Below are 48,250 nucleotides of genomic sequence, written 5' to 3'. Positions count from 1 at the left end.
GACAGACCCAAATCTTAACCCCCTCCCCCTCCCCGGCGCTCTCCCGGTCGCCGGCCGCGGCCGGGGCGGGGCGCGCCCGGCGCCGCCGAGCGCCAGCTCCAGGCTCGCCACCGGCCCGTCGACGGTCCGCTCGGCCGGCCCGTGCGGGCCGCCCGCGACCCGCACCTCGTCGCCGTCCGCGAGCATCACCCGCGCCGACGCCTCGCCGCAGACCAGCACCGCGAGGCCCGACCGCCCGGACGGCCCGGCGGCCGCGCACGCCGGCGGCCGCGCCCCGGCCCGGTCCGCCAGCGCCCGGGAGACGCGGCGGACCAGCTCCGCGCCGTCGCCGCCCGCCTCCGCGACCTCCTGCAGCGCGGCCAGCAGCGCGTCCACCAGCGGCGCCGCCACCGCGTCGGGCGCCGCGCACACCAGCGACAGCTCGCCCTCCTGCGCGACCAGCCCGTCACCGGGCAGCGGCCGCGCGAAGGCCCTGGACCCACCGCTCACAGCAGCCGTCCGCCGCGCAGCCTCCACTGCACGAAGAAGACCCGCATGGGGCCGTTGACGAACAGCCACTGGCCGAGCCACACGAACACGAACATGGTCAGGAACATCGACGCCGACACGTGTCCTTGGACGCCGGGAACGAGCCCGGTGTTCAGCAGCGCCCACATGACGGCGCCCTCGGGGACGATGGTGACCAGCCCGAAGACCGTCGGCCAGTCCTTGTCCCAGCGGAACTGCATCAGCAGGTGGTACACCAGCTCCCACACCAGCCCCACCACGATCACCGCGAGGAGCATCAGGAACGCCGTCCGGTAGGCCGCGCCGAGCGAGGCCGGCCGGCCCGGCAGCACCGGGACGATCAGCGCGGTCAGCAGGGCTCCGACGGTGGCCAGCACGAAGATCCGCGTCTGCAGGCGTCCGGCGAGGGTGGGGATCACGGTGCGGGCTCCAGCGTCGGGGGGCGTCGGGAAGGGGAGTCGGGGGAGCGGGACGGGCGGCCGGTCAGACGGGACGGCCGCGCATCCACCTGATCCACTGCCGGGTCGAGCGCACCGGGCCGAGCCGCGCGCAGAACCCGCGGCGGGCCAGGTCCGCGGCGATGTCCAGCGCCGCGGTCTGCATGCCGAGGAAGCTGTCGACGGCGGGGAAGTGGTTGCCCGCGGCGGCGGCGCCGGAGGCGTACAGCACGCCGCCCTCGCTCTCGGCGCCGAGCACCTCGAAGTGCTCGCCGACCGCGAGCCGGCCCGCGCCGTTGCGCCGCGCGCCGCCGTACTGCAGCAGGTCGGCCAGCACCCGGTGCTCGGGCATGTCGGCCTCGAGCCCGGTGCAGTCGATGATGAAGTCGGAGGTGTACCGGCCGAGGCGCCCGTCGTCGCTGCGGGTCAGCGACACCAGCCGCCCGTCCGGGGTCGGCTCGACGCGGTCCACGACGGCCTGGAACGGGTGGTACCAGCCGCCCGCGCGGCCCCGCCGCATCTGCTCCTGCCAGCGGCGCAGCCGCGGCGTGGTGGTGCCGCCGACGGCCTTGGACAGCGCGGCGCGCCGCTCCGGCTCCGCGCGCCGGAACTGCGCCTTCAGCTGCCCGCCGAACGCCGACTTCGGCAGCGTGAACGCCTGGTAGGCCCAGCCGTCGCCGCCCTTGCGCCGCATCCACATCCCCGGCCCGTGCGAGCCGGTGACGAACGTGCGGAACATGTGCACGATCTGGGTCTGCAGCCCGAACCTCTCCCGGTCGTCCATCAGCCGCTGCAGCACGCGGGACGCGACGATGCCCGCGCCGCGCACCACGACCACGCCGGGCCGCGACTTCAGCGTCTCGTACACGTGCTCGTGCGGCTCGTAGGCGTTGACGACGCGGTGGTAGTCGTTGTGGGTCTCGCGGAACTGCTGCAGGTCGGGCAGGAACTTCAGACCCGGGTAGCCGACCGCGAGGTGCACGTACTGCGAGCGCAGCACCACCCGCTTGGTCGCGGACGTGCCCGGCGGCGGCGTCAGCACGGTGAAGTAGCCGCCGCCCATCCGGCGCCGCACCATCCGGACCTGCCCCTTGGAGAGCATCTGCCAGTAGGAGATCCGGTCGGCCTCGCGGCGGACGGTCTCGAACACCGTGGCGGCGCGCGGGCTGAAGAAGTCGGTGAGGATCGGCTCGGTGAGCACCTGCCACAGCAGCTTCATCGACTTGTCCTGCCGCGCCTCCGTCAGCGCGTAGGACGGGAAGCCCCAGATGTTGTCGGGCCGGGCGCCGGCGTCGGAGCGGATCCGCTCGCCCGCCGGCAGTTGCGACACCCGGGTCAGGTACTCCCACGACTGCCAGGGCGCGTCGCGGCTGGACAGCACCCGGATCGAGCCCGCGTCGGCGCCCTGCACGCGCAGGACGTCCACCAGCGTGAACGAGCCGAGCCCCCCGCCGACCGATACCAGCGGCACGTCGAAGAGAGGGATGCCCGCCGCCTGCACCTGCCGGTCGTGCCAGACCGGCGATCGGAGCAGCTCGGGCGTGAGGTCACCAACTGGTCGGGCACCCTGCAACGACGTCCCCCGCGACAAGATCAGATGAATCGGCCGACACCTTATCCCAAAGCGGCCTCCGCGCAGGGCCGATCGCGGCGGCCGGAGACCGCGGGGCCCGTGCGCCGCCGGATTGAAACGCGCAGCACGGGTATGCGCTCCGGCATGTCTGTATCGGCGGAGCGACGGCGTCAGGTGGGCGAACTCGGAGAAGGCGGCGGACACGCCGGGCGGGAAGGCGCGGAGGAGGACCGGAGGACCGCGGCGCTGCGCCGCGACCTGGCCGACCGGGTGGACGGCGAGGTCCGCTTCGACCCGGGGTCGCGCGCGGCCTACGCGCACGACTCGTCGAACTACCAGCAGCCCCCCATCGGCGTCGTCGTGCCGCGCACCGTCGAGGCCGGCGTCGAGGCGGTCGCCGTCTGCGCCGAGCACGACGTCCCGGTCCTGTCGCGCGGCGGCGGGACGAGCCTGGCGGGGCAGTGCTGCAACACCGCCGTCGTCATCGACTGGTCGAAGTACTGCCGCGCGCTGATCTCGGTCGACCCGGCGCGGCGGACCGCGATCGTGGAGCCCGGCGCGTGCCTGGACGACCTGAACGAGGCGCTGTCGGAGCACGCGCTGATGGTCGGGCCGAAGCCGTCCACCCACGACACCTGCACGATCGGCGGGATGATCGGCAACAACTCGTGCGGCGCGTCGGCGCAGGCGTACGGGAAGATGGTCGACTCGGTGGTCCGGCTGGAGGTGCTGACCTACGACGGCGTGCGGATGTGGGTCGGGCCCACCTCCGACGAGGAGTACGACCGGATCCAGGCCGAGGGCGGCCGCCGCGCCGAGATCTACCGGGCGCTGCGCGCGCTCCGCGACGAGGGCCTGGAGCTGATCCGCACCCGCTACCCCGACATCCCGCGCCGCGTGTCCGGCTACAACCTCGACTCGCTGCTGCCCGAGAAGGGCTTCGACGTCGGGCGCGCCCTCGTCGGGTCGGAGTCGACGCTGGTCACCGTGCTGCGCGCGGAGATCTGCCTGGTGCCGGTCCCGCCGTTCCAGTCGCTGGCGGTGCTCGGCTACGACGACATCTTCGCCGCCGGCGACGCGGTCAAGCGCGTCCTGCCGTCCGAGCCGCTCGCGCTGGAGGGCATGGACGACACGCTCCTCGACCTCGCCAGGCAGGACAAGCTCGCCGGGCCGGCCGTCCTGAAGGACATGCCCGAGGGCGCCGGCTGGCTCATGGTCCGGTTCGGCGGCGACACCAAGGACGAGGCCGACCGGCGCGCCCACGACCTCATCGAGCGGCTGGAGAACGAGCCGGACCCGCCGCACTGCACCTTCGTGGGCGATCCCGCGATCGAGGAGCGGCTCTGGAAGGTCCGCGAGGCCGGGCTCGGCGCCACCGCCTACCCGCCCGGGCAGCCCGACACCCACGAGGGCTGGGAGGACTCGGCCGTCCCGCCCGAACGGCTCGGCGACTACCTGCGCGACTTCCAGAAGCTCATCGACGAGTTCGGCTACGGCCCCGTCGCGCTCTACGGCCACTTCGGGCAGGGCTGCGTGCACACCCGCATCCCGTTCGACCTGGAGGACGAGAAGGGCACCGGCAACTACCGCCGGTTCATCGAGCGCGCCGCCCGCCTCGTCGTCGACTACGGCGGGTCGCTGTCGGGCGAGCACGGCGACGGGCAGTCCCGCGGCGAGCTGCTGCCGCTGATGTTCGGCGACGAGGTCGTCCGGCTGTTCGAGATGTTCAAGGCGGTCTTCGACCCGCGCGGGAGGATGAACCCGGGCAAGGTCGTCCACCCCTACCGGCTCGACGAGAACCTCGACCACCTCGGCTACGACCCCGCCGAGCCGAAGACCCACTTCTCCTTCCCCGACGACAAGCACCGCTTCACCCACGCGGCGGCCCGCTGCGTCGGGATCGGGAAATGCCGCGCCTCGTCGGGCGGCGTGATGTGCCCGAGCTACCGGGCGACGGGGGAGGAGGAGCACTCCACCCGCGGCCGCGCCCGCATCCTGATGGAGATGATGCGCGGCATGCCCGGCGGCGGGCCGGACGGCGGGACCCCCGACCCGTCGGTCCCCGGGCCCGGCGGCGCCGCCGTCATCACCGACGGGTGGCGGTCCGACGACGTCCGCAACGCCCTCGACCTGTGCCTGGCCTGCAAGGGCTGCCGCAGCGACTGCCCCGTCAACGTCGACATGGCGACCTACAAGGCCGAGTTCCTTTCCCACCACTACGCGGGGCGGATCCGCCCGCCCGCGCACTACACGATGGGCTGGCTGCCGCTGTGGGCGAGGCTGGCGTCGGCGGCACCCGGCGCGGCCAACGCCGCGCTGAACGTCCCCGGCCTGGACCGGGTGATCAAGCGGGCCGGCGGGATCGCGCCGCAGCGCGAGATGCCGCGGTTCGCCTCCGAGCGGTTCACCGACTGGTTCAAGCGCCGCCCCGCCCGCGCTACCGGCGGCCGCCGGGTCGTGCTGTGGCCCGACACGTTCACCAACAACTTCCACCCGCACATCGCCAAGGCCGCCGTCCGCGTGCTGGAGGCGTCCGGGTACCAGGTCGAGGTGCCGCCGGTCCCGATGTGCTGCGGCCTGACCTGGATCTCCACCGGCCAGCTCGGCGTCGCCGCCCGCGTGCTGCGCCGCACCGTCGGCGCGCTGGCGCCGCGGCTGCGCGAGGGGATCCCCGTGGTCGGGCTGGAGCCGAGCTGCACCGCGGTGTTCCGCGCCGACGCGCCCGAGCTGATGGAGGGCGACCGCGTCGAGGACGACGTCAAGCGGCTGCGCGACCAGACCCGCACGCTCGCCGAGCTGCTCGACGAGCACCAGGAGGAGTCCGGCGGGACCTCGCCCGCCGCGTCCCACGACGTGGTCGCCGGGCTGGACCGGCCGAAGGTCCGCGCGATCGCCCAGCCGCACTGCCACCAGCACGCGATCATGGGGTTCGGCACCGACGAGCGCGTCCTCGCCCGCGCCGGGGTGGACGTGGAGACCCTCGACGTCGGCTGCTGCGGGCTGGCCGGCAACTTCGGCTTCGAGGCCGGCCACTACGAGGTCTCCACCAAGATCGCCGAGCAGGGCGTCTGGCCCGCGGTCGAGCACGCGGACCCCGGCACCACCGTGCTGGCCGACGGGTTCTCCTGCCGGACGCAGATCGAGGCGGGCACCGCCGCCCGGCCCCGGCACCTCGCCGAGCTCCTCGCCGACCTGCTCCCGGACGGCGACGACCCGGACGGCCCCCGCGGAGGATGATGACGCCCGCGCTCAGCCGCGCGGCACCACCAGCGCCCAGGACTTGACCGAGCCGTGCCCCTGCCAGGGCAGGTGGTCGGCGATGCGCCCGAACGACGAGCCCGCCTCGCCGTTCAGCAGGGTCACCTCCGTGACGGGCCCGGACGCCAGCCGCGCGCAGAACGTGAACAGCCACACCGGGCGGTCCGGGAGCGCGTACCCCGTGAACAGCTCCTCGACCACGACCCGCGTCGGCGGGCGGTCGGCCATCGCCGCCCGGTCGGCGCCGGTCAGGCCGCCGAAGTCGCGCGTCGCGGCCGGGCCGTAGAACACCTCCGCGGTCCGGTCGCCGCCGGCCAGCGGCGCCGCGGTCGCGTGCCGGGCGAGGTCGCAGGACGGCAGGAACGCGGCGGCGAACACCGGGAGCACCGTGTGCGCCCACCCGTCGAGCGCGTCGGCGGCCGGATGCCGGTCGCCGCCCGGCACGCCCACGGCCTGGTCCCAGGCGAACATCCCGCCGAAGCTCGGATGCGACACCCCGACCGGCAGCTGGACGAGCCCGTCGTCCTGGGGCTGCGGCGCGGCGATCGCGATCCGCACGCCGGTCCCCGCCACGTCGACCACGGCGCCGTCGGCGGCCGCGGGCAGCCCGTGGCCCTCCGCCAGCATCCGCGCGAGCAGCCCGGCGATGTCCTCCGCCCCGATGTCCATGATGATCACCGTAGCGGGGCGGGACCGGCGGAATCCGCCGTTTCCGGAACCGCGCGCCCGGCGGTGGCGCCGCCGTCAGGAGGCCGGGGAGACCAGGGCGTCCAGGGCCGGGCCGAGCGGCGCGTCCAGGGTGAGCAGGGCGTGCTCGTCGCCGCGCGTCGCGCCCCGGTTGATGATCGCGACGGGGATGCCGTGCCGCGCCGCGTGCCGGACGAACCGGTACCCCGACAGCACGGTCAGCGACGACCCGAGCACCAGCAGCGTCCCGGCGGACTCGGTGAGCGCGTAGCAGTCGCGGACCCGCGCCGGCGGCACGTTCTCGCCGAAGAAGATCACGTCGGGCTTCAGCAGCCCGCCGCAGCGCGCGCAGTCCACCGGCGCGAACGAGGCGACGTCGGCGTCCGACAGCACCGCGTCGCCGTCCGGGTTGATCATGTGCGGCCGGGCGTCCCAGCCGGGGTTGGCCTCGCGCAGCCGGTCCTCCAGCCGCGCCCGGGGAGTGCGCTCGCCGCAGCCGAGGCACACCACCCGGTCCAGCCCGCCGTGCAGCTCGATCACCCCGTCGGCGCCCGCCGCCTGGTGCAGGCCGTCGACGTTCTGGGTGATGATCCCGGCGAGCAGCCCGCGCCGCTGCAGCTCGGCGACCGCGCGGTGGCCGGCGTTCGGGCGGGCGCCGGCGATGTGCCGCCAGCCGAGATGGCCGCGCGCCCAGTACCGGCGCCGCGCCTCCGCGTCGCAGGTGAAGCGCTGGTAGGTCATCGGCTCGGCGCGCCGCCGCCGCCCGGTCTCGCCGCGATAGTCCGGAATGCCTGACTCGGTGGACAGTCCCGCGCCGCTCAGCACCACCACGTCGCCGTCGGCGACCAGATCCGCCAGCGCCGCCGGCACCGCGACCGCCTCCGCCCGTTCTTCAGCAACCTGCGTCACCTCTCCATGGTGCACGACGGCGCGGTTGACCGTCCGTCCTGACAGAGGGTGACCGCAGGCCGCCGTTCGGCTGGGCGGGACTTGACCGCGTTGACTGACTCCTGCCACGTACTGACCGGGATATGTGCAGGTCAGATGCGTGTTTGACGGAGTTCGAGCAACTTTCCACCAGGTGATGACCGAAGTCGGTCACGGGTGCTACGTTCCCCTGCGTGACCTCGAGCAAGCGACACGCGCAGATCGTGTCCTCGCTGCGCACGAAGGGGGCCGCGTCCGTCAAGGAGCTGGCCGAGACCCTTCAGGTGAGCGAGTCGACGATCCGCCGGGACCTGGACCTGCTGGACCGCAACGGGGAGCTCGTCCGCACCTACGGCGGCGCGGCGCTGACCCCCCGGGCGGCGGTGCCGGAGATCTCCTTCGCGATGTCCGCCGAGCACGACAGCGCCGAGAAGGAGGCGGTGGCGGCGCGGGCCGCCGCCCTGGTCGAGGACGACATGGTCGTGGTGCTCGACATCGGCACCAGCACCCGGCTGCTCGCCCGGCACCTGCGCGGCCGCCCGGTCACCGTGATCACCGCGAACCTGGCCGTGCTGGACGAGCTGCGCGACGACGAGGCGGTCCGGCTGTGCCTGCTCGGCGGCGTCGTCCGGCGCAACTACCTGACGCTCGTCGGGTCGCTGACCGAGACCGCGCTCCGCCAGGTCCGCGCCGACCTGGTCTTCCTCAGCTGCACCGGGGTGCGGCCGAACGGCCTGGTCGTGGACGACATGGAGGTCGAGACCCCGATCAAGCAGGCGATGATCGAGTCCGCCGACCGGGTCGCGCTCGTCGCCTCCGAGGCCAAGTTCCCCGGCACCGGCTCGCTGCGCGTGTGCTCCCTCGAGCAGGTGGACGCGCTCGTCACCACGGCCGGGGCCGATCCGAAGACTCTCGAGCTCTGCCGGCAGGCGGGCGGGAAGGTGTTCATCGCATGAAGCTGGCCATTCTCGGCGGCGGCGGGTTCCGGGTGCCCTACGTGTACCAGGCCCTGCTGCGCGACCACGGCTCCCCGCGCATCGAGGAGGTCTGGCTGCAGGACTCCGACGCCGGCCGCCTCGACGGCATGGCGGCGGTGCTGGCCGCGCTCGCGGACGAGGGCCCCGGCGGCGCCGGCCCGGCGCCGAAGGTCTTCACCTCCACCGACCTGGACCGGGCCCTGGAGGGCGCCGACTTCGTCTTCGCCGCGATCCGCGTCGGCGGCCTCGCCGGGCGGGTGTGCGACGAGCGGGTGGCGCTGGACCTGGACGTGCTCGGGCAGGAGACCACCGGCCCCGGCGGCCTGGCCTACGGGCTGCGCACCATCCCGGTGATGCTCGACATCGCGCGCCGAGTGAAGGCGCTCGCGCCGGACGCCTACGTCATCAACTTCACCAACCCCGCCGGCATGATCACCGAGGCGATGCAGTCGGTGCTGGGGGACCGGGTGCTCGGCATCTGCGACACCCCGTCCGGGCTCGGCACCCGCGTCGCCGCGGCGCTCGGCCTCGACCCGTCCCGCGTGCAGATGGACTACGTCGGGCTCAACCATCTCGGCTGGATGCGCCGCATCCTGTACGACGGCGTGGACGTGCTGCCGCGGCTGCTCGCCGACGACGACCTGCTCGGCTCGCTGGAGGAGGGCGTGGTGTTCGGCCGCGACTGGCTCCGCGACCTCGGGGTGATCCCGAACGAGTACCTGTACTACTACTACTTCAACCGCGAGGCGGTCCGCGCCACCCTCGACGCCCCGCAGACCCGCGGCGAGTTCCTCGCCAAGCAGCAGGCGGCGTTCTACGAGCGGATCGCCGCGGCGTCCGGTGGCGCGGCGATGGACCTGTGGCGCGAGACGGTCGCGTCCCGCAGCGCCAGCTACATGGCCGAGATGAAGGGCGCCGACACCGGGACCGAGCTGGCGGGGCACGCCGGCGTCGACCCGGTCGACGAGGGCTACGCGGGCGTCGCGCTGAGCGTGATGGCCGCGATCAGCCGCAACGAGCCCGCCACGATGATCCTGAACGTGCGGAACGGGACGACCGTGACCGCGCTGCCCGGGGACGCCGTGGTCGAGGTGCCGGTGCTGGTGGACGCCGGGGGCGTGCACCCGCTGACGCTCACCCAGCCCGACCTGCACCAGGCCGGCCTGATGCAGCAGGTCAAGGCCGTCGAACGGCTGACGATCAGCGCCGCGCGGACCGGCTCGCGGGCCGAGGCCGCCAAGGCGTTCGCGCTGCACCCGCTGGTCGACTCGGTGTCGGTGGGGCGGCGGCTGCTGGACGGCTACGCCGCCCGCATCCCGGAGGTCGCGGCCGTGTTCGCGGGCGGGACGTGACGGGCGGCAGGCCGGCCGCGGCACCGCCGCCCGTCCCGGCCCGCACCCCACCCTGTTTTGTCCTGACATCCGGTCATCCTGGTCCCATCCCTGACGGCCCTCGTGAGGAGGCGCAATGACAGCAGGAACCCTGCGCGGGGCCCCGTCCGCCGCCGCGCGCGGCACGGCCGCCGCCCTGTCCGCCGATGAGGCCGCGGCCCCCGGCCGGCCGCCCGAGCCGTCGCTGGCCGACCCGTGCGCCGAGCGCGGCGCGGTGACCGAGCGGCTGCTCGCCGACCGCGTGGAGGGCGGCCACGGACCGGCCCCCGACCTGGACGTCTTCCTGTCCGGCCAGGTCTTCATGGACATGATCTTCACCGGGCTGCCCGGCCTGCCGCCGCCCGGCACCGAGCTGTTCACCGAGGGGCTCGGCTCGGCGCCCGGCGGCATCGCCAACATCGCGGTCGCGATGAGCCGGCTCGGGCTGCGCGTCGGGCTCGCCGCCCCGTTCGGCGACGACCTGTTCGGCGCCTACCTGTGGCGCACCCTCGCCGAGCAGGAGGGCGTGGACCTCGGGCACTCCCGCCGCGTCCCGTCCTGGCCGACGCCGGTCACCGTGTCGCTGGCCTACGACTCCGACCGCAGCATGGTCACCTACGCCAAGCCGGTCCCCGACATCGGCTCCGGCGACGGCTCGTACGAGGAGGTGCTCGGGTCGGCGCCGCCGTCGGCGCGGGCCTGCTTCATCGACATCGAGCGGCCGGTGCCCGCGTGGGCGCGGGAGATGCGCGCCGCGGGGACCACGGTCTTCGCCGACCTCGGCTGGGACGCCACCGAGACCTGGTCCAGCGAGGTGCTGGACCGGCTCGAGCATGTGGACGTGTTCCTGCCCAACGCCGTCGAAGCGATGGCCTACACCCGCACCGCCTCGCCCGAGGCCGCCGCCCGCGCCCTGTCCGAGCGCGTCCCGGTCGTGGTCGTCAAGCGCGGCGGCGCCGGCGCGATCGCCATCGACTCGCGCACCGGCGAGGTCGCCGAGACCGCCGCGCTGCCCGTCCAGGCCCTCGACGCGACCGGGGCCGGCGACGTGTTCGGCGCCGGGTTCCTGTTCGGGACCCTCGCCGGGCTGCCGCTGGGGGAGCGGCTGAAGTTCGCCAACCTGTGCGCGGGCCTGTCGGTCCGGCACCGCAGCGGCTCGCTCGGCGCCCCCTGCTGGGGGGAGATCGCCGCGTTCGGCGAGTCCGGCGAGGTCCCCGAGGAGGCGCTGGAACCGTACGCGTTCGTCGTCGACTACATTCCGGACTCGGCGACCGACACCGTGGTGCGCGCCGAGCCGACGCTCCGCGACGACCTGCAGCACTCGTCCTGACGGTTCGCCCCAGCCCCCCGCCCCACCCCAGGACCCGAGCCGGCGCGGCCCCCCGCGCCGGCCCGGGACAGCAGCACAGAAAGGAGCCGCAGGAATGCCGACGCTCATGAGACGGGGCACGGTCGCCGCGGCGGCGGTCCTGGTGACCGCGCTCGCCGCCGCCTGCGCGCCGGGCTCGTCGAACGACAAGCCGGCGAGCAAGGCGCCCGCGGCGGTCAGCACCGACGTCGCCAAGGCCGGCAACGTGACGCTCACCGTCTGGGACCAGGAGGTCCAGGGCGGACTGAAGGAGCAGATCGAGAAGCTCAACGCCCAGTTCGAGGCCAAGTACCCGAACGTGAAGATCAAGCGGGTGTCGCGCTCCTTCAGCGACCTGCAGAAGACGCTGCGGCTCGCGCTGTCGGGCAGCAACCCGCCCGACGTCGTCGAGGCCAACCAGGGCTACGCGTCCATGGCCCAGTACGTCAAGGACGGCATGCTGCTGCCCCTCGGCGCCTACGACCAGGCGTACGGGTGGTCCAAGCGGTACCCGAAGGGCCTGCTCGACCTGAACAGCGTCACCAAGGACGGCAAGCTCATCGGCTCGGGCGACCTGTACGGGGTGTCCCTGAACGGCGAGATCGTCGGGCTCTACTACAACAAGGAGAAGCTCGCCAAGCTGGGCATCCAGCCGCCGAAGACCTGGGACGAGTTCGAGCAGGCGCTCGCGACCGCCAAGGGCAAGGGCGAGGTGCCGATCGCGTTCGGCAACCTGGAGAAGCTGCCCGCGATGCAGCTGTACGGCATCCTGCAGGACGCCGCGACCGGGAAGGAGGCCGTCCGCAAGCTGGTGTTCGGCAGCGGCGGCTCCTGGACGGACGGGCCCAACGTGCAGGCCGCGCAGAAGCTCGCGGACTGGGCGAAGAAGGGCTACCTCACCAAGGACTCCAACGCGGTGAAGTGGGACGACACCCCGGTGAACTTCGCCAAGGGCGAGGGGCTGTTCATGTTCGGCGGCACCTGGTGGGCGCCGGACCTGAACGACCGGATGAAGGACAAGGTCGGCTTCATGCTGCCGCCCGCGCCGCAGGCGGGCGCGCCGGTGGCGACCATGGGCGGCGAGAGCCTGCCGTGGTCGATCACCTCCAAGTCCAAGCACGCCGACGTCGCGGCCGCCTACATCAACTTCATCACCTCGCCCGAGGCGATGAACGTGGCGGTGCAGGCCGGCAGCCTTCCCGTCCTGCCCGCCTCCACCGAGCCGGACAAGCCGCTGATGAAGGAGGTGTCGGCGGCCTGGGCCGAGCTCAGCAAGAACGACGGCACCACGCCCTACATCGACTACACGACGCCGACGTTCACCGACGCGTTCGGCGGTCCGCTGCAGGGCCTCGTCGCCGGCAAGAAGTCCGCCCAGGACGCCATGAAGGCGGCGCAGGACGACTACACCGCCTTCCAGAAGAAGAAGTAGTGACGGCCCCGGCGTGACCGCCGGTCCCGCCGCCGCACCGGCACCCCCGGCGCGGCGGCGGGGCACCGGCCGCCGCCGCGCACGCGGCGGGCGGCCCGCGCCGACGAGGTGACAGCGAGGAGCGCGCAGATGACGACCGTCGCGCGGCAGAAGACCCCCGAACCGGGACCCGAGGCGTCCGGCTCGAGCAACGCGCGGCCCGCGGGCCGCCGGGCCAGGTCCCGGCCGCCGGGGGAGCCCCGCGCCGTCGGCTGGCTGTACGTGCTGCCCGCCCTGGTGGTGTACGGCGCGTTCCTGCTGTGGCCGCTGGTGCGGGGGGCGCAGTTCTCCCTCTACCACTGGGACGGCATCGGCCAGGCGACCTGGGCGGGGCTGTCCAACTACACCGCCACCTGGACCGACCCGACGCTGCGCGGCGCCTTCGGGCACCTGCTGGTGCTGATCGTGTTCTACGCGATCCTGCCGTGCTGCATCGCGTTCGTGCTGGTCGCCGTCATGTCCCGGACGAAGATCCGCGGCCTGACGTTCTTCCGCACCGTGCTGTTCATGCCGCAGGTGATCGCGATGGTCGCGGTCGCGGTGGCGTGGCAGTGGGTTTACTCGACGCACGGGCCGGTCAACACCGTCCTCGGCTGGCTGCACGCCCTCGGGCTGCCGGACTGGCGGCACGGCTGGCTCGGCGACTTCACCTTCGCGCTGCCCGCCATCGGGCTCGTCGGCACCTGGGTGGAGATCGGCCTCGCGCTGGTGCTGTTCCTCGCCGGCGTGCAGAAGATCCCGCGGGAGCTGTACGAGGCGGCGCGGATCGACGGCGCCGGCGCGATCCGGGAGTTCTTCACCGTCACCCTGCCGGGGCTGCGCCGCGAGCTGTCGGTCGCGCTGACGCTCACCACGATCATGGCGGTGCGCAACTTCGACCTCATCTACATGGCGACCGCCGGCGGGCCGGGCGACTCCACGAAGGTGCCCGCCTACGAGGTCTACAACCGCACGTTCAACACCGGCGAGGTCGGGCTCGGCTGCGCCATCGGCGTCACGCTGGCCGTGCTGGCGTTCGCGATCACCGCGGGCATCGGCCGCCTCGTCGAGGGGAAGGGCGAATGAGCAGGCGTTACGAGCGCATCCTGAACCACGCCGTGCTGGCGCTGTTCGCGGTGGTCGCGCTGTTCCCGATGATCGGCATCGTCGCGCAGGCGCTGCAGCTGCCCGGGAACCTGTCGTTCGACACCTTCCGGGTCGCCTGGAACGAGGGGCACTTCGCCGCCTACCTGCGCAACAGCGTGATCGTCACCGCCGTCACGGTGGTGCTGGCGAGCACCTTCTCGATCATGGCCGGGTACGCGCTCGGCGTCATGCGGTTCCGCGGCGCGGGCGCGGTGTTCCTGCTGTTCCTCGCCGGCCTCACCATCCCCACCGAGGCCGTCGTCGTGCCGCTGTACTTCGACCTGCGCTCGGCCGGGCTGGACAACTCCTATGCCGGGCTGATCCTGCCGCAGGTCGCCATGTCGGTCGCGTTCGGCACGTTCTGGATGCGCGCCTACTTCCGCAGCGTCCCCCCGTCGCTGATGGAGGCGGCCCGGATGGACGGCGCGTCGAGCTGGACGACCCTGTGGCGGGTGCTGGTGCCGGTCGGCCGGCCCGCCATCCTCACGATGGTCGTGCTGATCACCATGTGGACCTGGAACGAGTTCCTGCTGCCGCTGGTGATCGTCAACTCCGACGAGGGGCTGCGCACCGCGCCGCTCGGGCTGTCGTTCTTCCAGGGCGCGCACAAGACCGACTACTCGCTGCTCATGGCGGGTGCGCTGATCATCGCCGCGCCCATCGTGATCGTCTATGTCTTCCTGCAACGGCGGTTCATTGCAGGGATGCTCTCGGGGGCCATCAAGGAGTAGGGAGTCCGGGGCCGCCCCCCAGCGGCCCCGCAACGGAACAGGAGAGTTCATGCGAAGACTCGCCCTACCCGCCGTCCTGTCCGCCGCGCTGGCGGGCTCGGCCATCGCGCTGGCCGGCCCGCCCGCGCAGGCGCGGACGGCACCGTCCGACCGCACGGCACAGTCGGAACAGGGCCGGTTGGACGTGCTCTTCGTCGGGGCGCATCCCGACGACGAGTCCGGAACCCTGTCGACGCTCGGGCAGTGGAACGAGTTCGCCGCTTCGAAAACAGGCGGGGCGAAGACAGGAGTGCTGACCGTCACCCGCGGCGAGGGCGGCGGCAACGCCGCGGGCACGGAGGAGGGCCCGGCGCTCGGCCTGCTCCGCGAGGACGAGGAGCGGCGCGCGGTCGGCAAGGCGGGCGTCACCGACGTCCACAACCTCGACAAGGTCGACTTCTACTACACGGTGAGCGCCCCGCTCACCGAGGACACCTGGGGCCACGACGACACCCTCGCGAAGGTCGTGCGGATCGTCCGCGAGACCCGGCCCAAGGTGATCGTGACGATGAACCCGGCGCCGCTGCCCGGCCAGCACGGCAACCACCAGGAGGCCGCGCGGCTGGCGACCGAGGCGTACTACGCCGCGGCCGACCCCAAGGCGTTCCCCACCCAGCTCGGCAAGGAGGGCCTGAAGACCTGGGCGCCGGGACGGCTGTTCCAGGGCGGCGGGGCGTCCGGCCCGACCGGGCAGGACTGCGCCGCCAAGCTGACCCCGAGCACGCCGGCGTCGGTGGCGTACGGGGTGTGGGGCGGCCGGACGTCGGCCCGCAACGGCGGCAAGACGTGGGCGCAGGTCGAGCGGGAGGCGCAGCGGCTGTACGTCAGCCAGGGCTGGGCCGGGTTCCCGGACGCACCGTCCGACCCGTCCAAGATCGGCTGCGACTACCTGACGCAGATCGCGAGCCGGGTGCCGTTCACGCTCGGCAACACCGACCCCTCCGCGGCGCTGGAGGGCGCGGTCACGCCCGGCAAGGGCGGCCTGCCGCTCGGCACGCAGTTCTTCCTGACGACGCAGTCGTACGGGGTGACGCCGGGGACGGCGTTCAAGGTGACGGCGCACGCGAGCGCGCCCGCGCAGCTGAAGAACGCGCGCGCCGCGCTCTCGGTGCCGTCCGGTTGGAACGTGACAGGCAGCGGTGACCTGGGCAAGGTCGGGTCGAACGAGCGGACGGCGACGTTCACGGTGACGCCGGCCGCCGGCGCCTCGGTGGGCCGCGCGCAGATCTCCGCGACGCTCACCTCCGGCAGCGCCACCGGCCAGACCGCGACGATGGTGGGCGTCCAGCCGCCGGTCACCGGACAGCAGGAGCCGCTGCCCCGCGTCGAGGACTTCGACGGCTGGGCGACCAAGACCGGCGTGCCCGCGCTCATCGGCCAGATGAAGCGCGTGCTGACGGTCGGCACCGGCAAGTCGCGCGACGTCCGGGTGGACCTGGTGAACACCACCTCGTCCGCGCAGTCGGGCACGGTGAAGCTGGACCTGCCGAAGGGCTTCTCCGCCGACGCCGCGTCCAAGCCGTACACGCTCGCGGCCGGCGCGAAGGGCACCGCCACCTTCAAGGTGACCAACACCGACGCCTCGCTGCCGACCTCCAACCAGGGCGGCTCCGGCGGCGACTACGACTACACCATCACCACCACCCCCTCGTCCGGCCCGGCCGACGTGGAGAAGGCGGCGCTGGAGCTGGTCCCGGTCGCCGAGATCCCCAAGGCGTCCGCCGCCCCGAAGATCGACGGCAAGGAGGAGCCCGGCGAGTACTCCGGCACCGAGCTGAACCTGTCGCGGGTGTGGGAGGGCGACGCCTGCACCTCGGCCGACGACTGCTCGGCCACCGGCAAGGTGACCTGGACCGACGACGCGCTGAACGTGCTGGTCAAGGTCCGCGACGACAAGCAGGGCACGATCCTCGGCGCCGACGACTGCAAGCGGCACTGGCGCAGCGACTCGGTCGAGATCGGGATCGACCCGCGTGGCGGCTCGGAGAACACCTCGACCACCTTCAAGACCGGCATCTTCCCGCAGATGTCGGACGGCAAGCCGTGCTTCGAGCGCGACGCCGACGCCCACCAGGGCGGCTCCGACACGGCGCCCGGCATGCAGGTCGCCGCGGTGGTGAACAAGCCCTACGACGGCTACACCATCGAGGCGAAGATCCCGTTCAAGGACCTGCCGACCGCCGTGGACCCGGCGCGGATGGGCCTGAACATCTTCGTCTACGACTCCGACACCCAGGACAAGACCGGCCAGACCCGGATCGGCTGGTCGACCTGGGGCGGCGTGCAGGGCGACCCGTACCGGTGGGGCCAGACGGCCCTGCCCGGCTACACCCCCGACCCGAGCCTGCCCACCACCCCGCCCGCGCCGGTGATGCCGACCGACGCGGCGGCCTCGGTGAACTCGCCGGAGTCGATCGAGCAGGCCGTCCGGACCGGGATCCCGCTCGCGGGCGGCCCGGCGGCGCCGCGCTCCGACAGCGCGCGCATCAGCGGTAAGCCGAAGGTGTCCGGCGGGTCGGTCACCTTCCGGCTGCAGTCGACCGGCCCCGGCACGGCCCACGTGACGGTGTGGGACGGCAAGGTGCTCGGCACCAAGACGGTCGAGGTGAAGCGCGCCGGCAGCCGGTCGGTGACGGTCACGGGTGCCAGTGGCCTGCTCGCCGTCGCGTTCGAGGCGAAGAAGGGGGGCACGGCGAGCAGCATCGCCCGGCTGAGCCGGTGAGCGGCGCCGCCGCGCCGGGCCCGCGCCCGGCGCGGCGGCATCCGGCCGGCGCCCCGCACCGGCGGGGCGCCGGCCGGTCAGCGGCCGACGAGCGTGTGCGAGAAGGAGTACCGGTCGGCCCGGTAGACGTGGTCGCCGTACTCGACGGCGGTGCCGTTGTCGTCGAAGGCGGTGCGGGTCATGGTGAGCAGCGGCGTGCCGCTCCGCTCGTCCAGCAGCCGCGCCTCCGCGGCGGTCGCGGCCCGCGCGCCGATCGTCTGGTGCGCGATCCGCAGGTTCACCCCGGCGGCGCGCAGCGTCTCGTACAGGCCGTGCTCGGCGAGGTGCTCGGCGGTGACGTCGATCAGCCCGGCGGGCAGCACGTTGGTCAGCAGCGCCAGCGGCTCGCCGCCGGTGAGCCGCAGCCGGCGCAGCCGCAGCACCTCGGTGCCGGCCGGGACGCCGAGCCGCTCGGCGGCCTCGTCGCCGGCCGGAGCGGGGCCGAACTCCAGCACGCGGGTGCGCGGTTCGGCGCCGGCCGCGGCGAGGTCGTCGTGCAGGCTCGTCAGCTCGATCGGCCGCCGGACCTGCGCCTGGACGACCTGGGTGCCGACGCCGCGCTTGCGGACGAGCAGCCCCTTGTCGACCAGGTGCTGGATCGCCTGCCGGACGGTCGGCCGCGACAGCCGGTAGCGGGCGGCGAGGTCCAGCTCGTTGTCCAGCCGGGCGCCGGGCGGCAGCTCGCCGGACCGGATGGCCGCCTCGAGCTGCTGGGCGACCTGGAAGTACAGCGGCACCGGGCTGCCGCGGTCCAGCGTCACCGTGGGTCCGTGCACGCGGGGCTCCTTTCGCGGGGGTCGGGACGCAGCTTAGTCCACCGGCCGTCCGGAGATATTTAAGTCCTTATGTCAGGACATTGTGTTGACAGATGTTGGATCGTTCCATGAGACTCGGTCGCGATTCACGGCCGGAAGGGGTGCGATGAGGATCGGGCTCGCTGGAGCGGGACGGATCGGGACCGCGCACGCGGAGACGCTGCGCGCGCTGCCCGGGGTCGCGGAGGTCGTCGTCGCCGACGCCGACCTCCGCCGGGCGCGGGAGGCGGCCGCCAAGCTCGGCGTCACTGCCGCCGACGACGTCGGCGCGCTGTTCGCCGCCGGGCTGGACGCGCTGGTCGTCGCCGCCCCGACGGACGCGCACGCCGGCCTGGTGATGCGCGCGGTCGAGGCGGGGACGCCGGTGTTCGTGGAGAAGCCCGTCGCCCCCGACCTGGCCGGGACGATCGAGGTGCTGGAGGCGGTCCGCGGCGCGGGCGTGCCCGTGCAGGTGGGCTTCCAGCGCCGCTTCGACCCCGGCCACGTCGCGGCGCGGGACGCGGTGCGCTCGGGCCGGCTCGGCTGGGTGCACACCGTCCGCTCGTGCACGCTGGACCCGGTGCCGCCGCCGGACGACTACATCCCCGGCTCCGGCGGGCTGTTCCGCGACTGCTCGGTGCACGACTTCGACGCCGTCCGGTTCGTCACCGGCCGGCAGGTGACCGAGGTGACCGCGACCGGCGCCAACCGCGGGTCGGCGGTCTTCGCCGAGGCCGGCGACGTCGACACCGGCGCGGCGGTGCTGACCCTCGACGACGGGACGCTCGCGCTCGTGTCCGCGACCCGCTACAACGCGGCCGGCTACGACGTGCGGCTGGAGGTCCTCGGCTCGCAGGGCGGCGTCGTCGCCGGGCTCGACGACGGGACGCCGCTGTCCCCGGCCGCCGGAGGCATCCGCCCGGCCGGGCCGGCGCACACCGGGTTCCTGGAGCGGTTCGCCGACGCGTACGCGGCCGAGCTGGCGGCGTTCGTCCGGATGGTCGCCGACGGCACGGCCAGCCCGTGCCCGCCCGAGGAGAGCCTGGAGGCGCTCTACGTGGCGGAGGCGTGCGGGATCTCCCGCCGCGAGCGGCGTACCGTCACGATCGAGGAGGTGCGCCGATGACGTCCCCGCCGCCGGGCGCGGCGCCGCACGACCTCATCACGATGGGCCGCGTGAGCGTCGACGTCTACCCGCAGCAGACCGGCGTCCCGCTGGAGGACGTCGAGTCGTTCGGCAAGTACCTCGGCGGCAGCCCCACCAACGTGGCCGTCGCCGCCGCCCGGTACGGGCGCCGCACCGCGGTCATCACCCGCACGGGCGCCGACCCGTTCGGGCGGTTCGTCCACAAGGCGCTCAAGGGCTACGGCGTGGACGACCGGTTCGTCACCGAGGTGCCGGGCCTGCCGACGCCCCTGGCGTTCTGCGAGATCTTCCCGCCGGACGACTTCCCGCTGTACTTCTACCGCTACCCCAAGGCGCCCGACATGGAGATCCGGGCGGGCGAGCTGGACCTGGGCGCGATCGCCGCCGCGCGGATCTTCTGGGCGACGGTCACCGGGCTGTCGCAGGAGCCGAGCCGCGAGGCGACGGTCGCCGCGCTGGCCGCGCACCCCGGCACGACCGTCCTCGACCTGGACTACCGGCCGATGTTCTGGGAGTCGCCGGACGCGGCCCGCGTGCGCGTGCGGGAGGCGCTCGGGCACACGACCGTCGCGGTCGGCAACCTCGACGAGTGCGAGGTCGCGGTCGGCGAGCGCGAGCCGCGCGCCGCCGCCCGCGCGCTGCTGGACCGGGGCGTGTCGGTCGCCGTCGTCAAGCAGGGCCCGCGCGGCGTCCTCGCCGCGTCTGCCGACGGCGCCGTCGAGGTCCCGCCGACGCCCGTGGAGGTGGTCAACGGGCTCGGCGCCGGCGACGCGTTCGGCGGCGCGCTCTGCCACGGGCTGCTCAGCGGCTGGGACCTGGAACGGATCGTGCGGTTCGCCGGCGCCGCCGGCGCCATCGTGGCGTCCCGGCTGGCGTGCGCCGACGCCATGCCCGACGCCGGCGAGGTCGAGCGGCTGCTCGCCGCCCCTGCGGCGCCGGGCCCCGACAAGGAGGTCACCGCGTGAGCGCGGGAACGTTCGCCGAGCGCTACGCCGCCCTCGCCGAGATCAGGGCGGCGCACCCGGAGGCGGTGGCGCGGGCCGCCGCCGCGCGGGTCCGGCCGCCCGGCCCGCCCGGCGCGTCCGGCCCGCTGATGATCATCGCGGCGGACCATCCGGCGCGCGGCGCGCTGCGCGCCGGGTCCGACCCGCTCGCCATGGCCGACCGCCGCGACCTGCTGGAGCGGATGTGCGCGGCGCTGGCGCGGCCGGGCGTGAACGGCGTCCTCGGCACCCCCGACGTGCTGGAGGACCTGCTGCTGCTCGGCGCGCTGGACGGCAGGCTCGCCGTCGGGTCGATGAACCGCGGCGGGCTCGCCGGCGCGTCGTTCGAGATCGACGACCGGTTCACCGCCTACAGCGCGCCCGCGATCGCGGCGGCCGGGCTCGACGGCGGCAAGATGCTGCTGCGCGTCGACCCGGACGACCCGGCGACCGTCCGGACGCTGGAGGCGTGCGGGCGCGCGGTGACCGACCTGGCCGCGCACGGGCTGATGGCGATGGTCGAGCCGTTCATGTCCGCGCGGGGCGAGGACGGGCGGATCCGCAACGAGCTCACCCCGGAGGCGATGATCCGCGCCGTCGCGATCGCCTCAGGGCTCGGCGCCACGTCCGCCCATACCTGGCTCAAGGTGCCGGTCGTGCCGGAGATGGAGCGGGTCATGGCGGCCTCGACGCTGCCCGCGCTGCTGCTCGGCGGCGAGGTGCCCGCCGACCCCGGCGCCGCGCTCGCCGGCTGGCAGAAGGCGCTGCGGCTGCCGACCGTCCGCGGCCTGGTCATCGGCCGCAGCCTGCTCTACCCGCCGGACGGCGACGTCGCCGCGGCGGTCGACGCGGCGGTGGCGGTGCTGTGAACACCCGTGAGGAGGACCGAATGACCGTGGACATCGCGCCGGCGGACGCCGGCTGGACGTACTCGGGGCTGCGCGTGCTGACGCTCGGCCCGGGCGAGGAGGCGACCGTCGAGACGGGCGACGCCGAGACCCTCGTGCTGCCGCTCGCCGGTGCGTGCCGCGCCGCCGTGACCGTCCCGGGCGAGGCGGCGGTGACGTTCGACCTGCACGGGCGCGCCGACGTCTTCTCCCGCGTCACCGACTTCGCGTATGTGCCGCGCGACGCCACGGTGGTCGTGTCGTCGCGGGACGGCGGCCGGTTCGCGCTGCCGTCGGCCCGCTGCGAGCGCCGCCTGCCGCCGCGCTACGGCCCCGCCGAAGGGGTGCCGGTCGAGTTGCGCGGCGCCGGCTCGGCGAGCCGGCAGGTGAACAACTTCTGCACCCCGGAGGCGTTCGAGGCGGACCGGCTGATCGCCTGCGAGGTGCTGACGCCCGGCGGGAACTGGTCGTCCTACCCGCCGCACAAGCACGACGAGCCGACGGCCACCGAGTCGGTGCTGGAGGAGATCTACTACTTCGAGGTCGCGGACGGCCCGGGCGGCCGTCCCGGCATGGGGTACCAGCGCGTGTACGGCACCGCGGACCGCCCGGTCGACGTGCTGGAGGAGGTCCGCACCGGCGACGTCGTGCTGATCCCGCACGGCTGGCACGGCCCGTCGATGGCGGTGCCCGGCTACGACCTGTACTACCTGAACGTGATGGCGGGCCCGGGGGAGGAGCGGGCCTGGCGGATCTGCGACGACCCCGCGCACGCCTGGGTGCGCGGCACCTGGGCCGACGAGAGGCACGACCCGCGGCTGCCGATGACCTCGGCCGCCGGCCGCGAACGGTGACGTGACCTCGCCCGTCGCGGGGAGAATCGGGAAAAGGACAAGCGTCCCCTCATTCGGAGCACCGTGAAGGCCTTTTCCCTGTTCTCGCGTGGTGGTGACAAAAACGCCTGCGGGAAATGTGCCCTGAGGGGCAAGTGGCGGCGCGCGGGCGGCCGCTAGCTTCCAATCCTTGCGTTTCCGAGACGACCGCGAGGTGACGGATGACAGCAGCGCGCCGGACCGACGGAACTCCCCGGGTGGTGGTGACCGGGTTCGGCGTGAAGAGCCCGGCGGGCGGCACCGTGGACGACCTCCTCGCCACCGTCCTGTCCGGGAAGTCGCAGGCCGTCCACGTCCAGGAGTTATTGGAGGCGGGGACGTCCGTCTCCTACGGATGCCCCGCGCAGCCGTTCGACGAGGAGCGCTACTTCACCCGGGCCGAGCTGCGGCGGCTCGACCGCATGACGCGGCTCGGCGTCGCCGCCGCCGAGGACGCGATCGCCGACGCGGACCTGTGCGGGCCGGACGCCCCCGAGCCGGGGCGGCGCGGCGTGTACGTCGGGACCGCCGCCGCGAACCTCGCGTCGGTGGTCGCGCTCGGCGGGCACGAGCACGCGGGGACGCTGCACCGCGTCCCGGTCCCCGCCGTGCCGATGATCATGCCGAACGCGACCGCCGCGAACATCTCCATCCGGCACGGCTGCGAGGGCCCGTGCCCGACGTACTCGACCGGCTGCGCCAGCGGCGCCACCGCGATCGGGGAGGCCGCGCTCGCGATCCGCGCCGGCCGGATCGACGCCGCCGTGGCGGGCGGCGTCGACGCGATCCTGACGCCGTTCGTGATGGCGGCGTTCGCGCGCATCGGCACGCTCGCCCGCCGCGACGACGCGCCGCACACCGCGAGCCGCCCGTTCGACGCCGGCCGGGACGGGTTCGTCGTCGGGGAGGCCGCCGCGTTCCTCGTGCTGGAGCGCGCCGACCGCGCCGCCGCGCGCGGCGCCCGGGTGCACGGCGAGATCGCCGGGTACGCCGCCGCGAGCGACGCCGCGCACATCGTCGCGCCCCGCAAGGACGGCCGCGTCGCCGCCCGCTGCATGACCGCCGCCCTCGCCGACGCGCGCCTCGGCCCGCGCGACGTCGGGCACGTCTCGGCGCACGCCACCGGCACCCGGAGCAACGACGGCGCCGAGGCCCTGGCGATCGACCGCTGCTTCGGCGGCGACGCCCCGCCCGTCACCGCCACCAAGGGCGTCACCGGCCACATCCTGGGCGCGGGCGGCGCGGTGGAGGCGATCGTCGCGCTGCGCTGCGCCGCCGCCGGGCTCGTCCCGCCGACCGCGAACTTCGCCGGCGCCGACGCGGAGACCAGGCTGATCGACGTGGTGCACGGCGAGGCGCGCGCGATTGCGGCGGCGGCGCCGGTGCTGTCGAACTCGTTCGGGTTCGGCGGCCACGACGCCGCGCTCGTCCTCACCCCCGCCTGACGGCGGATCCCGGGGCGAGGGCCGCGGGGATCAGGCCGGTCCGGCGCCCGGCTTGAGGGGCGAGACCCGGAAGTTCCCCTGCTCCGCGACCTTCCCGAAGCTCCACGGGGCGCGCAGTGCCCGCGTCTCGTCCGGCGGTATGACCGTCAGCAGGCGGGGCAGGGCCGCCTCGGACTGCGACTGCGGGTCGGCGCCGCCCGGCGCGGCCCAGTCGATCTCGGCGTAGGCGTTCCCGCCCGGCTTGAGCACCAGGTGCGGCGGCGGGCCGCCCACCCTCTGGTCGCTGCTCGGCAGCGCCGAGCCGTCCTCGACGGCGATGCCGACGCCCGGATACCCGTAGACCCGGCACGCGCGGCCGGAGGTGTTGGTCAGGACGATCGTGGACGAGCGCGATCCGGCGGCCCCGTCGAGGCGGCCGAGCCGCGCCGAGAGGCCGGCGGTGTGGCAGCGGTCGAGCGCCCCTGCGCCCCCGCCTGTTCCCTGCCCGCCGCCGGCCCCCTGTGCGGCGCCTCCGCCGTCGCCTGCCGCGGCTCCCGGGGTCGCCCCGGACCCGCCGGGGTTCGTTCTCGTTCCGCTCACCTTGCAGCCGGTGAGCGTCGCGCCCAGCGCGAGGCCCGCCAGCGCCAGCGCGGTGGTGCGGCTCTTCATCGGTGTTCTCACGCGGCTCAGACGCCTGGAAGGCCGCTGAAGATCCACTCAGATCCGGTGATCTCCGCCTGCGGCGCGACCCGTGCGGCCAGGGGGACGCCGGCAGGCGTCCCCCTGCGCGTCGTGCCAGGTCAGCCGCCGGAGCCGCGTCCCGGGTTCTCCAGCTGGAAGAAGTTGCTCTGCGCCCCGTCCTTCTTGTGCTCCTGGTAGATGAAGTCGAGCTCGCGGTCGTCGAAGGTGCGGAACCAGGCGTCCCAGGAGATGTGCTCCAGGTTCTCCCCGCCGTACCCGGGGAAGTCGAACAGCAGCCGGCCGGGCCTGCCCCCGTAGTCGCTGCCGGGCACGCTCGACGGCGCCGCGCCGCGCTCGTCGGCCCACTGGCGGATCACGTCGTGGTCCGTGGTGACCAGGCTCTGGCCGGGGCGCTGCTCGTGCTGGTCCGGTGAGGTGATCCGCCGGTCGTACTTGTGCTCGCCGCGGATCGGGTGGTTCTGCCCGCCCATCGGGGTCCCCCTCTTCGCTCGTGCGTTCGGCGCCGCGGACCGGGCCGGCCCGGGCGCTCAGGAGGACGTACCCATACATTTCAGGCTTAACGGGCAGGTCAGCGGGTGGTGGCGAGCGGCTCGCCGCGCTGCGGGCTCCCCGGCGGGCGCCGCCGCCGGGCCCGTCCGGCGAACGCCCCGGCCGCCAGCAGCACCGCGCCCACCGCCGCGGTCCCGATCGGGACGGCGGTCCGCAGCAGGTCGATCTTCGCCGCGCCGTCCGAGGAGGTGTGCCGCAGCGACCGCTGCGACTCCGGCGTCATCCGCAGGTCCATCTGCCCGACGACGAGGCGGCCCGGGCCGCTCTTCGGCTGAAGGGTGGACAGTACCTTCTGCTCCTGGTCGATCGGCGCGCCGGTGCGCGGGTCCACCCAGTACGTCGCGTCCGCCTGGTAGTAGCGGTCGACGGGGACCGCCGGGCCGCCCTTGCCGCGCCCGAGCAGATCCCCGGGCACGTCAGGAAGCTGCGTCCCCTCCACCTTGGTGTACGGGATGTGCTGCACGAACCGCCAGGCGAGGATCCCGTGCACGCGCTCCTGGCCCGCATAGACCGCGGGCCAGGCCCGGCGCGTCGCGGGGTCGTAGACCTGCTTGCTCTTCTTGGTGGCGTTCACGGGCCAGAACAGCCCGACCCCCGACTGCGGCGCGGACACGTCGCCGTCGACCGAGGCGCCGCAGCAGGTGGTGAGGCGCGCGGTCCGGCGGTCGAAGGCGACCCGCTGGTTCTGGATCTCGATCGTGGTGCCGCGCGTGACGTCCTGGATCATCGTCGCCGAGTCCCAGACGGCGATGTCGCCGTGCGAGGACGTCACGTCCCCGCGGACGGTGTTGGTGGCGACGACCGTCGCGCCGGTCACCTGCTTGACGGACTTTGCGTCGAAGTAGGTGGCGTTGTCGGCGCGCAGCCGCGTGACCTGGTAGACGTCCGTCGGCGCCGCGATCAGCCGGGGGGCGACGTAGAAGCGGACCAGCACGGCCATGATCAGGAGGAACGCGCCCAGACCCGTGAGCACCATGCCGATGACGTTGCGCAATGCCGCCTCCTCGTCGTTCCCGGCTCCCCGCCCCCGACCACCGGGCCGGTGCCCGGTCCGCACATCGTCCGCCAAGAAGGCGGCGAAATGAATGCATGCGCTCGGGAAAGCGAAAATTTGTGCGGCCGCCCACCGCCGGCCGCCGGGGTTTGTGCCCGGCGACGGGGCGCGACGCCGCCGCCCGGGCGACGCCCGCAGGCCCCCGCACGGGGTGTGAGGGGCAGTTAACGCGGGGGTGACGTTCGGGACCCATACGGGAAATAAGGCTCTCCGAGGATCAAGGCATGGAAGCCCGCAACGAACCGGACACGCACCTGGTCGTGGTCGGCCACGGCCCGGCCTCGCACCGCCTGGTGGAGGCCCTGCGCGAGCGCGACGCCGCCGGGACGTGGACGGTCACCGTCATCGGCGAGGAGCCGCGCACCGCCTACGACCGGGTGGCGCTGACCACCCACCTGGAGGGCGCCGACCTCGCCTACCCCGCGCACGGCGCGGGGGTCTCCGTCATCACCGGCGAGCAGGTCACCGCGATCGACCGCGCCGCCCGTACCGTGACGACCTCGGCCGGACGCACCGTCGGCTACCACGCGCTGGTGCTGGCCACCGGGTCGGCGCCGTTCGTGCCGCCGGTGGAGGGCCGGGACCTGCCCGGCGTGTTCGTCTACCGCACCATCGACGACCTGGACGCGATCCGCGACTACGCGCGCGGCCGGGAGACCGGCGCGGTCGTCGGCGGCGGGCTGCTCGGCCTGGAGGCGGCCCGCGCGATCCAGGGCCTCGGCCTGCGCAGCGGGGTCGTGGAGGTCGCGCCGTGGCTGATGCCGCGCCAGCTGGACGAGGGCGGCGGCGCGATGCTGCGCCGCCACATCGAGGCGCTCGGCATGGCCGTGCACGCCGGCGCGCCGATGGAGCGGCTCGAGGCGGGCGCGGACGGCGCCGTCGCGGGCATCGCGCTCGCCGGCGGGGAGCGGATCGGCGCGGAGGTCGTGGTGTTCTCCGCGGGCATCCGGCCGCGCGACGAGCTGGCCCGCGGCTGCGGGCTGCCGGTGGGGGAGCGCGGCGGGATCGTCGTGGACGCCGCCTGCCGCACCGAGGACCCCGCGATCTGGGCGATCGGCGAGTGCGCGCTCATCGGCGGGACGGTGTACGGGCTGGTCGGGCCGTGCTTCTCGATGGCGGAGACCGTCGCCGACCGGCTGCTGAACCCGGCGAGCACGGCGGTGTTCGAGGGTGCCGACATGTCGACGAAGCTGAAGCTGATGGGCGTGGACGTCGCCAGCTTCGGCGACCCGTTCGCGGGCCCGGAGCAGGGTGCGCTCGGCGTCACCTACACCGACCCGGTCGCCGGCGTCTACAAGAGGCTGGTCGTCAGCGACGACGCGGCGACGCTGCTCGGCGGCGTGCTGGTCGGCGACGCCGAGTCGTACGGGACGCTGCGCGCCTACGTCGGCGGGAACCTGCCCGGCGCGCCCGAGCAGATGCTGTTCGGCGGCACCGAGGCGGCGGGCGGCGACCTGCCGGGCGCCACCGTCATATGCTCCTGCAACAACGTCACCGCCGAGACGATCCGCGGCGCGATCGCGGAGGACTCCCTCACCGACGTCGGCGCGGTGAAGGGCTGCACGAAGGCCGGGACGAGCTGCGGCAGCTGCGTCCCGCTGGTCAAGCGGATCCTGGACGCGGAGCTGACCGCCGCCGGCATCGAGGTCAGCAAGGCGATCTGCGAGCACTTCGACTACAGCCGCGCCGAGCTGTTCGACATCGTCCGCGCCGGCCGGGTCACCAGCTTCACGCGGCTCATCGAGGAGCACGGCCGGGGCCGGGGCTGCGACATCTGCAAGCCGGCGGTCGCGTCCATCCTGGCGAGCCTCGGCACCGGGCACATCCTGGAGGGCGAGCAGGCCGCGCTGCAGGACACCAACGACCACTTCCTGGCCAACCTGCAGAAGAACGGCACGTACTCGGTCGTCCCGCGCGTCCCCGGCGGGGAGATCACCCCGGAGAAGCTGATCGTGATCGGGGAGGTGGCGCGCGACTTCGGCCTCTACACCAAGATCACCGGCGGGCAGCGGATCGACCTGTTCGGCGCCCGCGTCGAGCAGCTCCCGGAGATCTGGAAGCGGCTCGTCGACGCCGGGTTCGAGTCCGGGCACGCCTACGGCAAGGCGCTGCGGACGGTGAAGTCGTGCGTCGGCTCCACCTGGTGCCGCTACGGCGTGCAGGACTCGGTCGCGATGGCGATCCGGCTGGAGCTGCGGTACCGGGGGCTGCGCGCCCCGCACAAGCTGAAGTCGGCGGTGTCGGGCTGCGCCCGCGAGTGCGCGGAGGCGCAGAGCAAGGACTTCGGCGTCATCGCCACCGAGAACGGCTGGAACCTCTACCTCGCCGGCAACGGCGGCATGCGGCCCCGGCACGCCGACCTGTTCGCCACCGACCTGACCGACGAGGAGCTCGTCCGCACCATCGACCGGTTCCTGATGTTCTACATCCGCACCGCCGACCGGCTGCAGCGCACCGCGAGCTGGCTGGAGGCCCTCGACGGCGGCGTCGGCTACCTGCGCGAGGTGATCGTCGACGACCGGCTCGGCATCTGCGCCGACCTCGACGACGCGATGGAGCGGCACGTCGCCGCCTACTCCGACGAGTGGCGCGACACCCTCGCCGACCCCGACCGGCTCCGCCGGTTCGTCTCGTTCGTCAACGCGCCGAAGACCCCCGACCCGAGCATCGAGTTCGAGGTCGAGCGCGAGCAGATCAAGCCCGTGCTCCTGCCGCTGGAGGTCAGGTGAACCGCGAACGGATCGTCGTCGTCGGGAACGGGATGGCCGGGGCCCGGCTCGTCGGGGAGCTGCGCTCCCGCGACCCGGCCGTGCCGGTCACGGTGTTCGGGGCGGAGACGCAGCGGCCCTACAACCGGGTGCTGCTGTCGAACGTCCTCGCCGGGGTGACCAGGCCCGACCACATCAGCCTCGTCGACGCGGCCTGGTACGCCTCGCACGGCGTGGACGCCAGGCTCGGCGTCGAGGCCGTCCGCATCGACCGGGAGGCGCGCGCCGTGCACGCCTCCGACGGCACCGTCACCCGCTACGGGACGCTCGTCCTGGCGACGGGCAGCACCGCGTTCGTCCCGCCGATGCCCGGCCTGGAGGACGGGCTGCCGCGCGGCGCGCTGGTGTTCCGCACGCTCGACGACTGCCGCCGGATCTCCGAGCTGGCCGACTCGGCGAAGCGGGCCGTGGTCGTCGGCGGCGGGCTGCTCGGGATCGAGGCGGCGCGCGGGCTGGCGGGCCGCGGGCTGGAGGTGACGGTGCTGCACCTGGCCGGGCACCTGATGGAACGCCAGCTCGACCCGGCCGCCGGCAAGGTCCTCGCGCGGACGCTCGCGAGGCTCGGCATCGGCACCCGCGTGCAGGCGAACGTCGCCGGCCTGCGCACCACCGGCACCGGCGAGGACCGGACGGTGGCCGGCGTCGAGCTGGCGGTGCCGGACGGCGGGCGGGAGGTCCTCGACACCGACCTGGTCGTCCTGTCCTGCGGGGTGCGGCCCGAGGTGTCGCTGGCCCGCGACGCCGGCCTGGCGATCGGCCGGGCGGTGATCGTGGACGACGAGCTGCGGTCGGTCACCGACCCGTCCGTCCGCGCGATCGGGGAGTGCTCGGAGCACCGCGACGAGGTGTACGGCCTGGTCGCGCCCGCGTGGGAGCAGGCGACGGTGCTGGCCGGGCTGCTCGCCGGGACCGACCCCGCCGCGCGGTTCACCGGCGCCCGGCAGATCACCCGGCTGAAGGCGGCCGGCATCGAGCTGGCGTCGATGGGGGAGACGCACTTCGGCGACGACGACGACGGCGTGGAGGTCGTCCGGTTCACCGACGCGGCGCGCGGCACCTACAAGAAGGCGGTGATCCGGGACGGCCGGCTGATCGGCGCGATCCTGCTCGGCGAGACGTCCGCCGCCGGGACGCTCACCCAGCTCTACGACCGGGCCTCGCCGCTGCCGTCCGAGCGCCTCGACCTGCTGTTCCCGGGGCTCGGCGGCGCGGCCGAGGCCGCCTCGCCGGTGCGGATGCCGGACGCGGCGACGGTCTGCACCTGCAACAACGTCACCAAGGGGCAGATCCGCGCCTGCTGGCAGGACGGCGCCCGCACCGCCGGCGAGGTCTCCCGGCGGACCCGTGCGGGGACCGGCTGCGGGAGCTGCCGCGACGCGCTGGAGGGGATCGTGTCCTGGCTGGACGAGCAGGAGTCGGTGGACGCCTAAAGCATGAACTTGAACAAAGGTGTTCAAGTTATCGAGATCGCGAGCTACGCTAACCCGAACAATGATGTTCGAGTTAGGAGCCGTCATGCACGACCGCGCGACCGCGCCGTCCCCCGCGCACCCGCCGCACGGGCACCCGCCCGCCCCGCCCGCCGACCCCCGCCGGTGGCGGGCCCTCGCCCTGCTGTGCGCCGCCCAGTCCATGCTGATCATCGACATCACCGTGGTGAACGTCGCCCTCCCCTCCGTCGCCGCCGACCTGCACCTCGGCCGCGGCGGCCAGACCTGGGTCGTCACCGCCTACTCGCTGTGCTTCGGCGGCCTGCTGCTGCTCGGCGGCCGGCTCGCCGACGCGCTCGGCCGCAGGCGCGCCTTCCTGCTCGGCCTCGCGCTGTTCACCGCCGCGTCCCTCATCTCCGGCCTCGCCGCGACCGGCGGCGTGCTCATCGCCGGGCGCGCCGCCCAGGGCGTCGCCGCGGCGCTGCTGTCCCCGGCCGCCCTGTCGATCGTCACCACGACGTTCCACGGCGCCGAGCGCAACCGGGCCCTCGGCGTCTGGGCGGCCATCGGCGGCACCGGCGCCGCCGTCGGCGTCCTGGCCGGCGGGCTGCTCACCAGCGGACCCGGCTGGGAGTGGGTGTTCTTCGTCAACGTCCCGGTAGGGCTGGCCGTGCTCGCGCTGCTGCCGGCGGCCGTGCCGCCCGTCGCGCCGGTGCGCCGCCCGCTGGACCCCGGCGGCGCCGTCACCGCCACCCTCGCCGCCGCCGCGCTCATCTACGGCCTGGTCCAGGCGGGGGAGCACGGGTGGGGCTCGGCGCGGGCGCTGATCCCGCTCGCCGCCGCCGTCGTCCTCGCCCTCGCGTTCCTCCTGATCGAGCGGGCCGTCCGGACACCGCTCGTCCCGCCCGCCCTGCTGCGGCGCCGGACCATCGCGTCCGGCAACGTGCTCATGCCGGCCGCGTCCGCGCTGCTGCTGTCGGGGTTCTTCCTGTGCTCGCAGTACCTGCAGAACCTGCTGGGGTTCTCCGCGGTCGAGACCGGGCTGGCGTTCCTGCCGGCCGCCGCGGCGACGATCGCCGGCGCCCACCTCGCCTCGCACCTGGCGGGCAGGACCGGCACCCGGCCCGTCGCGGCCGCCGGCTTCCTCGCCGCCGCGGCCGGGGCGCTGCTGCTGTCGCGGGCGCCCGCGGCGGGCCACGTCCTGCCCGACGTGCTGCCCGGGTTCGTCCTGCTGGCCCTCGGCGCGGGGGCCGGGTTCGTCTGCGCCACCACGACCGCGATGAGCGGGATCGGCCACGAGGAGGCCGGCCTCGCGTCCGGCGTCGTCAGCACCGGCCACGAGATCGGCGGGGCCCTCGGCGTCGCGCTCGCCACCGCCCTCGCCGGCGCGAGCATCGGCGGGCGCACCGCCGGCGGGTTCCACACCGCGTTCACGGCCTTCGGCGTCGCCGCCGCCGCCGTCGCGCTGCTCGCGCTCGTCCTCGTGCCACGCGGACGCCCGGACCTCGGCGACGGCCCGGTGTTCGCCCACTGACCGGCCCCTACGCTGGATCCCATGACCTCCGCGACCCGCCGCCGCGCCGACGCCGAGCGCAACATCGAGGCCATCCTCGACGCCGCCCTCACCCGCCTCGGCCGCGACCCCTCGGCCAGCATGACCGAGATCGCCAAGGCCGCGGGGGTCGGGCGGGTCACCCTCTACGGGCACTTCCCGTCCCGCGAGGCGCTCGTGGACACCCTGTTCGACCGGTCGCTGGCCGACGCCGGCACCGTCCTCGGCGCCGTCGACGTCGACGCCGGGCGCGCGGACGAGGCCCTCGCCCGCCTCGTCCGCTCGTCCTGGCGCGTCCTGGACCGGCAGCGGACCGTGCTCACGGTCGCGCTGCGGGTGCTCGGCCCCGAGCGGGTCCGCGACCGGCACGCCGCCGTCCTCGCCCGCGTCGAGCGCCTGCTGCGCCGCGGCCGTGACGAGGGCGTCTTCGCGGACGCGCCGCCCGGATGGCAGGCCACCGCCGTCTACACGCTGATGCACGCCGCCGCGCAGGAGGTGGACGAGGGGCGGCTGGACGCCGCGGAGGCCGCGGAGACGCTGGTCGCGACGATCATGGGCGCCCTCGGCGGCGGACCGGCGGGGACCGGCCGGTAGGCTCCGCCGCATGGCCGTCTACGCGCTGGGAGACCAGGTCCCCGACATCCATCCGACCGCGTACGTCCATCCGGGCGCGACCGTCATCGGGTCGGTGGTCCTCGGCGAGGGCGCCACCGTCTGGCCCGGCGCCGTCCTGCGCGGCGACTACGGGACGATCACCGTCGGCGCCCGCACGTCGGTGCAGGACGGCACCGTAGTGCACACCACAGAGGAGTGGCCGACCGTCATCGGCGCCGACTGCGTCGTCGGCCACAACGTCCACCTCGAGGGCTGCGTGGTCGAGGACCGCTGCCTCATCGGTTCCGGGTCCGTCGTGCTCAACCGCGTCCGCGTCGAGACCCGCGCCGTCGTGGGGGCGGGCGCCGTCGTCACCGAGGGCGCCGTCGTCCCGTCCGGGCACACCGCGCTCGGTATCCCCGCCAAGCCCAGGCCCGGCGGCATCGACGAGAAGTGGCACGCCGAGGCGGTCGCGATGTACGTCGCCAACGGCCGCCGCTACGCGGCCGAGCTGAAGCGGATCCGGGACTGACGCGGGGGAGGCGCACATGCTCGACGGACGTCCGCTGGTCGACGCCCACGTCCACACCGCGCGGCTGCCGACGCTGCCCCCGGCGTGGCGGCAGTGGGCCGAGGAGTTCGGCTCCGCGCACCCCTGGCAGGACCTCTACGACGACTCCGGCGCCCTCGTCCCCGACCGCGTCGACGCCTACTTCGAGGCCGAGGGCGTGGACGTCGCGCTGCTGCTGTGCGAGTACAGCCCGAAGACCACCGGGTACCAGCCCATCGAGGATCTGGTGCCGCTGGTCAAGCACAACCCGCGCCGCTTCAAGCCGGTCGCCAACCTCAACCCGCACCTGCACTACCCGATCGACGCCGAGCTGGAGCGCCAGCTCGGGTTCGGCGCCGTCGCGCTGAAGCTGCACCCGGTCCACGGCGGGTTCTCCGTCGCCGACCCCGAGCTGTACCCGGCGTACGCGCTGTGCCGGGATGCGGGCATCCCGGTCGTCGTGCACTGCGGCACCAGCTCCTTCCCCGGCTCCGCCAACCGGTACGCCGACCCGACCCCGATCGACGACGTGCTCCGGCTGTTCCCCGGCCTGACGTTCGTGCTGGCGCACGGCGGGCGCGGCTGGTGGTACGACGCCGCCGCGTTCCTCGCGCTGTCCCGCGAGGAGGTCTGGATCGAGCTGTCGGGGCTGCCGCCCCGCCGCCTCCCCGAGTACTACGCCCGGTACGACCTGAAGCGGCTGGCCCGCAAGTTCGTCTTCGGCACCGACTGGCCCGGCGTCCCCGGCATCGCCCGCAACGCGCGGGCCGTCGCCGGCCTCGGGCTGGACGAGGAGATCGTCTCCCTCGTCCTCGGCGGCAACGCGATGCGCGTGTACCCCGGCATCGCGGACGACTTCGGCTCCGGGCGGGACACCGGCTCCGGAGAGGGCACCGGCTCGGGACAGGCCTCCGGCGGCTGATTCGGGCGTCCGAAACCGGGACGCCGTTTCGCGGGCGCGCGAACGGTGATCGGGACGGTACCCGCGGGGCGCCCGGCGCGTCCCGAACCCCCTCGGAGGACGCCATGCTCGCGATCGTCGCCGCGATCGTCTTCGCCCTCGCCCTGCTCTTCGACCTCGCCGACGTGTCGTCGGACGCCATCAACAACGGGACGCTGACCGTCCTCGGGCTGCTGCTCCTGTCGCTGCACTTCGCGGGCGTCGGCACCGGCCGGGACTGGCGCCACTACACCCGCCGCCGGCGGCGCCGCTGACCACGCCCCGTCTTCGCCCGCCGCACCGCCGTGGGGCCGTTCCGCGGCCGCCACGGCCGCGCGTTCGTGATCTACAATGTAAAGGCGACGGGCCGGTCACGCGGCGGGGTCGCGCGCGAACGCGCGCAGCGCGCCCGGCGCCACCACGGTGATCCGCCGGCGGCCCGTCCGGACCAGGCCCGCGCGGCGCAGCACCGCCAGCGCGCGGGCGACGGTCTCGCGCGAGGCGTCCATCCAGCTGCCGAGCTCCTCCTGCGACAGCGGCGGGCCGATGTCCACCGACCCGTCCGCGGCCGGCGGCGCGTACGCGGCCGACAGCTCGGCCAGATGCGCCAGCAGCATCGCCAGCCGCCGCGCGCCCTGCGCCGACACGTTCGCCTGCACCCGCCGGCCCGCGTCGTCCAGCCGCCGCACGAACATGCCGCTCACCAGCCGCCACACGGCCGGATGGGCGTCCAGGAACGCGGTGAAGCGGCCCGCCGGGACCACCAGCCCGCGGACCGGGGTGAGCGCCGTGACGGTCGCCGACCGGTGCCGGCTGCCGAGCACCGCGCTCTCGCAGACCAGGTCGCCCGGGCCGCGCACGGCCAGCACCACCTCGTGGCCGTCCGGCGTCGTGGACGTCACCTTCGCCCAGCCCGACCGGATGACGATGATGTGGTCGGAGTCCTCGCCCTGGTAGCACAGGGGCGCCCGCGGGGCGTAGTTGCGCGGGCGGGCCGCCGCCTCCAGCGCGACGCGCTGCGCCGGATCGAGCTCGGTCCAGAAGCCGTCGCCGCCGGGCGCGGACGGCGCGGCGAGACCGCCGCGCGGTGGGGTCCTGGTGTTCACGGGGTGCCGGCTTTCCGAGCCCCGCGGGGCTCACGGGTCGGGACGGACGGGCGCGCGCCGGTGCGCGCCGGCTGGTGAACCGGTACCCGCGGCAGATGGGGGGAGTGGGGCGGTGAGGCCCAGTGCCGCGGATACCGGTCCGCTCGTGCGGCCGCCGCGGCCGGACCCGGTGCCCGGTCGACGGCCGTCATCGCCCGTCCCGCGGCGGCGTGCGTGCTCTCCGCATGTCCCTAGGAGAACCCCTCATTGATCCACATGCTGCGCGCGCGGGCGCACCGCGTCTGCGTCATCTGACACTTTCGCGGAAAATTGCAGCTCGGAATCACCGGCGGCCAAGGCCCGGCGCGCAATTTCGTTCCGCCCCGGACCCGCGAGCGCCGGGCTAGCGGGCGAGGGCGTTCAGCAGCCGGTTGACGGGACTGGACAGGTTCCAGGCGTCGGCGAGCTCCACCAGCGCCCCGGCGTCGCGCGGCTCGGCGGGCAGCCGGTCGTCCAGCTTCGCCAGCTCCGGCGCGTCGATGTCGGTGACGACCCGGACCACCGTCTCGGCGGACGCCAGGTACTCGCGCGCCGCCTCCATCCGCTTGCGGGCGCCCGCCGGGAATCCGTCGGTGATCCCCGCGTCCAGCGCCGCCAGGATCCCGTCGACCGACCCGAACCGGGTGATCAGCGCGGCGGCGGTCTTGTCGCCGACGCCCGGCACGCCCGGCAGCCCGTCGCTGGGGTCGCCGCGCAGCGTCGCGTAGTCGCCGTAGCCGCGGCCGGGGATGCCGTACTTGGCCGCCACCTCCGCCTCGCCCATGATCTGCAGGTTCCGGATGCCGCGCGCGGTGTACAGCACCGACACCGGCCCGGCGTCGTCGACGAGCTGGAACAGGTCGCGGTCGCCGGTGACGATGTCGACCGGGCCGTCCGCCGCGCCGCGTACCGCGAGCGTGCCGATGACGTCGTCGGCCTCGTAGCCGGCGACGCCGACGCGGGCCAGCCCGAACGCGTCCAGCACTTCGTCGATGACCGGGAGCTGCGCCTCCAGCGCGTCGGGGGTCTGGTCGCCGCCGTCCTCGGCGACGCGGTGCGCCTTGTACGACGGCAGCGCCTCGACCCGGAACGCCGGCCGCCAGTCGGCGTCCATGCAGCAGACGAGGCGGTCGGGGGAGCGGTCCTGGACGAGCCGGGCGATCATGTCGATGAGGCCGCGGACGGCGTTCACGGGCGTGCCGTCCGGCGCCGTCACCGACTCGGGCACCCCGTAGAAGGCGCGGAAGTACAACGACGGCGTGTCCAGCAGCATCAGCCCGCTCATGGACTCATGCTCCCACGCGCCCCCGACATCCCGGCGGAGCCACGGCAGCCCGCCCGCGACGGCTCAGACGACCTGGACGGCCAGGACGCAGGTGTCGTCGTCGGGGTTGGCGCCGCCGAGCGAGCGCAGCACGTGGTCGGCGACCGCGTCGGGCCCGGCACCCGGGCGCTCCGCGGCGGTGGTCAGCAGCATCCGGAACCCGTCGGCGAGGTCGCGGTCGCGCCGCTCGACGAGCCCGTCGGTGTAGAACAGCAGCAGGTCGCCGCGGTGCAGCCGGGTGATGACCGACTCCAGGTCCGGTGCGTCGACCGCGCCGAGCAGCACGCCCTCGGGCGCCTCCAGCAGCGCGGCGGCGCCGTCGCGGACCAGCAGCGGCGGCGGGTGCCCGGCCCGCGCCCACGTCAGCACGCGGGGACCGGGGTCGTAGCGGGCCGCGACCGCGCCCGCGGTCGGTGCCGGGCCGCGCCCGCGCGCCTCCAGCGGCTCTGGGCTGAGCAGCATCCGGTTCAGCGCCGCCAGCATCCGGTCCGGCGCGGCGCCGGTGCAGGCCAGGCCGCTCAGCGCGTTGCGGACGCGCGCCATCCCGGCCGCGGCGGGCGGCCCGTGCCCGGCGACGTCGCCGATCGCCAGGAAGACCTCGCCGTCCGACAGCGCGGTCGCCTCGTACCAGTCACCGCCGACCCGCGTCCCGCCGCACGCGGGCAGGTAGCGGACGGCGGCGCGCAGCCCCGGAAGGTCGCGGGGGCCGCGCGGCAGCGGCAGCAGCGCGCGCTGCAGTTCGACGGCGGTGCGCCGCTCCTCGGCGATGCGGCGGCGCTGCCGCATCAGCTGCAGGCGGGTCGCGGCGAGCAGCTCGTCGCCGCGCCCGCGCGAGGCGTCCTGGAAGACGATCTGGACCGCGACCGGTTCGCCGCGGGCGTCCAGGACGGGCTCGGCCATCGCCCGCAGGTGCCGGACGGCGCCGCCGGCGCGGACGCGCAGCCCGGCGTCGGCGGGTTCGCGGCGGCGGAGCAGGACGCGCAGGAAGTGCCGGGCGTGCGGCAGGTCGGCGCCGACGACCTGCTCGGCGAGCCGGTCCAGCGGCGCGGGACCGGCGGCGGGGTCCCGCCCGAGCAGCGCGTACAGCCCGGCGGACCAGCGTGCCTCGCCGGTGGCCAGGTCCCAGCGGCCCCAGCCGAGGCCGCCGAGGCGCTCCATCTGCGCGAGCTGCGCGGCGGGGCCGGGCGGGCCGTCGTCGTCGCGGTCCGGCGGGCGCGGGCGCGGCACGTCGCTGCCCTCCGCCGCGGACCCGGGGCGCGCGCGCTCGGGCGTCTCGGGCGTGGCGCCGAGCAGCAGCGCGGCGGCCGCCTCCGGCTCGACCCCGGCTCCGGCGGCGAGTTCCAGCAGCCGGTCGTAGGCGGTCTCCACGTCGCAGCCGAACCGCTCGGCCAGCACGCCCTTCGCCTGCTCGACGGCCGCCCGCGCGTGCTCGGCGGGCGCCGCCGCGGCGGGGACCTGGGCAATCGCCGTATCCTCGCGTCCGGCGGTGTCTCGGGTGCGCCGCATCGGCTCAGCCGCGGCGGACCGGCGCGGGCGGGCCGGGGCGGCGCCGGGACGGCGCTGTTGGGATCCTGGTGCGGTATCCGAGGCGGTGCGAACTGTGTCGGAGCACGGACAGAATGTAACAGGAGCAGGTCACAGGGGAGGAGGAAGCGGTGATCCGCGGCGCGGCCCACGCCCGGCGGCGGGGCGGCCCGGCACCGCGACCGGTATGGAGACGGATGTGACAACGGAGTTGTATCCGCGCGAGCGGCTGGGGCGGGTGCGCGAGGCGACCGCGAAGGCGGGCCTCGGCGCGGTCCTGCTGACGCCCGGCCCGGACCTGCGCTACGTCACCGGGTACGACGCCAAGCAGCTCGAGCGGCTCACCTGCCTGGTGGTGCCGGCGGACGGCGAGGCGTTCCTGGTCGTGCCGCGGCTGGAGCTGCCGGCGGCGCAGGAGTCGCCCGCGGGCTCGCTCGGCGTCGAGCTGGTCCCGTGGGACGAGACCGACGACCCGTACGCGCTGGTCGCCCGCCGCCTGCCGGGCGGCCCGGCGTCGGTGGGGGTGGCCGACCGGATGTGGGCGGTGATGGCGCTGCGGTTCCGTGCCGCGATGCCGGGCGCCGAGCAGGTCGCCGCGGGCGGCGTGCTGCGGGAGCTGCGGATGCGCAAGAGCGCGGCGGAGGTGGCGGCGCTGCGCGAGGCGGGCGCGGCGATCGACCGGGTGCACCGGCGCGTCCCGGAGTTCCTGCGCGCCGGCCGGACCGAGCGCGAGGTCGGCCGGGACATCGCCGACGCGATCATCGCCGAGGGCCACGAGGTCGTCGACTTCGTCATCGTCGGGTCCGGGCCGAACGGCGCGAACCCGCACGCCGAGCTGTCGGACCGGGTGATCGGCGAGGGCGAGCCGGTGGTGGTCGACATCGGCGGGACGATGCCGAGCGGCTACTGCTCGGACTCCACGCGCAACTACTGCGTGGGGGAGCCGCCCGCCGAGTACGCCGCGTACTTCGCGGTGCTGGAGGAGGCGCAGCGGCTGTCGCGGGAGGCGGTCCGCCCGGGCGTGACGCCGGAGGCGGTGGACGCGGCGGCCCGCGACGTCATCGCGGCGGCGGGGCACGGCGAGCACTTCTTCCACCGCACCGGGCACGGCATCGGCCTGGAGTCGCACGAGGACCCCTACATCGTGGCGGGCAACCGCGAGCCGCTGGAGCCGGGGATGGCGTTCTCGATCGAGCCGGGCATCTACCCGGGCCCGCACGGCGCGCGCATCGAGGACATCGTCGTGTGCACCGAGGACGGCCACGAGCCGATGAACGTGACCGAGCGGGGCCTGGTGGTCGTCGGCTGAACATCCGGCCCCCGGGCCTCCGGGGCATAAGGGCGCGAAGGCGTGGGCGTTTTTCGTCCGCGCCTTCCGCTTGTTTTCGGTCGGCGAAAAATGACCCGGAAACGGGTCGGTAACGATCTCTGTACTAAATGCGCCAGCCGGTGCCGCGCGTATTGCGGTCCGGCCTTCCCGCCCTGTACCACCTTGTTTCAAGTTACGCCGGGGTAGTGCTTGTCAAGCAGAGGAGACGCCGTGGCAGAGGTCGACCTGACCAGCGTCGGGAAGGTCTATCCCGACGGGACGCGGGCCGTGACCGACCTGAACCTCAGCATCGCCGACGGCGAGTTCCTGGTGCTGGTCGGGCCGTCCGGCTGCGGCAAGACCACCGCGCTGCGGATGGTCGCCGGCCTGGAGGACATCTCCGAGGGCACCGTCACGATCGGCGGCCGCGCCGTCAACCGGGTCCCCGCCCGCGACCGCGACGTCGCCATGGTCTTCCAGAGCTACGCGCTCTACCCGCACCTGTCGGTGCGCGACAACATCGGGTTCGGGCTGTCGCTGCGCAAGATGCCGAAGCGGGAGATCCGCGAGAAGGTCGACCACGCCGCGCAGATCCTCGGCCTCACCGACCACCTGGACCGCAAGCCGCGCAACCTGTCGGGCGGCCAGCGGCAGCGGGTCGCGATGGGCCGCGCGATCGTCCGCGAGCCGCAGGCGTTCCTGATGGACGAGCCGCTGTCCAACCTCGACGCCAAGCTGCGCGTCCAGATGCGCGCGGAGATCGCCCGCATCCAGCGCGACCTCGGCGTCACCACGATCTACGTCACGCACGACCAGACCGAGGCGATGACGCTCGGCGACCGGGTCGCGGTGATGAAGAAGGGCCAGCTCCAGCAGGTGGCACCGCCGCAGGAGCTCTACGACCGGCCGGCGAACCTGTTCGTCGCCGGCTTCATCGGCTCACCCGCCATGAACCTGCTGCACGGCACGCTGTCCGGGGACGCGGCGAACCCGCGCCTGGAGATCGGCGGCCAGACCCTGACGCTGCCGGCCGCGGCGCTGCACGAGCGCCCCGGCCTCGCGTCCTACCTCGGGCGGGACGTCGTCGTCGGCATCCGTCCCGAGGACATGGAGGACTCCGAGCTCGTGGACGCGCCCGAAGGGTCCGGGCTGACCTCCACCGCCGACCTCGTGGAGGCGATGGGCTCGGACGTGCTGGTCCATTTCGCGGTCGAGGCCGCCCAGGTCGTCACCGAGGACACCAAGGAGCTCGCCCGCGACGCGGGGACCGACGTGCTGGGGCACATGGAGCGCCCCCGCACGGACCTCGTCGCGAGGTTCAGCCCCCGCACCCGCGTGAAGGTGGGCGACCCGGTGGCGATCCGCGTCGACACCGGTCGTCTGCACTTCTTCGATATCGAGTCCGGCGCGTCGATCTGGGGATCGGCCGCGGCGGGTCCGCTCAGGAAGGATGAGGGATGAGGGTCAGCAGAGGCGTGACGAGCCGCCGGGCGGTGGGCGCCGCCGTCGCGGCGGGACTGCTGCTGTCGGCCGCGGCCGCGTGCGGCGGTGGCGACGACGACAAGGGCGGCGGCTCGAAGACCTCGGCCGGGGGGACGGAGCTGAAGGGCGTCACCGTCTCGGTGGCCGCCAAGTGGACCGGGACGGAGGAGACCAACTTCCGCAAGGTCCTGCAGGCGTTCGAGAAGCAGACGGGCGCGACCGTCCAGTACGCCTCGACCGGTGAGAACACCGACGCCTACCTCGGGCCGAAGCTCGCCGCGCACAACCCGCCGGACGTGGCGATCCTGCCGCAGCCGGGCCTGATGCAGCAGTACGCCGCCAAGGGCCAGCTGAAGCCGCTGGAGCCCGACGTGGTGTCGGAGGTGTCGCAGAACTTCTCGCCGTACTGGAAGGACCTCGGCTCCTACCAGGGCAAGACCTACGGCGTGATCGCCAAGGCGGCCTACAAGTCGATCATCTGGTACCGGCCGCAGGCGTTCTCCGACGCGGGCGTGCAGCAGCCGCCGGCCGCCTGGGCGGACCTGGTGAAGGACGCCGGCACCCTGCAGGACTCGGGCACCACCCCGTTCACGCTGGCCGCCGGCCCGCAGGACTCCTGGACCCTGACCGACTGGTTCGAGAACGTCTACCTCTCGCAGGCCGGCCCGGACAACTACGACAAGCTGGCCAAGCACGAGATCAAGTGGACCGACCCGACGGTCGCCAAGGCGCTGCAGACGCTCGCCGAGATCTGGGGCAAGCCGCAGTTCCTCAACGGCGGCGTCGCCACCGCGACCAAGACCAAGTTCGACGAGTCGATCACGCAGGTGTTCGGCCAGAACAAGGCCGCGATGGCCTACGGCGGCGACTTCGCCGCGGCGAACATCGCCACCACCAAGGCCAAGGTCGGCACCGACGCCAAGGTGTTCGCCTTCCCGAAGGCCGGCGACACCGCCCCGGCGGTCATCGGCGGCGACGTCGCGGTCGCGATGAAGGACGGCAAGGGCGCGCAGGCGCTGATGAAGTTCCTCGCCTCCCCGGAGGCCGGGAAGGTCTGGGCCGGGCTCGGCGGCTACCTCACGCCCAACAAGGCGGTGTCGCCGGACGCCTACTCCGACCCGATCGCCAAGCAGCTGATCCAGCAGATGCAGCAGGCCGGCGACAGCGCCCGCTACGACATGTCGGACCTCGCGCCCGCCGCGTTCGGCGCGACGCCGGGCGCCGGCGAGTGGGAGGCGCTGCGCCAGTTCGTGAGCAAGCCCACCGACGTCAAGGGGACGCAGGCCACGCTGGAGGCCGCGGCCGCCAAGGCCTTCAAGTAGGGGAGCTGACGACCCCGGATGAAGCCCACGCATGAGGGGGTGCCGCCGGCCGCGACGGCCGGCGGCGCCGCCGCCGTCACCGGCCCGGCCGCGCCCCGGCGCGGCGCCCGGGAGCGGCTGACGCCGCCGTCCTGGCTGGCGCTGCTGTTCCTGCTGCCCGCGCTGCTGCTGCTCGGGTTCCTGGTCGTGTACCCGATCGTGTACTCGGTGATCCGCAGCTTCTTCGACGCCTCGGGCGGCTCGTTCGTCGGCTTCGACAACTACACCGGGGTGTTCCAGGGGCACGACGACCTCGTCGCGGTGCGCAACACCGTGGTGTGGGTGGTGGTCGCGCCCACGCTCGTCACCATCGTCGGGCTGTTCTTCGCCGTCCTCACCGAGCGGATCCGGTGGGCGACGGCGTTCAAGCTCGTCGTGTTCATGCCGATGGCGATCTCGTTCCTCGCCTCCGGCGTCATCTTCCGGCTGGTCTACCAGCAGGACCCCGACCAGGGCGTGGCGAACGCGGCGCTGGTCGCGATCCACGACACCTTCAAGTCCGGCACCACCTATCCGGGCGCGGGCCCGCGCACCGGCGGCGACCAGCTCGTCCACGAGCAGGGCGGCGCGGTGCTCGGGTCGGCTCCGGTGTCGGCGGGGCAGACCGCGCTGCTGCCGCTGGTGAAGGTCAAGCCCGAGTACCTGCCGAAGGACGCCAAGCCGGCCGCGCAGCCGCCGGCCGCGAAGGCCGGGCAGGTGACCGGGACGGTCTGGTTCGACTTCACCAAGGGCGGCGGCGGCGAGCAGAACAAGCCGAACGCCGGCGAGGCCGGCCTGCCCGGCATCAAGGTGGAGGCGCTGCGCGGCGGGAAGGTCGTCGCGAAGGCCACCACCGGCAAGGACGGCACGTTCACGCTGAAGAAGGTGCCGTCGGGCGCGGTGACGCTGCGGCTGCCGAAGGGCAACTTCACCGCCTCCTACGGCGGCGCCGAATGGCTCGGCACCACCCTGATCACCCCGGCGATCATCGGGTCGTACCTGTGGGTGTGGTCCGGGTTCGCGATGGTGCTGATCGCCGCGGGCCTGGCCGCGATCCCGCGCGACGCGCTGGAGGCGGCCCGGGTGGACGGCGCGACCGAGTGGCAGGTGTTCCGGCGGGTGACGATCCCGCTGCTCGCGCCGGTGCTGGTCGTCGTGCTGGTCACGCTCGTCATCAACGTGCTGAAGGTCTTCGACCTGGTGTTCATCATCGGCGGCGGCGATCCGAACGCCAACGTGCTGGCGCTGGAGATGTGGACCAAGTCGTTCGGCGGCGGCAACGACCCCGGCTCCGGCAGCGCGATCGCGGTGCTGCTGTTCCTGCTGGTGCTGCCCGCCATGCTGTTCAACATCCGGCGACTGCGGCAGGAGCGGAAATGAGCACCGCGGACGGCACTGACGTCACCCCCGACGGCGCGCCGGACGACGGCGGCACCGGAACCGGCACCGCGGCCGTGGCCGCCGCGCCGGGCAAGGACGGCGCGGCGAACGGGGCGGCCGGCGCGCCGCGCCGGAGCGTGGCGTCCCGCCTGGTGGGCCGGGCCGGCGGCACCGTCGTGCAGGTGCTGCTGGTGCTGGTCGCGCTGTTCTGGCTGGTGCCGACGTTCGGCCTGTTCGTGGAGTCGCTGCGCTCCACCGAGGACAACGGCGCCGGCGGCTGGTGGAAGATCTTCTCCCACCCGTCGCAGATCACGACCAGCGCCTACAGCTCGCTGCTGGACAAGCCCGACTTCGTCGACTCGTTCTGGAACACCGTGCTGATCACGGTGCCGGCGACGGTGCTGGTGGTCGCGATCGCGTCGCTGGCGGCGTACGCGTTCGCGTGGCTGGAGTTCCCCGGCCGCGACTGGCTGTTCCTGATCGTCGTCGCGCTGCTGGTGGTGCCGGTGCAGGTCGCGCTGCTGCCGGTCGCCAAGCTCTACGGGAACATCGACATCGGCGGGTTCAAGATGTACGGGTCGATCACCGGCGTGGTGCTGTTCCACGTCGCGTTCGGCCTGCCGTTCGCGATCTTCCTGCTGCGCAACTTCTTCGCCGCGATCCCCCGGGATCTGCTGGAGGCGGCGCGGATGGACGGCGGCTCGGAGTGGACGATCTTCCGGCGGGTGATCTTCCCGCTGGGCGGCCCGGCGATCGCCTCGCTCGGCATCTTCCAGTTCCTGTGGGTGTGGAACGACCTGCTGGTCGCGCTGGTGTTCGCCAACACCGGCGCGCAGCCGATGACCAAGTGGCTGCAGTCGCAGATGCGCCAGTTCACCGGCAACATCGACATCCTCGCGCCGGGCGCGTTCCTGTCGCTGCTGGTGCCGCTGGTCGTGTTCTTCGCCTTCCAGCGCTACTTCGTCCAGGGCGTCCTCGCCGGCTCGGTGAAGTAGCCCGATCAAAGGATGTGAGAAGGCCCGTGCGGGGCGCGCCCCGCACGGGCCTTCTCACATCCGCGGACGGTCCGGTCAGTCGTCGCTCTTCTTCGTCAGGTCCGGCACGACGGCGGCCGCGGCGTCCGGGTGGCCGATCGCGAGGCCGCTGGCCGGGTCGAAGAACTGCAGCCGCCGGGTGTCCACGGCCAGGTCGATGTCCTGCCCGGGCCGCACGTGCGAGCGGGAGTTGACGCGGGCGGTCCACAGCGCCTTGTTGTCCACCAGCGGGATCGCCATGTCGGCGTCGCCCTCGGCGGCGTCCTCGGCGAGGTCGGCGGTGTCCTTGTGCTCGACCGGCGGGGCGTCGATGGTGAAGATGACGTTGATCTCGCTGCCGAGCTCCTCGGTGACGCTGCTCTTCACCGACATCGGCGCCCAGTCGGGGTTGGCGTGCGCGGCGTCCTCGAAGTCCGACGGGCGGATGCCGAGGATCACCTCGCGGCCGAGGTAGTCGCGCAGCGCGGGCCGGTCGTCGAGGATCGCGTCCGGCACCGGCAGCGTGAAGCCGGCGAAGGAGACCTGCGCGCCGCCGTCGCCCTGGACGAGCTGCGCGGAGACGAAGTTCATCGCGGGCGAGCCGATGAACCCGGCGACGAACATGTTGACGGGGTTGTCGAACAGCCGCTGCGGGGTGTCGACCTGCTGCAGCTTGCCCTCGCGCAGCACGCACACCCGCGAGCCGAGGGTCATCGCCTCGATCTGGTCGTGGGTGACGTAGACGGTGGTGACGCCGAGCCGCTCGTGCAGCTGGCTCAGCGAGGCCCGCATGGACACGCGCAGCTTGGCGTCCAGGTTGGACAGCGGCTCGTCCATCAGGAACGCCTGCGGCTCGCGGACGATCGCGCGGCCCATCGCCACGCGCTGGCGCTGGCCGCCGGACAGGGCGGCGGGCTTGCGGGACAGGAACTGCTCGAGGCCGAGCATCTTGGCGGCCTCGCGCACCTTCTGCTTGATCTCCGCCTTCGGCGTGCCGCGCAGCTTCAGGCCGAACGCCAGGTTCTGCTCGACGGTCATGTGCGGGTAGAGCGCGTAGTTCTGGAACACCATCGCGATGTCGCGGTCCTTGGGAGCCAGGTCGTTGACGACCTGGCCGCCGATGGAGATCTTGCCGCCGCTGATCTCCTCCAGGCCGGCGATCATCCGCAGCGCGGTGGACTTGCCGCAGCCGGACGGCCCGACCAGCACCATGAACTCGCCGTCCTGGATGGTCAGGTCCAGGCCGTCCACCGCCTTGACGCCGCCCGAGTAGATCTTGTCCACCTGGTCCAGCTTGATCTCGGCCATCCCCGCCCCTTCGTGGAAACGTTTCCGTCGCACCCTGCCCCAGCAGGGCTTTCGCTCAATGGCTGGAGTAAACAACATGGAATCGTTTCCATGGGAGAGTTGATCAGGATAAGGTCGGAGAACTGCGGATATGGAGGGGCGGGCACCGGTGGCGGACGGACGGTCGGCGACGATCAAGGACGTGGCGGCCGCGGCGGGCGTCGGGATCGCGACGGTGTCCCGGGTGTTCTCCGGCGGCTCGGTCAGCCCGGCGACCCGAGAGCGGGTGCTGGCCGCCGCCGCCGAGCTGGACTACCGGCCGAGCGCCCTCGGCCGCGGCCTCAAGCTGCGCCGCAGCGGCGGCATCGGCCTCGTGCTGCCCGGCGTCACCGACCCCTTCCACGCCGAGCTGGTCGCGGGCGTGCTGGCCAGCGCCCGCACGCTCGGCGGGCACGTCATCGTGGAGGCGTCCGGCGGGGACCCCGCGCAGGAGGCGGAGATCGTCGACCGGCTCGTCGAGCAGCGGGTGGACGGCATCATCGCGCTGCCCGCCGGTGACGAGGCCGACTGGCGCGCCGCCGTCCGGGTGTGCTCCAGCGTCGTGTTCGCCGACCGGGTGCTGCCCGGGCTGCCGGAGATCCCCGCGGTGCTCGCCGACGACGCCGGCGGCGTCCGGTCCCTGGTGGAGTACCTCGCCGGGCTCGGGCACCGGCGGATCGCCTTCCTCGGCGGCGCCGCGCCCGGCGAGCGGCCCGGCGTGCGGGAGCGGGCGTTCCGCGACGCGCTGGCCCGGCTCGGCGTCCCGGTGGAGGAGGACCTGGTCGTCGCGGCGCGGTCCGCGCGGGACGCCGCGTACGCCGCCGCGGCGGGGCTGCTGCAGCGCCGCGCGGACGTGACCGCCGTGCTGGCCGCCGGCCACCTGCTGGGCGAGGCCGCCGTGCTGGTGGCCCGCGAGCTGGACCTGCGCGTCCCCGCCGACGTGTCGATCGCGATGGTGGACGACGTGGCGTGGGCGGAGCTGTGCGACCCGCCGCTGACGGCGGTGGCGCGGCCGGGCCGCGACATCGGCCACCGGGCCTGCGAGCTGCTGCTGCGCGACCGGGCCCGGCGCGGCCGGGGCGCGCCGCTGCTGCTGCCGACGGAGCTGGTGGTGCGGGGCAGCTGCGGCGCGCTGCGCGGCTCCCGGCGGTGACCGCCGCGGGCCCGGACGGTACCGGTCCGCCCCATGTGCGGGTGATTAGAACTGATCTGTGATCTGCCCGGGTCACGTGCACGCGCCGCGGCACGCTAGATTTCCCGCGTGGAGGAGATCGATCGTCAGATCATGGCGCTGCTGGCCGACGACGGGCGGATGAGCTTCACCGATCTGGCCAAGCGGACGGGCCTGTCGGTGTCGGCGGTGCACCAGCGGGTGCGGCGGCTGCAGAAGCGCGGCGTCATCCGGGGCTTCACCGCCCAGCTCGACAACGGGCAGATCGGGCTGCCGCTCACCGCGTTCGTGTCGATCAAGCCGATCGACCCGGCGGCGCCCGACGACGCGCCCGACCGGCTGGCCCACCTGGAGGCGATCGAGGCGTGCCACTCGGTGGCGGGCGACGAGAGCTACATCCTGAAGGTCCGGGTCGCCTCTCCCAACGAGCTGGAGGACCTGCTGCAGCAGATCCGGGCGGCGGCGAACGTCGCCACCCGGACCACCGTGGTGCTCAGCACCCCGTGGGAGGGCCGCCGCCCGGCGCTGTGACCGGGCACGCGGCGCCCCCGCCGCGGCGCCGCGGCGCTCACGAACGCGGGGCGAACGCCTCCAGCGCCTCGCGGGCCAGGTACATCGAGTCCCACGGGTCGGCGTCCGGCCCGGTCAGCTCCGGGTCGAAGTTCAGGTCGACGAACAGCTCGGTGACGCCCTGCTCCTCCAGTGCGGCGAAGTCGGCGATGATCTGCTCGTAGGTGCCGGTGAGCGGGCGCCGCCCGCCCTCGGGCGGCGCGGCCTCCTCGGTGCGCACCCGCACCGCGCCCCGGCACACGAACCGCAGCGCGGCCGAGTCGCGGCCCGCCTCGTCCGCGGCGTCCCGGACGACCTGGATCGAGCGGCCGATCTCGGCCAGGTCGGCGCGGCTGGAGCTGACCCAGCCGGCGGCGAGCCGCCCGGCGCGGCGCAGCGCCCCCTCCGACGCCCCGCCGAGCAGGATCGGCGGCTCGGGCCGCTGCAGCGGCCGCGGGTCCATGGTGACGGGCGGGACGTCGTGGAACTCGCCGTGGAACTCGCTGACCTCGCCGGGCTCGCCCGTCCACATCGCGCGCAGCGCGGCGAGGAACTCTTCGGCGCGGGCGCCGCGCCGGTCCATGGACGCGCCGACCGCGGCGAACTCCTCGGGCATCCAGCCGTTGCCGAGCCCGAGGTCGAGCCGGCCGCCGGTGACGTGGTCGAGGGTGATCGCCTGCTTGGCGAGCATGGCGGGGGAGTAGAACGGCATGTTCGCCACGGCGACGCCCAGCCGCACCCGGCCGGTGTAGCCCGCGAGGTAGGCCAGCGTGACGAGCGGGTCGGGCACGTTGCGGTAGGTCTGGTCGGCCGAGCCGGCCGGGTTGACGACGCGCTGGAGCGTCCACAGGGAGTGGTAGCCGAGCTCCTCGGCCCGCTGCGCGATCAGCACCTGGTTGGCCGGGGTGGACCACGCCCCCGACACCGGTACCGCGAACCCGATCTGCACGGCGTTGCTCCTCCTCGTCGGGCCGCACCTTACAACGTCAAGGGCGGCGGCGGCACGGCACTGCCGCGGCTCGGTCGAAGCGCCGAATCTACCGGACTCGCGGCCGCCGGAACGCGTTCCGCAGCGCCTCGTGCGCGGCGGGCGGGGCGCCCAGGTGGTCCAGCCCGAGCAGCGCGGCGCCGAGCAGCGGCGGGTCGTCGGGGACGATCAGCCGGGCGCGCGGCGCGAGCGCGGCGTAGCGCTCGGCGACCGCGTCCATGAGCAGCGGGCGGCGGGCGGCGAGCACGCCGCCGCCGAGCACC

General features: G+C 74.1%; 41 protein-coding genes and 1 pseudogene (1 of these 42 running past the window's edge). 27 read left to right on the top strand and 15 right to left on the bottom strand.

Features of this window, described 5'->3' with window-relative positions:
• From J4709_RS06055 to J4709_RS06045, 3 genes and pseudogenes are all read right to left on the bottom strand, one after another.
• Window positions 1–489, bottom strand: a pseudogene (locus J4709_RS06055) (hypothetical protein); the annotation flags it as partial.
• Window positions 486–926, bottom strand: coding sequence for a hypothetical protein (locus tag J4709_RS06050; protein ID WP_208237787.1), 441 nt, complete (start codon window positions 924–926; stop codon window positions 486–488). The pseudogene J4709_RS06055 and the gene J4709_RS06050, both read right to left, overlap by 4 nt.
• A gap of 64 nt (window positions 927–990) precedes the next feature.
• Window positions 991–2,517, bottom strand: coding sequence for a hypothetical protein (locus J4709_RS06045; RefSeq protein WP_208237785.1), 1,527 nt, complete (start codon window positions 2,515–2,517; stop codon window positions 991–993).
• Window positions 2,518–2,691: 174 nt separating this feature from the next.
• Between J4709_RS06045 and J4709_RS06040 the strand changes: the two genes are divergently transcribed.
• The gene (locus J4709_RS06040) at window positions 2,692–5,754 is read left to right on the top strand and encodes an FAD-binding and (Fe-S)-binding domain-containing protein (protein ID WP_307801014.1); all 3,063 of its coding nucleotides are present in this window, start codon (window positions 2,692–2,694) and stop codon (window positions 5,752–5,754) included.
• Between the two features lie 12 nt (window positions 5,755–5,766).
• On the opposite strand, the gene J4709_RS06035 is transcribed toward J4709_RS06040, so the two are convergent.
• On the bottom strand, window positions 5,767–6,444 hold the full coding sequence (locus J4709_RS06035; RefSeq protein WP_208237782.1) for a DUF6348 family protein: 678 nt from the start codon (window positions 6,442–6,444) through the stop codon (window positions 5,767–5,769).
• Between the two features lie 75 nt (window positions 6,445–6,519).
• Window positions 6,520–7,371 carry an NAD-dependent protein deacetylase gene (locus J4709_RS06030; RefSeq protein WP_208237780.1) on the bottom strand — a complete coding sequence of 284 codons (852 nt, stop codon included), beginning with the start codon at window positions 7,369–7,371 and terminating at the stop codon, window positions 6,520–6,522.
• A 212-nt stretch (window positions 7,372–7,583) separates the two neighbouring features.
• Between J4709_RS06030 and J4709_RS06025 the strand changes: the two genes are divergently transcribed.
• The 7 genes from J4709_RS06025 (at window position 7,584) to J4709_RS05995 (ending at window position 17,172) form a co-directional block, all read left to right on the top strand.
• Complete coding sequence (locus tag J4709_RS06025; RefSeq protein ID WP_208237778.1) at window positions 7,584–8,345, top strand: DeoR/GlpR family DNA-binding transcription regulator; 762 nt, start codon at window positions 7,584–7,586, stop codon at window positions 8,343–8,345.
• Window positions 8,342–9,718, top strand: coding sequence for a 6-phospho-beta-glucosidase (locus J4709_RS06020; protein WP_208237777.1), 1,377 nt, complete (start codon window positions 8,342–8,344; stop codon window positions 9,716–9,718). The genes J4709_RS06025 and J4709_RS06020 overlap by 4 nt, the downstream gene beginning before the upstream one ends.
• A gap of 115 nt (window positions 9,719–9,833) precedes the next feature.
• Complete coding sequence (locus tag J4709_RS06015) at window positions 9,834–11,066, top strand: carbohydrate kinase family protein (RefSeq protein WP_208237775.1); 1,233 nt, start codon at window positions 9,834–9,836, stop codon at window positions 11,064–11,066.
• Window positions 11,067–11,160: 94 nt separating this feature from the next.
• Complete coding sequence (locus J4709_RS06010; protein WP_208237773.1) at window positions 11,161–12,516, top strand: extracellular solute-binding protein; 1,356 nt, start codon at window positions 11,161–11,163, stop codon at window positions 12,514–12,516.
• Window positions 12,517–12,645: 129 nt separating this feature from the next.
• A complete protein-coding gene (locus J4709_RS06005; RefSeq protein WP_208237771.1) occupies window positions 12,646–13,620 on the top strand; it encodes a carbohydrate ABC transporter permease in 975 nt (324 codons plus the stop codon).
• The gene (locus J4709_RS06000; protein ID WP_173093314.1) at window positions 13,617–14,411 is read left to right on the top strand and encodes a carbohydrate ABC transporter permease; all 795 of its coding nucleotides are present in this window, start codon (window positions 13,617–13,619) and stop codon (window positions 14,409–14,411) included. Before J4709_RS06005 ends, J4709_RS06000 begins: the two co-directional genes overlap by 4 nt.
• A gap of 49 nt (window positions 14,412–14,460) precedes the next feature.
• A complete protein-coding gene (locus J4709_RS05995) occupies window positions 14,461–17,172 on the top strand; it encodes a sugar-binding protein (RefSeq protein ID WP_208237769.1) in 2,712 nt (903 codons plus the stop codon).
• A gap of 77 nt (window positions 17,173–17,249) precedes the next feature.
• Here J4709_RS05995 and J4709_RS05990 read toward each other — a convergent pair whose 3' ends face one another.
• The gene (locus J4709_RS05990) at window positions 17,250–17,987 is read right to left on the bottom strand and encodes a GntR family transcriptional regulator (protein ID WP_307801013.1); all 738 of its coding nucleotides are present in this window, start codon (window positions 17,985–17,987) and stop codon (window positions 17,250–17,252) included.
• Window positions 17,988–18,132: 145 nt separating this feature from the next.
• Between J4709_RS05990 and J4709_RS05985 the strand changes: the two genes are divergently transcribed.
• From J4709_RS05985 to J4709_RS05965, 5 genes are all read left to right on the top strand, one after another.
• Entirely contained in the window at window positions 18,133–19,131 is a 999-nt protein-coding gene (locus tag J4709_RS05985) for a Gfo/Idh/MocA family protein (protein WP_208237767.1), read from the top strand.
• Window positions 19,128–20,117 carry a 5-dehydro-2-deoxygluconokinase gene (gene iolC, locus J4709_RS05980; protein ID WP_208237765.1) on the top strand — a complete coding sequence of 330 codons (990 nt, stop codon included), beginning with the start codon at window positions 19,128–19,130 and terminating at the stop codon, window positions 20,115–20,117. The genes J4709_RS05985 and iolC overlap by 4 nt, the downstream gene beginning before the upstream one ends.
• Window positions 20,114–21,004: a Cgl0159 family (beta/alpha)8-fold protein gene (locus tag J4709_RS05975; RefSeq protein ID WP_307801012.1), complete on the top strand. Its 891-nt coding sequence runs from the start codon at window positions 20,114–20,116 to the stop codon at window positions 21,002–21,004. The genes iolC and J4709_RS05975 overlap by 4 nt, the downstream gene beginning before the upstream one ends.
• 20 nt (window positions 21,005–21,024) lie before the next feature.
• Window positions 21,025–21,876 (top strand): 5-deoxy-glucuronate isomerase, encoded by an 852-nt coding sequence (gene iolB, locus J4709_RS05970; protein ID WP_208237763.1) that lies wholly within the window; start codon window positions 21,025–21,027, stop codon window positions 21,874–21,876.
• A gap of 200 nt (window positions 21,877–22,076) precedes the next feature.
• On the top strand, window positions 22,077–23,339 hold the full coding sequence (locus J4709_RS05965; protein ID WP_208237761.1) for a beta-ketoacyl-[acyl-carrier-protein] synthase family protein: 1,263 nt from the start codon (window positions 22,077–22,079) through the stop codon (window positions 23,337–23,339).
• 30 nt (window positions 23,340–23,369) lie between these two features.
• Here the strand turns inward: J4709_RS05965 and J4709_RS05960 are convergent, their stop codons facing one another.
• The 3 genes from J4709_RS05960 to pgfA all read right to left on the bottom strand — a co-directional run bounded on the left by J4709_RS05960 (window position 23,370) and on the right by pgfA (window position 25,563).
• The gene (locus J4709_RS05960) at window positions 23,370–23,987 is read right to left on the bottom strand and encodes a DUF4232 domain-containing protein (protein WP_208237759.1); all 618 of its coding nucleotides are present in this window, start codon (window positions 23,985–23,987) and stop codon (window positions 23,370–23,372) included.
• Window positions 23,988–24,118: 131 nt separating this feature from the next.
• Entirely contained in the window at window positions 24,119–24,490 is a 372-nt protein-coding gene (locus J4709_RS05955) for a hypothetical protein (RefSeq protein WP_208237757.1), read from the bottom strand.
• 98 nt (window positions 24,491–24,588) lie between these two features.
• On the bottom strand, window positions 24,589–25,563 hold the full coding sequence (pgfA, locus tag J4709_RS05950) for a cell envelope lipid trafficking protein PgfA (protein ID WP_208237755.1): 975 nt from the start codon (window positions 25,561–25,563) through the stop codon (window positions 24,589–24,591).
• Between the two features lie 284 nt (window positions 25,564–25,847).
• Here pgfA and nirB point away from each other — a divergent pair, with 284 nt between their 5' ends.
• The 7 genes from nirB to J4709_RS05915 all read left to right on the top strand — a co-directional run bounded on the left by nirB (window position 25,848) and on the right by J4709_RS05915 (window position 33,732).
• Entirely contained in the window at window positions 25,848–28,352 is a 2,505-nt protein-coding gene (gene nirB / locus J4709_RS05945; protein WP_208237753.1) for a nitrite reductase large subunit NirB, read from the top strand.
• The gene (locus J4709_RS05940; protein WP_208237751.1) at window positions 28,349–29,821 is read left to right on the top strand and encodes an FAD-dependent oxidoreductase; all 1,473 of its coding nucleotides are present in this window, start codon (window positions 28,349–28,351) and stop codon (window positions 29,819–29,821) included. The genes nirB and J4709_RS05940 overlap by 4 nt, the downstream gene beginning before the upstream one ends.
• Before the next feature lie 85 nt (window positions 29,822–29,906).
• Window positions 29,907–31,355: an MFS transporter gene (locus tag J4709_RS05935; protein ID WP_208237749.1), complete on the top strand. Its 1,449-nt coding sequence runs from the start codon at window positions 29,907–29,909 to the stop codon at window positions 31,353–31,355.
• Between the two features lie 21 nt (window positions 31,356–31,376).
• Window positions 31,377–31,967, top strand: a complete 591-nt coding sequence (locus J4709_RS05930) for a TetR/AcrR family transcriptional regulator (RefSeq protein ID WP_208237747.1) — start codon at window positions 31,377–31,379, stop codon at window positions 31,965–31,967.
• Between the two features lie 10 nt (window positions 31,968–31,977).
• The gene (locus J4709_RS05925; protein WP_208237745.1) at window positions 31,978–32,499 is read left to right on the top strand and encodes a gamma carbonic anhydrase family protein; all 522 of its coding nucleotides are present in this window, start codon (window positions 31,978–31,980) and stop codon (window positions 32,497–32,499) included.
• Between the two features lie 16 nt (window positions 32,500–32,515).
• Window positions 32,516–33,439 (top strand): amidohydrolase family protein, encoded by a 924-nt coding sequence (locus J4709_RS05920; protein WP_208237742.1) that lies wholly within the window; start codon window positions 32,516–32,518, stop codon window positions 33,437–33,439.
• 104 nt (window positions 33,440–33,543) lie between these two features.
• Window positions 33,544–33,732, top strand: a complete 189-nt coding sequence (locus J4709_RS05915; protein WP_151546327.1) for a hypothetical protein — start codon at window positions 33,544–33,546, stop codon at window positions 33,730–33,732.
• A 96-nt stretch (window positions 33,733–33,828) separates the two neighbouring features.
• Here J4709_RS05915 and J4709_RS05910 read toward each other — a convergent pair whose 3' ends face one another.
• The 3 genes from J4709_RS05910 to J4709_RS05900 all read right to left on the bottom strand — a co-directional run bounded on the left by J4709_RS05910 (window position 33,829) and on the right by J4709_RS05900 (window position 37,411).
• The gene (locus tag J4709_RS05910; protein WP_208237740.1) at window positions 33,829–34,563 is read right to left on the bottom strand and encodes a Crp/Fnr family transcriptional regulator; all 735 of its coding nucleotides are present in this window, start codon (window positions 34,561–34,563) and stop codon (window positions 33,829–33,831) included.
• A gap of 382 nt (window positions 34,564–34,945) precedes the next feature.
• A complete protein-coding gene (locus J4709_RS05905) occupies window positions 34,946–35,866 on the bottom strand; it encodes a 5'-3' exonuclease (protein ID WP_208237738.1) in 921 nt (306 codons plus the stop codon).
• 63 nt (window positions 35,867–35,929) lie between these two features.
• Window positions 35,930–37,411, bottom strand: coding sequence for a SpoIIE family protein phosphatase (locus J4709_RS05900; protein ID WP_208237736.1), 1,482 nt, complete (start codon window positions 37,409–37,411; stop codon window positions 35,930–35,932).
• 217 nt (window positions 37,412–37,628) lie between these two features.
• Here J4709_RS05900 and J4709_RS05895 point away from each other — a divergent pair, with 217 nt between their 5' ends.
• From J4709_RS05895 to J4709_RS05875, 5 genes are all read left to right on the top strand, one after another.
• Entirely contained in the window at window positions 37,629–38,738 is a 1,110-nt protein-coding gene (locus J4709_RS05895; protein WP_307801007.1) for a M24 family metallopeptidase, read from the top strand.
• 231 nt (window positions 38,739–38,969) lie between these two features.
• Window positions 38,970–40,199, top strand: a complete 1,230-nt coding sequence (locus J4709_RS05890; RefSeq protein WP_208237732.1) for an ABC transporter ATP-binding protein — start codon at window positions 38,970–38,972, stop codon at window positions 40,197–40,199.
• Window positions 40,196–41,542, top strand: a complete 1,347-nt coding sequence (locus tag J4709_RS05885; protein ID WP_208237730.1) for an ABC transporter substrate-binding protein — start codon at window positions 40,196–40,198, stop codon at window positions 41,540–41,542. Before J4709_RS05890 ends, J4709_RS05885 begins: the two co-directional genes overlap by 4 nt.
• 18 nt (window positions 41,543–41,560) lie before the next feature.
• Entirely contained in the window at window positions 41,561–42,940 is a 1,380-nt protein-coding gene (locus J4709_RS05880; protein WP_208237722.1) for a carbohydrate ABC transporter permease, read from the top strand.
• Entirely contained in the window at window positions 42,937–43,935 is a 999-nt protein-coding gene (locus tag J4709_RS05875; protein WP_208237720.1) for a carbohydrate ABC transporter permease, read from the top strand. Before J4709_RS05880 ends, J4709_RS05875 begins: the two co-directional genes overlap by 4 nt.
• A gap of 75 nt (window positions 43,936–44,010) precedes the next feature.
• Here the strand turns inward: J4709_RS05875 and J4709_RS05870 are convergent, their stop codons facing one another.
• Window positions 44,011–45,261 (bottom strand): ABC transporter ATP-binding protein, encoded by a 1,251-nt coding sequence (locus J4709_RS05870; protein ID WP_208237718.1) that lies wholly within the window; start codon window positions 45,259–45,261, stop codon window positions 44,011–44,013.
• Between the two features lie 148 nt (window positions 45,262–45,409).
• Here J4709_RS05870 and J4709_RS05865 point away from each other — a divergent pair, with 148 nt between their 5' ends.
• Entirely contained in the window at window positions 45,410–46,432 is a 1,023-nt protein-coding gene (locus tag J4709_RS05865) for a LacI family DNA-binding transcriptional regulator (RefSeq protein ID WP_307801005.1), read from the top strand.
• A 108-nt stretch (window positions 46,433–46,540) separates the two neighbouring features.
• Window positions 46,541–46,981, top strand: coding sequence for an Lrp/AsnC family transcriptional regulator (locus J4709_RS05860; protein WP_173093255.1), 441 nt, complete (start codon window positions 46,541–46,543; stop codon window positions 46,979–46,981).
• 37 nt (window positions 46,982–47,018) lie between these two features.
• On the opposite strand, the gene J4709_RS05855 is transcribed toward J4709_RS05860, so the two are convergent.
• Together J4709_RS05855 and J4709_RS05850 are read right to left on the bottom strand one after the other, a co-directional pair.
• Window positions 47,019–47,948 (bottom strand): TIGR03619 family F420-dependent LLM class oxidoreductase, encoded by a 930-nt coding sequence (locus J4709_RS05855; protein ID WP_208237714.1) that lies wholly within the window; start codon window positions 47,946–47,948, stop codon window positions 47,019–47,021.
• A gap of 88 nt (window positions 47,949–48,036) precedes the next feature.
• Window positions 48,037–48,250, bottom strand: the 3' portion of a protein-coding gene (locus tag J4709_RS05850; protein WP_208237712.1) for an N-acetylglucosamine kinase. 794 nt of this gene lie beyond the right edge of the window; the window shows 214 of its 1,008 coding nt (coding positions 795–1,008); the start codon falls outside the window, past its right edge — the gene reads right to left on this strand; it ends in the stop codon at window positions 48,037–48,039.

This window comes from Actinomadura violacea (assembly GCF_017573465.1).
In the GTDB taxonomy this organism is placed as follows: domain Bacteria; phylum Actinomycetota; class Actinomycetes; order Streptosporangiales; family Streptosporangiaceae; genus Spirillospora; species Spirillospora violacea.
The sequence above is the reverse complement of the archived record's forward strand: the minus strand, read 5'-3'. Positions and strand labels throughout refer to the sequence as shown.

Coding starts and splice junctions, on each gene's coding strand:
- J4709_RS05900 (WP_208237736.1), bottom strand. CDS start 37,411: ATGCGGCGCACCCGAGACACCGCCGGACGCGAGGATACGGCGATTGCC.
- J4709_RS05885 (WP_208237730.1), top strand. CDS start 40,196: ATGAGGGTCAGCAGAGGCGTGACGAGCCGCCGGGCGGTGGGCGCCGCC.
- J4709_RS05955 (WP_208237757.1), bottom strand. CDS start 24,490: ATGGGCGGGCAGAACCACCCGATCCGCGGCGAGCACAAGTACGACCGG.
- J4709_RS06010 (WP_208237773.1), top strand. CDS start 11,161: ATGCCGACGCTCATGAGACGGGGCACGGTCGCCGCGGCGGCGGTCCTG.
- J4709_RS05925 (WP_208237745.1), top strand. CDS start 31,978: ATGGCCGTCTACGCGCTGGGAGACCAGGTCCCCGACATCCATCCGACC.
- J4709_RS05995 (WP_208237769.1), top strand. CDS start 14,461: ATGCGAAGACTCGCCCTACCCGCCGTCCTGTCCGCCGCGCTGGCGGGC.
- J4709_RS06000 (WP_173093314.1), top strand. CDS start 13,617: ATGAGCAGGCGTTACGAGCGCATCCTGAACCACGCCGTGCTGGCGCTG.
- J4709_RS05985 (WP_208237767.1), top strand. CDS start 18,133: ATGAGGATCGGGCTCGCTGGAGCGGGACGGATCGGGACCGCGCACGCG.
- J4709_RS05875 (WP_208237720.1), top strand. CDS start 42,937: ATGAGCACCGCGGACGGCACTGACGTCACCCCCGACGGCGCGCCGGAC.
- J4709_RS05870 (WP_208237718.1), bottom strand. CDS start 45,261: ATGGCCGAGATCAAGCTGGACCAGGTGGACAAGATCTACTCGGGCGGC.
- J4709_RS05930 (WP_208237747.1), top strand. CDS start 31,377: ATGACCTCCGCGACCCGCCGCCGCGCCGACGCCGAGCGCAACATCGAG.
- J4709_RS05915 (WP_151546327.1), top strand. CDS start 33,544: ATGCTCGCGATCGTCGCCGCGATCGTCTTCGCCCTCGCCCTGCTCTTC.
- J4709_RS05960 (WP_208237759.1), bottom strand. CDS start 23,987: ATGAAGAGCCGCACCACCGCGCTGGCGCTGGCGGGCCTCGCGCTGGGC.
- J4709_RS05880 (WP_208237722.1), top strand. CDS start 41,561: ATGAAGCCCACGCATGAGGGGGTGCCGCCGGCCGCGACGGCCGGCGGC.
- J4709_RS05920 (WP_208237742.1), top strand. CDS start 32,516: ATGCTCGACGGACGTCCGCTGGTCGACGCCCACGTCCACACCGCGCGG.
- J4709_RS05905 (WP_208237738.1), bottom strand. CDS start 35,866: ATGAGCGGGCTGATGCTGCTGGACACGCCGTCGTTGTACTTCCGCGCC.
- iolC (WP_208237765.1), top strand. CDS start 19,128: ATGACGTCCCCGCCGCCGGGCGCGGCGCCGCACGACCTCATCACGATG.
- J4709_RS06005 (WP_208237771.1), top strand. CDS start 12,646: ATGACGACCGTCGCGCGGCAGAAGACCCCCGAACCGGGACCCGAGGCG.
- J4709_RS06020 (WP_208237777.1), top strand. CDS start 8,342: ATGAAGCTGGCCATTCTCGGCGGCGGCGGGTTCCGGGTGCCCTACGTG.
- J4709_RS05965 (WP_208237761.1), top strand. CDS start 22,077: ATGACAGCAGCGCGCCGGACCGACGGAACTCCCCGGGTGGTGGTGACC.
- J4709_RS06015 (WP_208237775.1), top strand. CDS start 9,834: ATGACAGCAGGAACCCTGCGCGGGGCCCCGTCCGCCGCCGCGCGCGGC.
- nirB (WP_208237753.1), top strand. CDS start 25,848: ATGGAAGCCCGCAACGAACCGGACACGCACCTGGTCGTGGTCGGCCAC.
- J4709_RS05935 (WP_208237749.1), top strand. CDS start 29,907: ATGCACGACCGCGCGACCGCGCCGTCCCCCGCGCACCCGCCGCACGGG.
- J4709_RS06035 (WP_208237782.1), bottom strand. CDS start 6,444: ATGGACATCGGGGCGGAGGACATCGCCGGGCTGCTCGCGCGGATGCTG.
- iolB (WP_208237763.1), top strand. CDS start 21,025: ATGACCGTGGACATCGCGCCGGCGGACGCCGGCTGGACGTACTCGGGG.